Origin of the sequence: Paenibacillus taichungensis, from assembly GCF_047302525.1 — a bacterium.
In the GTDB taxonomy this organism is placed as follows: domain Bacteria; phylum Bacillota; class Bacilli; order Paenibacillales; family Paenibacillaceae; genus Paenibacillus; species Paenibacillus taichungensis_B.
On record NZ_CP168020.1, the window covers coordinates 3,628,221 to 3,685,891 of the forward strand.

49 protein-coding genes and 2 pseudogenes (2 of these 51 cut by a window edge) are annotated in these 57,671 nt (G+C 42.6%); 18 read left to right on the plus strand and 33 right to left on the minus strand.

Features of this window, described 5'->3' with window-relative positions; all coding sequences use genetic code 11:
* From ACDJ58_RS16140 to ACDJ58_RS16150, 3 genes are all read left to right on the plus strand, one after another.
* Positions 1 to 734, plus strand: the 3' end of a protein-coding gene (locus tag ACDJ58_RS16140) for a helix-turn-helix domain-containing protein (RefSeq protein WP_413371894.1). 1,621 nt of this gene lie to the left of the window's left edge; only the last 734 of its 2,355 coding nucleotides appear in the window; its start codon lies off the left edge, out of view; the stop codon is at positions 732 to 734.
* A gap of 169 nt (positions 735 to 903) precedes the next feature.
* Positions 904 to 1,731, plus strand: a complete 828-nt coding sequence (locus ACDJ58_RS16145) for a helix-turn-helix transcriptional regulator (RefSeq protein ID WP_413371895.1) — start codon at positions 904 to 906, stop codon at positions 1,729 to 1,731.
* Positions 1,732 to 1,859: 128 nt separating this feature from the next.
* Positions 1,860 to 2,198, plus strand: a complete 339-nt coding sequence (locus ACDJ58_RS16150; RefSeq protein WP_413379692.1) for a cupin domain-containing protein — start codon at positions 1,860 to 1,862, stop codon at positions 2,196 to 2,198.
* Between the two features lie 138 nt (positions 2,199 to 2,336).
* On the opposite strand, the gene ACDJ58_RS16155 is transcribed toward ACDJ58_RS16150, so the two are convergent.
* On the minus strand, positions 2,337 to 4,832 hold the full coding sequence (locus ACDJ58_RS16155; protein ID WP_413371896.1) for an FAD-dependent oxidoreductase: 2,496 nt from the start codon (positions 4,830 to 4,832) through the stop codon (positions 2,337 to 2,339).
* Positions 4,829 to 5,143, minus strand: coding sequence for an ArsR/SmtB family transcription factor (locus ACDJ58_RS16160; protein ID WP_113054312.1), 315 nt, complete (start codon positions 5,141 to 5,143; stop codon positions 4,829 to 4,831). Before ACDJ58_RS16160 ends, ACDJ58_RS16155 begins: the two co-directional genes overlap by 4 nt.
* Positions 5,144 to 5,786: 643 nt before the next feature.
* On the opposite strand from ACDJ58_RS16160, the pseudogene ACDJ58_RS16165 reads away from it, so the two are divergent.
* From ACDJ58_RS16165 to ACDJ58_RS16180, 4 genes and pseudogenes are all read left to right on the plus strand, one after another.
* Positions 5,787 to 5,933: pseudogene (locus ACDJ58_RS16165) on the plus strand (NAD(P)H dehydrogenase); the annotation flags it as partial.
* A 205-nt stretch (positions 5,934 to 6,138) separates the two neighbouring features.
* The gene (locus ACDJ58_RS16170) at positions 6,139 to 6,753 is read left to right on the plus strand and encodes a TetR/AcrR family transcriptional regulator (RefSeq protein WP_063562634.1); all 615 of its coding nucleotides are present in this window, start codon (positions 6,139 to 6,141) and stop codon (positions 6,751 to 6,753) included.
* Positions 6,754 to 6,828: 75 nt separating this feature from the next.
* Entirely contained in the window at positions 6,829 to 8,343 is a 1,515-nt protein-coding gene (locus ACDJ58_RS16175; RefSeq protein WP_413371897.1) for a DHA2 family efflux MFS transporter permease subunit, read from the plus strand.
* A 186-nt stretch (positions 8,344 to 8,529) separates the two neighbouring features.
* The gene (locus ACDJ58_RS16180) at positions 8,530 to 9,240 is read left to right on the plus strand and encodes a DUF421 domain-containing protein (protein ID WP_413371898.1); all 711 of its coding nucleotides are present in this window, start codon (positions 8,530 to 8,532) and stop codon (positions 9,238 to 9,240) included.
* 198 nt (positions 9,241 to 9,438) lie between these two features.
* Here ACDJ58_RS16180 and ACDJ58_RS16185 read toward each other — a convergent pair whose 3' ends face one another.
* From ACDJ58_RS16185 to ACDJ58_RS16195, 3 genes are all read right to left on the minus strand, one after another.
* Complete coding sequence (locus ACDJ58_RS16185; RefSeq protein ID WP_413371899.1) at positions 9,439 to 9,915, minus strand: PTS glucose transporter subunit IIA; 477 nt, start codon at positions 9,913 to 9,915, stop codon at positions 9,439 to 9,441.
* A 52-nt stretch (positions 9,916 to 9,967) separates the two neighbouring features.
* Complete coding sequence (locus ACDJ58_RS16190; protein ID WP_413371900.1) at positions 9,968 to 11,431, minus strand: glycoside hydrolase family 1 protein; 1,464 nt, start codon at positions 11,429 to 11,431, stop codon at positions 9,968 to 9,970.
* A 144-nt stretch (positions 11,432 to 11,575) separates the two neighbouring features.
* Entirely contained in the window at positions 11,576 to 12,955 is a 1,380-nt protein-coding gene (locus ACDJ58_RS16195) for a PTS transporter subunit EIIC (protein ID WP_413371901.1), read from the minus strand.
* A gap of 150 nt (positions 12,956 to 13,105) precedes the next feature.
* Between ACDJ58_RS16195 and ACDJ58_RS16200 the strand changes: the two genes are divergently transcribed.
* The gene (locus ACDJ58_RS16200) at positions 13,106 to 14,098 is read left to right on the plus strand and encodes an AraC family transcriptional regulator (RefSeq protein ID WP_413371902.1); all 993 of its coding nucleotides are present in this window, start codon (positions 13,106 to 13,108) and stop codon (positions 14,096 to 14,098) included.
* A 142-nt stretch (positions 14,099 to 14,240) separates the two neighbouring features.
* Here ACDJ58_RS16200 and ACDJ58_RS16205 read toward each other — a convergent pair whose 3' ends face one another.
* The 10 genes from ACDJ58_RS16205 to ACDJ58_RS16250 form a co-directional block, all read right to left on the minus strand.
* Positions 14,241 to 14,375 carry a hypothetical protein gene (locus tag ACDJ58_RS16205; protein WP_413371903.1) on the minus strand — a complete coding sequence of 45 codons (135 nt, stop codon included), beginning with the start codon at positions 14,373 to 14,375 and terminating at the stop codon, positions 14,241 to 14,243.
* Between the two features lie 11 nt (positions 14,376 to 14,386).
* Positions 14,387 to 16,150, minus strand: a complete 1,764-nt coding sequence (arsA, locus tag ACDJ58_RS16210) for an arsenical pump-driving ATPase (protein WP_413371904.1) — start codon at positions 16,148 to 16,150, stop codon at positions 14,387 to 14,389.
* Positions 16,151 to 16,167: 17 nt separating this feature from the next.
* Entirely contained in the window at positions 16,168 to 16,533 is a 366-nt protein-coding gene (arsD, locus tag ACDJ58_RS16215) for an arsenite efflux transporter metallochaperone ArsD (protein ID WP_413371905.1), read from the minus strand.
* A 55-nt stretch (positions 16,534 to 16,588) separates the two neighbouring features.
* Positions 16,589 to 17,008 (minus strand): arsenate reductase (thioredoxin), encoded by a 420-nt coding sequence (gene arsC / locus ACDJ58_RS16220; RefSeq protein WP_413371906.1) that lies wholly within the window; start codon positions 17,006 to 17,008, stop codon positions 16,589 to 16,591.
* Between the two features lie 29 nt (positions 17,009 to 17,037).
* Entirely contained in the window at positions 17,038 to 18,333 is a 1,296-nt protein-coding gene (locus ACDJ58_RS16225) for an arsenic transporter (protein WP_413371907.1), read from the minus strand.
* Positions 18,334 to 18,406: 73 nt separating this feature from the next.
* The gene (locus tag ACDJ58_RS16230) at positions 18,407 to 18,733 is read right to left on the minus strand and encodes an ArsR/SmtB family transcription factor (RefSeq protein WP_413371908.1); all 327 of its coding nucleotides are present in this window, start codon (positions 18,731 to 18,733) and stop codon (positions 18,407 to 18,409) included.
* A 144-nt stretch (positions 18,734 to 18,877) separates the two neighbouring features.
* A complete protein-coding gene (locus ACDJ58_RS16235) occupies positions 18,878 to 20,278 on the minus strand; it encodes an NAD(P)-binding domain-containing protein (protein WP_413371910.1) in 1,401 nt (466 codons plus the stop codon).
* Positions 20,279 to 20,356: 78 nt separating this feature from the next.
* Entirely contained in the window at positions 20,357 to 20,803 is a 447-nt protein-coding gene (locus ACDJ58_RS16240) for a MarR family winged helix-turn-helix transcriptional regulator (RefSeq protein WP_064640808.1), read from the minus strand.
* A 78-nt stretch (positions 20,804 to 20,881) separates the two neighbouring features.
* Positions 20,882 to 21,499 carry an NAD(P)H-dependent oxidoreductase gene (locus ACDJ58_RS16245; RefSeq protein ID WP_413371911.1) on the minus strand — a complete coding sequence of 206 codons (618 nt, stop codon included), beginning with the start codon at positions 21,497 to 21,499 and terminating at the stop codon, positions 20,882 to 20,884.
* 18 nt (positions 21,500 to 21,517) lie between these two features.
* On the minus strand, positions 21,518 to 22,615 hold the full coding sequence (locus ACDJ58_RS16250; protein WP_413371912.1) for a hypothetical protein: 1,098 nt from the start codon (positions 22,613 to 22,615) through the stop codon (positions 21,518 to 21,520).
* 124 nt (positions 22,616 to 22,739) lie between these two features.
* Here ACDJ58_RS16250 and ACDJ58_RS16255 point away from each other — a divergent pair, with 124 nt between their 5' ends.
* Both ACDJ58_RS16255 and ACDJ58_RS16260 read left to right on the plus strand, forming a co-directional pair.
* The gene (locus ACDJ58_RS16255) at positions 22,740 to 23,279 is read left to right on the plus strand and encodes a TetR/AcrR family transcriptional regulator (protein WP_413371913.1); all 540 of its coding nucleotides are present in this window, start codon (positions 22,740 to 22,742) and stop codon (positions 23,277 to 23,279) included.
* A gap of 236 nt (positions 23,280 to 23,515) precedes the next feature.
* Entirely contained in the window at positions 23,516 to 24,379 is an 864-nt protein-coding gene (locus ACDJ58_RS16260) for a cupredoxin domain-containing protein (protein WP_413371915.1), read from the plus strand.
* Positions 24,380 to 24,520: 141 nt separating this feature from the next.
* Here ACDJ58_RS16260 and ACDJ58_RS16265 read toward each other — a convergent pair whose 3' ends face one another.
* The gene (locus ACDJ58_RS16265) at positions 24,521 to 24,646 is read right to left on the minus strand and encodes a YjcZ family sporulation protein (RefSeq protein ID WP_413371916.1); all 126 of its coding nucleotides are present in this window, start codon (positions 24,644 to 24,646) and stop codon (positions 24,521 to 24,523) included.
* A 203-nt stretch (positions 24,647 to 24,849) separates the two neighbouring features.
* Here ACDJ58_RS16265 and ACDJ58_RS16270 point away from each other — a divergent pair, with 203 nt between their 5' ends.
* Complete coding sequence (locus ACDJ58_RS16270) at positions 24,850 to 26,298, plus strand: amidohydrolase family protein (protein ID WP_413371917.1); 1,449 nt, start codon at positions 24,850 to 24,852, stop codon at positions 26,296 to 26,298.
* A gap of 162 nt (positions 26,299 to 26,460) precedes the next feature.
* On the opposite strand, the gene ACDJ58_RS16275 is transcribed toward ACDJ58_RS16270, so the two are convergent.
* From ACDJ58_RS16275 to pdxS, 11 genes are all read right to left on the minus strand, one after another.
* Positions 26,461 to 27,942, minus strand: a complete 1,482-nt coding sequence (locus ACDJ58_RS16275) for a glycoside hydrolase family 32 protein (protein WP_413371918.1) — start codon at positions 27,940 to 27,942, stop codon at positions 26,461 to 26,463.
* A gap of 11 nt (positions 27,943 to 27,953) precedes the next feature.
* Positions 27,954 to 29,198: an MFS transporter gene (locus tag ACDJ58_RS16280; RefSeq protein ID WP_413371919.1), complete on the minus strand. Its 1,245-nt coding sequence runs from the start codon at positions 29,196 to 29,198 to the stop codon at positions 27,954 to 27,956.
* Positions 29,199 to 29,400: 202 nt separating this feature from the next.
* Complete coding sequence (locus ACDJ58_RS16285) at positions 29,401 to 30,384, minus strand: LacI family DNA-binding transcriptional regulator (RefSeq protein WP_413371921.1); 984 nt, start codon at positions 30,382 to 30,384, stop codon at positions 29,401 to 29,403.
* A gap of 199 nt (positions 30,385 to 30,583) precedes the next feature.
* A complete protein-coding gene (locus tag ACDJ58_RS16290) occupies positions 30,584 to 31,666 on the minus strand; it encodes an ABC transporter substrate-binding protein (RefSeq protein WP_413371923.1) in 1,083 nt (360 codons plus the stop codon).
* 332 nt (positions 31,667 to 31,998) lie between these two features.
* Complete coding sequence (locus ACDJ58_RS16295; protein WP_376038116.1) at positions 31,999 to 32,556, minus strand: TIGR00730 family Rossman fold protein; 558 nt, start codon at positions 32,554 to 32,556, stop codon at positions 31,999 to 32,001.
* A gap of 173 nt (positions 32,557 to 32,729) precedes the next feature.
* Positions 32,730 to 33,608, minus strand: a complete 879-nt coding sequence (locus ACDJ58_RS16300) for an RCC1 domain-containing protein (protein WP_413371924.1) — start codon at positions 33,606 to 33,608, stop codon at positions 32,730 to 32,732.
* Between the two features lie 157 nt (positions 33,609 to 33,765).
* Entirely contained in the window at positions 33,766 to 35,115 is a 1,350-nt protein-coding gene (locus tag ACDJ58_RS16305; protein WP_413379695.1) for an FAD-binding oxidoreductase, read from the minus strand.
* 186 nt (positions 35,116 to 35,301) lie between these two features.
* Positions 35,302 to 37,353, minus strand: coding sequence for a serine hydrolase domain-containing protein (locus ACDJ58_RS16310; protein ID WP_413371925.1), 2,052 nt, complete (start codon positions 37,351 to 37,353; stop codon positions 35,302 to 35,304).
* A 118-nt stretch (positions 37,354 to 37,471) separates the two neighbouring features.
* A complete protein-coding gene (locus tag ACDJ58_RS16315) occupies positions 37,472 to 38,770 on the minus strand; it encodes a GHKL domain-containing protein (RefSeq protein ID WP_413371926.1) in 1,299 nt (432 codons plus the stop codon).
* Position 38,771: 1 nt separating this feature from the next.
* Entirely contained in the window at positions 38,772 to 39,512 is a 741-nt protein-coding gene (locus tag ACDJ58_RS16320) for a LytR/AlgR family response regulator transcription factor (protein ID WP_413371927.1), read from the minus strand.
* Between the two features lie 249 nt (positions 39,513 to 39,761).
* Entirely contained in the window at positions 39,762 to 40,646 is an 885-nt protein-coding gene (gene pdxS / locus ACDJ58_RS16325) for a pyridoxal 5'-phosphate synthase lyase subunit PdxS (RefSeq protein WP_413379697.1), read from the minus strand.
* Between the two features lie 132 nt (positions 40,647 to 40,778).
* On the opposite strand from pdxS, the gene ACDJ58_RS16330 reads away from it, so the two are divergent.
* Complete coding sequence (locus tag ACDJ58_RS16330; RefSeq protein ID WP_413371928.1) at positions 40,779 to 42,269, plus strand: PLP-dependent aminotransferase family protein; 1,491 nt, start codon at positions 40,779 to 40,781, stop codon at positions 42,267 to 42,269.
* A gap of 166 nt (positions 42,270 to 42,435) precedes the next feature.
* On the opposite strand, the gene ACDJ58_RS16335 is transcribed toward ACDJ58_RS16330, so the two are convergent.
* On the minus strand, positions 42,436 to 43,074 hold the full coding sequence (locus ACDJ58_RS16335) for an amidohydrolase family protein (protein WP_413371930.1): 639 nt from the start codon (positions 43,072 to 43,074) through the stop codon (positions 42,436 to 42,438).
* A 56-nt stretch (positions 43,075 to 43,130) separates the two neighbouring features.
* Positions 43,131 to 44,537, minus strand: a complete 1,407-nt coding sequence (locus ACDJ58_RS16340) for a glycoside hydrolase family 4 (RefSeq protein WP_413371931.1) — start codon at positions 44,535 to 44,537, stop codon at positions 43,131 to 43,133.
* Positions 44,538 to 44,713: 176 nt separating this feature from the next.
* Between ACDJ58_RS16340 and ACDJ58_RS16345 the strand changes: the two genes are divergently transcribed.
* Positions 44,714 to 45,565, plus strand: coding sequence for an AraC family transcriptional regulator (locus ACDJ58_RS16345; RefSeq protein WP_413371932.1), 852 nt, complete (start codon positions 44,714 to 44,716; stop codon positions 45,563 to 45,565).
* Between the two features lie 100 nt (positions 45,566 to 45,665).
* On the opposite strand, the gene ACDJ58_RS16350 is transcribed toward ACDJ58_RS16345, so the two are convergent.
* Positions 45,666 to 46,781, minus strand: coding sequence for a phosphotransferase enzyme family protein (locus ACDJ58_RS16350; protein ID WP_413371933.1), 1,116 nt, complete (start codon positions 46,779 to 46,781; stop codon positions 45,666 to 45,668).
* A gap of 382 nt (positions 46,782 to 47,163) precedes the next feature.
* Between ACDJ58_RS16350 and ACDJ58_RS16355 the strand changes: the two genes are divergently transcribed.
* Genes ACDJ58_RS16355 through ACDJ58_RS16365 form a run of 3 tightly spaced genes read left to right on the plus strand, consistent with a single transcriptional unit; the run spans position 47,164 to position 50,596 of the window.
* Positions 47,164 to 48,768, plus strand: coding sequence for a hypothetical protein (locus tag ACDJ58_RS16355; RefSeq protein ID WP_413371935.1), 1,605 nt, complete (start codon positions 47,164 to 47,166; stop codon positions 48,766 to 48,768).
* Positions 48,769 to 48,799: 31 nt separating this feature from the next.
* On the plus strand, positions 48,800 to 49,690 hold the full coding sequence (locus ACDJ58_RS16360) for an ABC transporter permease (protein WP_063562660.1): 891 nt from the start codon (positions 48,800 to 48,802) through the stop codon (positions 49,688 to 49,690).
* Positions 49,691 to 49,705: 15 nt separating this feature from the next.
* Positions 49,706 to 50,596: a carbohydrate ABC transporter permease gene (locus tag ACDJ58_RS16365; protein ID WP_413371936.1), complete on the plus strand. Its 891-nt coding sequence runs from the start codon at positions 49,706 to 49,708 to the stop codon at positions 50,594 to 50,596.
* Between the two features lie 107 nt (positions 50,597 to 50,703).
* Here the strand turns inward: ACDJ58_RS16365 and ACDJ58_RS16370 are convergent, their stop codons facing one another.
* Positions 50,704 to 52,446, minus strand: a complete 1,743-nt coding sequence (locus ACDJ58_RS16370; protein WP_413371937.1) for a cache domain-containing sensor histidine kinase — start codon at positions 52,444 to 52,446, stop codon at positions 50,704 to 50,706.
* A 22-nt stretch (positions 52,447 to 52,468) separates the two neighbouring features.
* Positions 52,469 to 54,091, minus strand: a complete 1,623-nt coding sequence (locus tag ACDJ58_RS16375) for a response regulator transcription factor (RefSeq protein ID WP_413371938.1) — start codon at positions 54,089 to 54,091, stop codon at positions 52,469 to 52,471.
* A 146-nt stretch (positions 54,092 to 54,237) separates the two neighbouring features.
* Here ACDJ58_RS16375 and ACDJ58_RS16380 point away from each other — a divergent pair.
* A pseudogene (locus tag ACDJ58_RS16380) lies at positions 54,238 to 54,608 on the plus strand (GNAT family N-acetyltransferase); the annotation flags it as partial.
* 136 nt (positions 54,609 to 54,744) lie between these two features.
* Here the strand turns inward: ACDJ58_RS16380 and ACDJ58_RS16385 are convergent.
* Positions 54,745 to 57,009, minus strand: a complete 2,265-nt coding sequence (locus tag ACDJ58_RS16385) for a glycoside hydrolase family 3 N-terminal domain-containing protein (protein ID WP_413371939.1) — start codon at positions 57,007 to 57,009, stop codon at positions 54,745 to 54,747.
* Between the two features lie 204 nt (positions 57,010 to 57,213).
* On the opposite strand from ACDJ58_RS16385, the gene ACDJ58_RS16390 reads away from it, so the two are divergent.
* A protein-coding gene (locus ACDJ58_RS16390; protein ID WP_413371941.1) for an ATP-dependent DNA helicase crosses the window boundary here: on the plus strand, positions 57,214 to 57,671 show its 5' end (the start). Its footprint extends 1,564 nt past the window's final position; the window shows 458 of its 2,022 coding nt (coding positions 1-458); it begins with the start codon at positions 57,214 to 57,216; its stop codon lies beyond the right edge, outside the window.

Here is a 57,671-nt window from a genome sequence, read left to right on the forward strand (position 1 = left end):
TCATGACGACCTTTAGCTACCCCATTGCTTTTGAGAAAAAGCTAGTTGAGGCGGTTCAAATGAGGAAACAGTCCGTTATACAGGAAAGAATCGAGGAATTTACCGAACTAGTCACCTCTGGTTCCAGCAATCAGGTAACTACATACAGTATTCAATTGCTGCTTTCTCTGCTTAAGCATTTTGACTACCTGAAATCTTTGCCGGATACCAATTTCAACGAATACCTAGATGCAATCACAGATATCGAAGCCGCGGAGACCCTGGAGGAAATTAAACGCATCCTTAGTGACTATTGTGCAAAATTATGTGCTCTGATCGATGAGAAAAATCACTGGCTCAACGCACAAAAACACAACAAAGTGATTGAGGAAGTACAATACTATATCCGCGACCATTACCCGGAACCGAATCTATCACTTGAATTAGTTTCCAGCTCTGCTGGTCTGTCGCCTAGCTATCTCGGTAAGTTGTTCAAAGGCTCCACCGGCCAATCCTTCAGCGAGTATCTGAATCATACGCGGTTAGAGATGGCACGGGAACTACTACTTACCACCAAAGATACAGCTGCCAAGATCAGCGAAGCGGTCGGGATGTACAACATCACTTACTTCTCCACATTGTTCAAAAAAAAATACGGAGCCTCTCCTTCCGCTTACCGCGAGCAGGCCGCTATAAGACGAGTCGAGGGTGATTTATATATTGGAAATGAAAAGAATGAAGTCAATCGGGGATAATGCTGATTGATGTTTATAAGATGCCGCACCCGCTGGTTAAAATTGCTCAGGTGCGGTTTTTTTATTTTATAGGTTGACAATGATAATCGTTATCAATAATGTGGAGTGAGTTGTACAATAATTAATCTCAGAATCATCGGCAACCTACTATCGAAATGAGGCGCGCAACGTGAAAATAAACGTGAATCAGTTAGCAGAACATTTTGCACACATTCCTTTTCAAGTAGAAGGAATATATCGATATGCTACAAATCCAGGAGTGCCTCACGCTGATTATACCGATTCTTTTCCCGGATTTGTGTTTCCCCTTACAGGAAAGATACAATTTCAATTTAATGGAACGCCTTATATCCTTTCGCCAGGAAAAGTGGTGCATGGTGGTGCAAAAATGAAATTGGATGAAAAAACGTTTGATAACTCCAACTGGGAATATATCCTTGTTTTATACCGGATATGCAGCTCGGAACTAGATGAGTCAAGCTTTTCCCATCAGCATTTTGAATTATCAACGGGACAATCTCCTCGTCTTATCGAATTAATTATGCAGCTTTGGCATGTGTACAATCAAGGTGGTGGCATTTCGATGTTTCAGACTGAAATGCTGTTTCGTGATGTACTAAACGAAGCCTTAATAAGTGTGGCGAATAGACAAATGAGCAGTGAATCACAGGCTTTATTCGAACGGGTATCTAATTATATTCATGAATACTACTATCATAGCCTTACCATAGCATCGCTCGCAGAACAATATAACGTTAATCGAAATCGACTTTCTTACATATTTAGAAAACATGCAGGCATGGGGCCTGCAGAATATCTATTAAAACACCGTCTCAACATGGCGCAAAACATGCTATTTACAAGTGATGTGCCAGTACAGCAAATTGCACAAACGGTTGGAATTGCTGACCCCTTTTATTTTAGTAAAGTGTTCAAGAAACAATTTGGATTTTCTCCTACTGAATATCGACGGAAGTTCATCAATAATCCATGCTAACTTCAACAGGCATCCATTTTAAAGCGAAAATTAAATCAGTATACTTATGGCAGACCAAGGAAACATCATCATGTCTTGAATTGCGTATGCAGCATTATATTGAAGGTGAAAAATAAGGAGGGATTACTATCCATTATCAAGCGATTAAACTAAGCGAGGAACTATCTAAATCAAACGATAATTGGTCCCCCCAATTAATTGGTGAAATGAATGACTATCAATTTAAGATCGTTAAGATTACTGGGGATTATGAATGGCACGTTCATCCCGAAACCGATAAGTTATTTTTCGTGATTGAAGGCGAGATGATCATTGATTTTCGTGATGGTCAGGTGAGAATCTCTAAGGATGAGATGTTTATTGTCCCGAGGGGTCTTGAGATCAAACCCTCTGCCGAAAAGGAATGTCATATCATGTTGATGGAACCTAAAAGTGAAGGAAACACTCGCGGGACTGAGTCCGCATAAATAGCCTTCAATGGTGCGTGGAACTTGTGTTTTTTATTGAGTTAACTTTCCCCCGCAAATTTTAACGAGAAAGGCAGCCAATCTATTCCGGCTGCCTCCTCGTTTATTCGGTCGATAAACCGTTGTTAGACTTAAAAATTAAATAAATAGATTATGATTTGCATGAGCTGCCTGCCCCAGATAGTAACCCACTCCACCAATGTTAACCGAATCCATTAATTCTTCTCGCTGAATGCCCATTAAATCCATGGACATCTGACAAGCGACAAACTCAACTCCCTGCGCAGTTGCGGTCTGCATCAATTCTTCCAGAGAAGCAACATTATTATTCTTCATAATGCCACGAATAATCTTTGGGCCAACTCCGAGCATATTCATTTTGGACATGCCTAGCTTGTGGCTGCCGCGCGGTAACATTATGTCAAACATGCGGCCGATCATTGTTTTGGACACAGGCTGCGGCTGATGCTTACGAATAATATTTAATCCCCAGAATGTGAAGAACATTGTTACTTTACGTCCACTTGCTGCTGCCCCATTTGCAATAATAAGAGAAGCAATCGCTTTATCTAGATCGCCACTGAAGACAACCAACGTGCTGGCAGGCTCCTCTTTAGGAATTTCCATAGCTGAAGATGCGGTCTGCATGGTATTCTTCGCAATTACAGCTTCAATAATACCGCCTTTGGATCGTTCCAAGTGTATAAGTGAGGAGCCAGACATCGTTGCCCATGCTTTCACATCTTCATAAAATCCTGGATCGGAAGCTTTCACCCGCAGGGTCTCTCCATTCGATAGTTGATCCATTTTCTGCTTAAGTTGTATCAGCGGACCGGGACAACTTAAACCGCACACGTTCAACTCATTATCAATACGCTGTGGCTCTGCAGAGATTGGATTGGAGAGCTCCGTTTCCTTTAAGGCATGTATCGGCTTACTCTGATCCTGTCTGCCATTATTATCATGGTTTTCGGTAGAAAATGGAGCGGGCTTAAATTGTGCTTGGCGGTAGGTTTTATAACCTCCACTCAGATTTTTCACATTAAAGCCATGCTGACGCAAAATCTGCGAAGCCGTATATCCACGCAGACCAACCTGGCAGTATACCCAGATATCTTTGGTTGAGTCTAATTCATCTAACCGCTGACGAAGCTCATCCACTGAAATATTTATGGAGTCCGGAATATTCCCATTGCGATGCTCCAGCTCACTGCGTACATCCAGCAATATCGACTGCTCCGGCTGGCGTTCAGATAGCTGATCATAAGTGAACGTTTCAACACGTCCAGCCGTAATATTTTCAGCTGCGTAGCCAGCCATATTAACTGGATCTTTCGCTGAGGAATACGGTGGCGCGTAACTCAACTCGAGCTCTGTCAAATCACTGATGTGACCTCCAAAATGAATGGCCACAGCAATGTCATCAATCCGCTTATCTACACCGTCATAACCAACTGCTTGTGCGCCTAAAATTTTACCTGCCGGTGTAAACAGCAGTTTAAGAGTAATCGCGCTGGAACCCGGATAATACGATGCATGAGAGGCAGGATGCACGATTACAGTTCGATAATCGATGCCGAGACGCTTTAGTGTTTTCTCATTACTGCCTGTAGTTGCTCCGGTCATTCCAAACACTTTAATAATGGCTGTCCCTTGTGTTCCTTTATAGATGGAACTTAATCCGGCGATTCGATCTGCAACAATTCGTCCCTGTTTGTTGGCAGGTCCAGCAAGCGGAATAGCTGTCTTTGTGCCATGAATGGTTTCAGTTACTTCGATGGCATCGCCAACAGCATAGATATGTGGCACACTGCTCTCGAGCGCTTCGTTGACAATAATATGTCCACGTGTTCCCAGGGAAACTCCGCTATTTCTCAGAAAAGCTGTATCTGGAGTTACTCCTATCGCAAGAATAACCAAGTCAGCTGTCAGAACATGACCATCAGCAAGCTCAACACCAATGCCCTGCTCAAGTACCTGAAAGCCCTGTACACGCTGGGAAAACAGCAATTTCACTCCATTTTGCTCCATTTCCTGTGCCAATGCTGCTGCCAGTTCAGGATCAAACGGAGTGAGCAATTGACCATTACCCTCAACCAACGTTACATCCAATCCGGCTTCCTTTAAATTTTCTGCCATTTCAACACCAATAAAGCCTCCACCTATAACAATCGATGATACGTTGTTAGATGAACTTATTTGCTTCTTGATGCGATCAATATCTGGAATGCTACGAACTGTATAAATCAGTGGATTATCCGTACCCGGCAGATCGGGAATGATTGGCTTGGCACCTGGTGACAAAATCAACTCGTCATAGCTTTCTTCATATTGACCGCGCTCCTGGCTTTGCACCTGAACTGTACGAGTGTGCGGATCAATAGCGACGACCTCGCTTCGTGTACGCACATCAATATTAAAACGATCAGCCATACCTTTAGGAGTTTGTACCAGCAGACGCTCCCGATCCTCGATCGAGCCACCAATATAATAAGGTAAGCCGCAATTGGCAAACGATATATAGGGTCCTTTTTCAAATATGATAATTTCGGCATGTTCATCCAGACGGCGCAGACGGGCAGCTGCTGATGCACCACCCGCTACTCCGCCCACAATCAGTACTTTTTTACTCATGATTCACAATCTTCCTCTCCAAACAAAATAGGTATCATCTGTTCAATCCGTTGGTCGGCAAGCACATAATTTACTTCAAGGCCATTGCGCTCAGTCGCTACAATACCTGCACTACGCAACTTCTGCAAATGCTGGGACACTGTTGATTGGGGAAGGTCTAGACACTCCTGCATATATGAAACATTACATTTCTTTTTTCGCATCAACCCGCGCACAATGCACAGGCGAATTGGATGAGATAAAGCTTTCAGTAAATTAGCAGGTTCATCGAACTGTTTTAAATTAGTGCTATCAAAAGCTTCAGTATTCAAAAATACCCCTCCTGAATCGTTATATCGTAATATTACGATATTTAAATTGGAATGTCAAAATTATTTTCATCCCCCTATCTAACTTCCACTTAGATTCTGCAGAATGTGGCATCAAATAATATTAGACCCAGTAATACCAAGACCTTTAAGAAAAGCCGATAAACACACAGAAGCTGTGGTGTTTATCGGCTTTTTTAACTGCCCCTATATCATGAATGAATAATTCGTGTTCTTCGGAATCAATATAAAATTAAAGACCTGATAAGAAAGAACGTACACAGAACACCCAGCAATAGAAACATCATTGCTGACTGACGTTCATTCTTCCACAATCGAATTGTATTAGCAATATTCAAAATTACCAATGCAAGCATATTAATTCTAGTATTCATTTCAAAAAAATTAATACACAGTAGAATAAACACCACTATCCCGACAAAAAGAAACCATATCGGTATATTCTTATTAAGCCGTTTACTCATTTCATTCCCCCTTTTAAAATTTATATTCTATCTCTAATAGGGTATTCTTCAACTTTATTGAAATACCTTTATAATTTTAAAAAAGTGGGAAATCGTAGGCATCCACGCTTGTCACGGAAATGAGGGCTTTAATCCCCACCCGTAGCCGTTAACTCATACTCCTGCTCAATGTGGGAATTGCCGATTATTGCGGTGTTTCCAGTTCCAAGGTTGAATTTTTATACGAAACGTTGGATTCCGAGCCCATGCACTATGAGATGCTTCTTAACCAAGTTCATCACTTAGGGTTGAATTATGCCAAAGCGTAAAAAATTGGTCATTGAGATATGAGCTAATTTCTGATATAAGTTTAAGATTTCATTTAACTTTTCCGAACAAATTTTTCGGTTCTTTGCCTTTCCTTCATATGACACGGTGTCATTTTTATTGTTGACTTGTGACACAAGTGTCATATATAATTCATTAATCAGCAATTGTGACACAGTGTCACTTAATAAGATTGGAGGATCATATTTGCCCAAAAAAACATTTTTTCACTTATCGAAAGATAAACAGGACACTTTAATTCAATGTGCCAAAAGGGAATTTTCTCGAGTTCCATTACACGAAGCATCCATTGCCAATATCATCAAAGACGCGGGGATCTCTAGAGGAAGTTTTTATCAATACTTTGAGGAAAAAGAGGATCTGTATTATTACCTGTTGAACCAGTCCTCACAAAAAAATAGTGACCGATTTATCGCAGCTTTAAAGGAGAACAACGGAGATATATTCGAAGCTTTTATCGATTCATTTCAATTTATGATTCAGAATCACACCAATCAAGAACACAAAAACTTTTTTAGAAATGCCTTTTTAAATATGAATTATAAAACGGAAAAAACATTTACGAAGAACATTTATGAAGAAAATCGGGATAGCCATCTTTTACCTATCATTGGGTTAATGAATACGGAAACTTTAAATATACAAGGGGACCGAGAATTGCAGCATATTTTAAAAATCATTATAGCTGTAACCTTTGATAACCTTATTCAAATATTCGTAAAAGATTTAACCTATGATGAAGCTTTAAAAAATTATGGTGAGCAAATGGAACTGCTAAAAAAAGGATTTAAAAAAATTTAATAAATAGATGTTTATACACAAATATTTAAACGACTAAGGGATTAAATGAAGTGTAAAAAAGGAGAAAAGACATATATGGATTCAGCTTTACAAGAAAAAAAACCACCCTATTTAATGATTGCGATTCTTTTTATTGGTGCATTTGTTTCATTTCTAAATAACTCGCTCTTAAATGTAGCGCTGCCATCCATCATGGTGGATTTGAACATTAAAGACTATTCCACAATCCAGTGGCTTTCTACTGGCTATATGCTGGTCAGTGGTATATTGATTCCGGCGTCAGCATTTTTATTAACACGTTTCTCAAATAGAAGCTTGTTTATTACTTCTATGACCATTTTCACTTTAGGTACGGCCATAGCAGCCGTTGCACCAAACTTTGGTATATTGCTTACAGGAAGAATGGTTCAAGCAGCAGGCTCTTCCGTAATGGGACCCCTGTTAATGAATATTATGCTGGTAAGTTTCCCACGCGAAAAACGCGGAACAGCAATGGGTATTTTCGGATTAGTTATGATTACAGCCCCTGCAATCGGGCCAACATTATCAGGTTTTATTGTAGAGTATTATGACTGGCGTTTACTTTTCGAAATGATTTTACCGTTAGCCGTCATTAGTTTACTGTTAGGGATTTGGAAATCCAAAAATGTAATGGAGCAAAACAAAAATGCAACACTGGACTATTTCTCGATCATATTATCTTCCATCGGTTTTGGTGGTTTGTTATATGGGTTCAGTTCTGCAAGTTCAGATGGCTGGACAGATCAAGTTGTCTTAATCACTTTAATCGTTGGAGCTATTTCCCTGATCACTTTCGTTGTCCGTCAATTGAAAATGGAGACACCATTATTGGATTTACGGGTTTACAAGTATCCGATGTTTGCCCTTGGCTCTGTTATTGCGATTGTAAACGCAGTGGCGATGTTCTCCGGAATGATTTTAACACCGGCATACGTACAAAACGTAAGAGGTATTACACCACTTGATTCAGGTTTAATGATGTTGCCTGGTGCGATAATCATGGGGATTATGTCACCCATTACAGGTAGACTATTTGATAAATATGGTCCACGTGTTCTTGGCGTAATCGGGCTTACGATTACAGCTATCTCAACGTACATGTTGGCAAACCTACAAATCGACTCGACTCACACATATATTATCCTTGTGTACACTCTGCGTATGTTTGGTATGGCAATGGTGATGATGCCTATTATGACAAACGGCCTGAATCAATTGCCAACACGCTTAAATCCACATGGTACAGCTGTCAACAATACAGCTCAGCAAGTGTCCGGTTCGATTGGTACGGCTATTCTGATTACGATTATGAATTCGGTGACAAAAACAAAAGCTGAAGATTTAATGACTGGTGTTGATCCAACAACTTTGACAGCAGCCAATAAAGCTTTATTAACCCAAGAAGCGTTATTAGCCGGAATCCAATATTCATTCTATATCGCACTTGGCATTAATATTGTTGCATTAATATTAGTTTTCTTCATTAAACGTGCGGAAGTAAGTGATGAACCTGTCGAGGCTTTAAAAAATCAGCAGGGTAACACTAAATCTAAAACCGCAGTAAACTAATTAAAAGCATTTGATCAAAAACAATACAGACAATATCAAAGAAAAAAATAAAAATGGAGCCTACTATCTTAAGGATAGTAGGCTCCATTTTTACTTTCTCTAAACTTTCATGTTATGTATGTTTTCAATCTAATCGACCGGGTAAATATTCATCAATGATTTGTTCATTTGGGAGGTTAGATAAATATGTTTATGGAATTAACCATCAAACTAGTGATTAGCTTTTTTGGGCTATGGGCCATCACTTTTATTACTGGTAGAAAAACGCTCAGCCAACTTACACCACTAGACTTCCTATCTTCATTAGTACTCAGTGAAATTGTAGGGAATACGCTTTATGATGATCAGGTCAACATATCTCAACTTATATATGCATTGGCAGTCTGGAGTGCCCTCTCTTACCTTTTTGAGAAAGTAACAACCCGATTTGTAAAATTCGGCTATGTAGCAGAAGGCCGGGTTGTTCTTTTAATTGATAATGGAGAGGTAAATCAAAGCTTGCTCAAGAAATATGATATTGAGTTTAAACAATTGCTATCCATGCTTCGAAAACAGAATGTTTTTTCGCTTCAAGAGGTCAAACATGCCGTCTTAGAAACAGACGGGTCTCTGTCCGTCCTTCGCAAACCTGAATATGAACCACCTTCTGCCCAAGATTTGGGCCTCGAAGCACATTCCGATAGTTTTGCTATTACAGTGATTGATAAAGGGGAATTACTGAAAATGTCGATGAGAGGAAAGGAAATTGATACGGATAAGGTACGAATCGAAATGCAAAAACAGGGATATGACAATATTAAGGGTATAGCTTACGCGGAGTATCGCGAGGATGGAACGCTTTATATTATACCGAGAAAGAGAAAGAAAAACCGAACGATCATTAGAAATATGACATAAAAACTTACATTCCCCCTCTACCTAAAGAGCTCCATTACGTCCGTGCTTGTCCTATTAGTATTATTGAGAACCACATCATTTAACCACTAGACGATAAGCAACCTGTAGCCGTTTAATAGGCTACAGGTTGCTTATCTTAAAAAATGTTAGTATTACTTCTTAAAAAAGTATAATTCCTGTAGAGAGTTTTCTTGGGTTTCAATACTTAACCTCAATCATCAAGTCTGGTCCCTTGCCTAAAACCTGTACCCCTTTCACCATTTCTTGGCCGTTTGGAACAATAACAGGACTCAATAGGTCATAACCGGCCGTCTTGATTAAAGGAATATCAAACTCAAGCAGCACTTGACCTTGTACGACACGATCTCCGGTTTGTACATGAGAAGTAAATCCTTCACCTTTTAAAGATACCGTGTTCATGCCGACATGAATTAGAATTTGAACACCAGAATCGTGCTCAAGAATGAGTGCATGCTTGCTCTTCTCCATGATATGGGCAATCTTACCCGAAAATGGCGCTGTCACTTTCCCTTCGGAAGGTTCAACTGCAAATCCGTCGCCCAACGCTCTGCTGGAAAAAGCTTCGTCTTCTACCTCATCCAAAGAACGAGTTGTACCTTGAATTGGGGAAAAAATCTCCATTGTATGTTCTTGTTTTCTTTTAAATCCAAACATGTTGTTTCCTCTTTTCCTTAGCAGAAGTCTGCCTCTAATCCCATTACTGTCTTTAATCTTCTAAATGCTCACCGTTACTTTTGATACAATTCTGATACCAATAAAAAGAATCCTTTTTATATCGTTTATTCGTACCCTGTCCGCGGTCATCCCGATCAACGTAGATTACACCGTAACGCTTCCTCATTTCGATCGTACCGCAGGAAACAATATCAATAATCCCCCACATGGTATAGCCGATTAATTCAACTCCATCAATAATAGCCTCTTTCATTTGTTTGAAATGTTCCTTGAGATAGTCAATCCGGTAAGGATCATGAATCTCGCCTTCATTCAATTCATCAAGGGCACCTATTCCATTTTCCGCAATGAAGATGGGCAGTTGATAACGATCGTACATTTGGTTTAAAGAAACCCTCAGACCAATCGGGTCAATTTGCCAGCCCCAATCACTTGCTTTTAGATACGGATTTTTGTTTCCTGTCACTAGGTTCCCACCGGTTCGATCCCAGTTTTTATCGGTTGTCGCTACCATGGACATATAGTAAGAAAAACTCAGGAAATCAACAGTGTATTCCCGCAAAATATTATCGTCATCAGCTTCTTTATGGATATTTATGTCGTTGTCATTAAAGTAACGTTCCATATAAGCGGGATACTTGCCTCGCGCCATAATATCTGTATAAAAATAGTTGGCATATTGTTCGTCTAAAATGGACTGCATTACGTCTTCCGGCTTACAGGTCGCAGGGTACGTCGTGAAACGGGCAATCATACCGCCTACCTTAGAGCCCGGGATGATCTCGTGCGCCAGCTTAACGGTTAGGGCATTCGCTATGAATTGGTGATGTAGACATTGGTAAATTGCATTTTCATAGTCTTCTTCCTGATCTTTTATCAAGCACACACCGTTATAGGGGTTAAACTTGCCGGCATTGATCTCATTGAATGGCAGCCAATAATCCACCCGATCTCCCAGTCTTTCGAACAGCACTCTGGCATATCGCAAATAAAATTCGATGGTTTGCCGATTTTTCCAGCCGCCGTATTTCGTAACCAAGTTAACCGGAATATTGTAATGCAGGATTGTGGCAAAGACTTTCATTCCTCTTTTGCGACATTCATCAAACAAATCAATGTAAAACTGTATACCTGTCTCATTCGGCTCTGCATCATCACCGTTAGGAAAGATTCGAGCCCAGTTAATGGATGTCCGGAAGATTTTTAATCCTAGTTCTTCCATCAATCTTAAATCCTCTTTATAGTTGCTGTAAAAATCAATTCCCCAGCGAAATGGGTAATGGGTCATATCTTTGTCCAATAATGCTTGCTTGAACCGCTCACCAGTCATGTTGATGTTACGATGATGGTCACGCTCCTCTTTGGTCCAGTTGCTGTCAAAATAACGCAAGTCTTGGGTATCCAAACCTTTTCCGCCTACGTCATAGGCACCGTCCGCTTGGGATGCTGAAATTGCCCCACCCCATAAGAAATCTTCCGAAAATCCTGTTCTCATATTCATATCCTCCAATCAATATTTACATTTTTCTATTTTTGAATGGGGTTTAACCAGAACCCTCATCCTTATCATATAAAGACTTAAGGTGATCGAACAATGTCAAAAGATCAAATAAATATAACAAAAAGTAAGATTGTAAGTCTAATGTTTAGATTTTTTCAACAGCACGGTTGTTAAGAAGTAGGACAGTACAAAACTGATGATGGCGCCGATAATTGCATACACAAGATTCATCGCATGATTTGGATCTGCAAAAATGGGCAAAGTCAGTAATCCAGTCGGAGCAAGAGCCAGTCTCTTAACTCCCATAAGGCCAACAAACAAACCACTAATTCCTCCGGCAACCAGTACGGCATAAAATGGTTTTTTCAGCTTGAGATTCACCCCGTAAATGGCAGGCTCTGTTATGCCGAGGAGAGCGGTAAAAGCTGCGGAGTTAGCCAATACTTTAAAATCCGGATCATTCTTGACATGTCTGCCCACCGCAAATGCAGCTGCGCCTTGTGCAACGTTAGCTACCAGAAATCCGGCGCCAATCATATCGAACCCATAGGTTGTAATGGATTGAATGACAATGGGTATGGTAACAGCGTAATGCATACCCAGCATGATAAATACCGGCCCGAAAATACCAAAAATGAATGGTAAAATCCACACGAGATGGTTATTCAAAAAATTGATTCCCACTGCAACATATGTTCCGACGATGTTACCTAGTGGAGCTATAAAAATTAGGGCAACTGGTGCCATTACAAGTAATGTGATTAACGGTTTCATGAAGAAACGAACTGATTTTGGGGTTACCCGATCCGCAAACCGCTCAACATAAGAAGCAGCCCAAATCACCAAAATAATCGGGATAACGGATGAACCATAGCTTACCAAGGATACGGGTATCCCCAAAAAGTAAACAGGGTCTTTGGCTTCTACCATAGCCACAAAACTCGGGTGTAATAGAACGCCGCCTAAGGATACAGCCATCATTGGATTCATCTTAAATTTGTTTGCTGCTGAGAATGCCAGCATAACTGGCAGGAAATAAAAAGCCGCATCTGTAACAAAGTTAAGAATGGCATAGGTTTGTGTTTCTTTAGACATGAGATGAGTCATCGTTAAAATGATGAGAAGCGTTTTGAGCATTGCAGCCCCAGTGATAGCAGGCAGTATGGGCGTGAAAATCCCAGAAATCGTACCCAACAAACGCGAAATGACAGACTCTTTTCTTGCAGAGACGTTTGAATCTTCGGTTTTGATCTCTTTCTGGTCAGAAGTGTTATCGCTTAACAATGGAACGATCTCATTGTATATTCGCGCCACCTCTTGTCCTACGATAACCTGGAACTGTCCACCGCTGTTAACCACACCAAGGACACCAGGAATTGCCTTCATCTTCTCTTGATCTGCCTTAGCTGAATCTTGGAGTGTAAAACGTAATCTTGTAGCGCAATGCGTTAACTGGTTGACATTCTCTCTGCCCCCGATTTCTTTTATGATGTTACTTCCTGTACGCTTGTAGTCCATATCTTCTTCCCCCTATTCCCTGACTTAATATCACTTTTCAATTTGCGGAAAATGTATGACCAGTGATACACTTAAATTGTAAAAGGCTTTGGAAGCGGTAACAATATCATAAAGAAAGCTATACTATATCAAAAGGTAAGGTTGAGTGATATGGACTATAACCAATTGGATTTTTTTCTAAAATCATACACCGATAGTGAAAAAAAGTATTTGGCTAATCCGGATGCGGTAAGCCCGATCTACCAAAATATGATTCAGGTAGATGTCCGGGGGCATATGGTCTATCGCTTTAAACCTCTAAATGTCATTGAAACCGGAATCGCCATAAGTAAGGACTCTCGCTTTACTAGCGTTCCTCTTTACGTTCATACCAATGTCAATATGAACTATATATACTCAGGAGAATGCACCTATGTGGTGGATGATAAAACCATAACTTTAAAGGAGGGTGATGTTTGTATTTTTGATAAAGACGTTATTCGTATGAAGAACAAGATCGGGGAAAACGATCTTGTCATCAATATCAGTATGAGTGACCAATTTTTATCAAGTAATTTCCTCAGTCGATTAGCTAAACAAAGCATTGTATCCAACCTAATCCTTTCAGCAATATCCAACAGTCAAAATCATGATAACTTTCTGATCTTCCGTACAAAAGGAAACCATAAAATTAAACGCTTGTTTGCCGATTTGCTTTGTGAGTATTATGACTTGCGTATGTACTCAAGTGAGATTATCAATTCGTATCTGGTGATTATTTTTACAGAACTGCTGCGTATATATCAGGATGATTCCGAAAATCAGAAAATTCAGTTATCAAACGATTCTTCAGGCAATATAGTTGATATCCTGCGCTACATTGAAAAGGAATATTTGAACTGCACTTTAACATCATTATCCAAACAGTTTGGTTATCATCCGAAATACCTTTCTTATCTTATCAAGGAAAAATCCGGAAATAATTTCAAAGAACTTCAGGTTTCTTTGAAATTGAAGTTAGCTTGTTATTACTTGGCTAATACCTCATTATCGATTCAAGAAATTGCAGAGAAGGTTCAAATCAGCAACCTGAATTCGTTTTATCAAAAATTCGGAGTGACTTACAATATGACGCCAAAAGCTTATCGTCAGGCTCATAGTTAACTGATTTGGAGAGGAACGTATGAGACCACATCATTAGCTATGGTCTATGCATCATATTCTTGCCAATGAATTCAAATTGTAATAAAAAAAGCCGCTGATCTGTTCAGACCAGCGGTGGTACCCTTTGCTTTTTGCGTTATGTTTAACAGCAGTTTGAACCCCCACTAATGACGAGTCCAAATCCATCAGCGTATTGCTCCACTTCTAGAGTTATTGACTCTACCGTAGCTGCTAGTTCAGGATCAATGGCTACACGGATCGCGTTAATTTCTTGCAACACATCGTTCTCTAAACTTCAGTCCACTTTTTCAAGCTGTCATAACCAACGGCTTCTTTGGGTTCCCACGGTATAATCACGGTATGGTCATCAGAAGCTTTCTGGATCTTCTTGATCCAATCTCTCTCAGCTATTGCTCGACCTCGCAGAATCGGATCTGTTGTGTCCGTTGCGGCAAAGCTCTGATTAATTGCCCACCATTTGGTAGAAATATTTGCCCTTTGCAGATCTTGCTCCAAACGGGTAGCCTCATAATAGGGTGTAGCTTCTGCCAGTGTGACAATCACAACACTCGTTTCGTTGGGATCCCGAAGACGTGGAAGCAAATTCTGAACAGCAGCCGGTATCGCACCTGCTGAACGTGCGATCTCCTTATGGTATTCTTCCGTTGCATCCAGAAGAAGCAAGGTGTGTCCAGTTGGCGCCGTATCAATTACGACAATCTCATCACTGCTTCGTTCAACCAAATTGGCGAACGCACGGAAAACTGCAATTTCTTCTGTACAAGGGGATCTTAAGTCTTCTTCCAAGTAGGCTAAAGCATCTTCATCTAACGAATCCTTGTTTTGCTCCAGAACCTCTTGCTTATATCGCTCCAACTCGATCTTCGGATCGATACGGCTCACGCTGATGTTGTCTGTCTCTTTTTCCAACACATGACCCAAATGGGAAGCGGGATCAGTTGTGCTTAAATGTACTTGGTGACCGCGCTCTGCCAGACCTACTGCGATGGCCGATGCGACAGTCGTTTTGCCAACTCCCCCTTTTCCCATAGTGAAGATCACTCGGATACCCTTACGTTCCATATCTTCTACCAGATGTTGCAAAGGCAGAGCCGATGATGTATTTATGATTTCCTCTTCAACTAACCGAATTTTTGGAGTATCAAAGAAACGTCGCAAATGTTCAATCCCGGTGATGTTAAACGGCGCTAGTGGAATTTGATAGGTTGGAAGCTGTTTGACAGCTTCAGGAAGCTTCTCTAGTGCACCCACCTGACGACCGTAAAAAGCGGAAGAAACCATATCCTGCTCCACAACGGAAGAAAGCAACCCATTCACGACTAATATCTGGTTTTGAATACCAATCTCTCGAAGCTCTTCCGATGCCCGCGCAGCTTCTTTCAACGGAGAATCATCCGGGCGAGTGACGAGGATAAGTGTCGTTTCATTTCGATCAGACAACGTTTTGACAGCTTCCTGATATAGATTTTTTTTGGCTTCCAGACCCGCAAGTGGCCCCAGGCAGGAAGCCCCATGCGTACTTTCGGATAAAAATCCGCTCCAGGCGGTGGGCAATTGCAATAAACGAAGGGTGTGCCCTGTTGGTGCTGTATCAAACAAGATGTGATCGTACCGTTCGCGCAGTTCCTTATTGGTAAGCATGGAACTAAACTCGTTAAAAGCAGCAATCTCCACGGTACACGCTCCCGATAACTGCTCTTCCATTGTTGCAATAACCGCATCTGACAAAACACCGCGATATGGATCAACCACTTCGGCTTTGTACTCTCCCGCAGCTATTTCGGGATCCAAATTGGCTGCATCCAAATTATTGATTCCAGTTACAGGTACGGGATGATTAGATAAAGCCATGCCGAAAACATCCTGTAAGTTTGACGCTGGATCCGTGCTCACCAGCAAAACACGCTTTCCCGAATCGGCAAGGGATACGGCTGTTGCACAAGCCGTTGACGTCTTGCCCACGCCCCCTTTCCCAGTAAAAAATAGATACGGAGTTAGAGTGATGGATCTCGGTTCAAATCGGTTTAACATGTTGAGACCCTTCTTTCCTAGTGTTCAGATTTGGTGTTCACTTCGAGACGTATTCTCGGTTTGGCTACCAGTTCTTCTTTAGTCAGACCTGTCCATTCAACTAATTCTTCATTGGTAGGATAACTTTTTTCCTTTACGACCTGGCCATCCACAATGATAATAGGCAGCACCTGGGGCCCCTTTTCAGCCAGAAGCTGTCCAACCAGTGGACTTGTTACAAAGGCATCTGGCTCACTTGTCAGGTTGTAACGCGATACCTGAAATTGTTTCTTTTGCAAATTATGAACGACAGCAGATACACGAATAAGTTCTGGATCAACACCTGGACCGCATACTCCTGAGGAACAGCACATGGCAGGATCATAGATCTCCATTGTTTTCATTTCAAACACTCCTCTCAAATGTGAAAACCGGGAAAGATACTCCCGGCTTTTTGTGTTATTTGCCAGTTTCAGCGAACGTCTTTATGCGCTCCCCAATCTGGTCACGAACTCTTTGGAATACAGCCCATTTCTCTTCTTCTGTACCTTGCGCTTTCGCGGGATCATCGAATCCCCAGTGTTCTCGCTTCACTTGTGGAGGGGTCATTGGACATTTATCTGCCGCATCCCCGCATAATGTGACGACGAAATCTGCACTGTTCAGTAGCTCTGAGTCAATGATGTCCGAAGTTTGGCTTGAAATATCGATACCTACTTCGTTCATCGCTTCCACTGCTTTTGGATTCAAACCGTGTGCTTCGATTCCTGCGCTATAAATGTTCCAGTCCTCACTCAGATATTTCTTGGCCCAACCTTCAGCCATTTGGCTCCGACACGAGTTGCCTGTGCATAGGAAATAAAGTGTTTTTTTGCTCATGTTCATCATCTTCTCCTTGTTGTTTGAATTTATAGAATGCTTAACCACAGATATAGACCCACTAGCGTAATGAGTAGAGTCGGAACTGTGATAATGATACCTGTCTTAAAGTAGGTGCCCCATGAAATCTTGACGCCTTTGGTGCTGAGCACATGAAGCCAGAGCAGTGTTGCCAGTGAACCAATCGGTGTAATCTTGGGACCTAGATCGGAACCAATAATATTGGCGTAGATCAACGCCTCCCGAACGGTTCCCGTAGCAGTTGTTGCGTCAATGGCGAGTGCGTCAATCAAAACCGTAGGCATATTGTTCATCAGAGATGAAATGATCGCAGCAATAAAACCCATACCAATCGTTGCGACAAACAATCCTTGATCTGCCACGGCCTGGATGGCTACGGCCAGCAGATCCGTCAGACCCACGTTACGCAAGCCATAGACCACGACATACATACCGATAGAGAAGAATACGATTGCCCAAGGCGCTTCCTTAACGACTACTTTAGTCGGTACAGCAGAGCTTCGAGAAGCCATAATCAGGAAGAATATAGCCACGACTCCTGCCACAATAGATACAGGCACACCAACAAATTCACTGCCAAAGTAACCGACGAGCAGGATGCCAAGTACAATCCATGACAACCTGAACATCTTCAGATCTTTGATCGCTGTTACAGGTGCTTTCAGTTCACTAGCATCAAACCGTTTGGGAATGCTTTTCCTGAAAAAGAGATACAACACGCCGATACTTGCAGCCAGTGAAAACAGATTAGGAATAAACATTCTGCCTACATACTCCATGAACGTAATACCGAAGAAATCGGCAGATACGATGTTTACGAGGTTACTTACAACCAGTGGCAATGAAGTTGTATCCGCAATAAATCCGCTGGCAATAATGAAGGGAAACACTTTTTTCTCATCAAAATTCAGTGCGCGGACCATAGCCAGAACAATTGGGGTCAGAATCAGTGCTCCTCCGTCATTGGCAAAGAAAGCAGAAACTACAGCTCCTAAGATTGAGACATATACAAACATACGAACACCTCTGCCATGAGCTGCCTTGGCCATATGTAAAGCTGCCCATTCGAAGAAACCGATACGATCCAAAATCAATGAGATGATAATAATGGCCACAAAAGCAAGTGTCGCGTTCCATACCATTTGCGTAACATCCCAAACATCCTGGAAATGAACTACGCCTACAAGTAACGCCAGAATTGCTCCGCCACAAGCAGACCACCCTATGGACAGGTTTTTAGGCTGCCAGATGACGAGCACTAACGTTATCAAAAAGATAATGCAAGCAAGAAAAGTAGAAAACAAACATATACGCCTCCAATCAAATTAATTACATTTACATAATCATATAACAATATACTTATATATTGCCCAAAAATTAATTACATACGGATGAAATGTTCTCTTTATTTAAAGACTTAAGAATGGCTGCAGAATCTGGCATTAATTCCAACACAGATTTAATATAAGGTGTATCCTCTACATTCAAAGAGTAGTATACCCATTGTCCACGTTTATTCTCTTTGACCAAGCCTTGATCCTTTAACTTGCGCAAATGCTGACTCACCCCAGGTTGTGACATGTCCAGAATGTCTACAAACTCACACACACACCATTCACGTTCTTTGAGGAGTGTAAGTATCGTCAGACGAGTCTTATCCCCCAGCAATTTTAACTTTTCCGATGCTTCTTGAATAGAATCCATATCACTTACCTCCTTCTCTCTATATAAGCACATGCTTATATTATAATGCAAAAGTCTTATTGTCAATTTTAAATTCCAAATGAACCTGAAAGTATTGGTTTACAGTTGAACCAACACTTTCAGGTTCATCAGACCTATTCTATATTAATTGGAACAAGATGAACTACAATCACTTGTTTGCTCGGCTACCTGTACTTTTGGACGTTTCAGACTGCATACACCCGTTTCAGGTAGATCCAGTTCTACTTTTGTAGCTGCATCCAGGTCACCTGCCAGAAAAGCAACCACCGAACGAACTTGTTCATATCCGGTAGCCATCAGGAAGGTTGGCGCACGCCCATAACTTTTCATCCCAACAATATACAATCCTTGTTCCATATGACGCAATTCCTTCTCCCCATGAGGACGAACAGTGCCGCAACTATGAACATTCGGATCGATTAACGGAGCAAGGGTTGCCACACTTTCTGTGGTTGGGTCGATACTTAGCCGTAACTCCCTGAGGAAGGACAAGTCAGGCCGACTTCCGGCATTCACGATGATCTCATCAATATGTGCTATCACCTGTAACTCGCCATGTTGCTCTCCGCTTATGGTAATCTGCTTCCCTTCCTGTTTCAGTTCCTGAATATGGAACGGTGTAACAACAGTAATTTTTCCGGAATCCACCAGTTCATGAATACGACGTCCCAGTTCTCCTCGAGCTTCGAGCTGATCACTTGCTTCTCCACCATATGCTTCCTCCACGTGGTCTTTTCTCATAATCCAGGTCAGTGTCATACCGGAATTTAATTTTTGGAGCTTGGCAAGATCAAGTAATGTATTCAAGGCCGAGTGACCGCTTCCTACTACTGCGATATGTCTATCTGTATAGCGCTCTCGATCTACTCCAAACACATCCGGAATGCCATAGAATATATGGTTACGAAGAGCTTGTTCCCCAGGAGTCAACACACCGCTGGCGAGTACAGGGTTAGCATGCCCCCAAGTTCCTGAAGCATCAATGATAGCTCTCGCCTCATACCGCTTGGCCTTACCCTCTTCTTCAACGTAGATCATAAAGGGTTGTTTTTCTCTGCTTGCTGTTTTCATTTTGTCTGTATTATTGCGACTGATCCCCACAACACGTGAATTTAAATGAAGATTGGACTGAATCTCCGGAAGTTCTGCGAGCGGGAGTAAATACAGATCTCGCAGTTCATGCCCTGTCGGTAAATCATCTGGAGCAGGGGCAATCCATCCCTTCTTGGATAACAACCGTCCAGCCGCTTTATCTACGTTATACTGCCATGGTGAGAAAAGATGAACATGGCCCCATTGGGAGATATTCTCACCTACTTTAGTCCCCGCCTCAAGAATAATAAACGATTGGCCCGCTTCAATCAGATGAGCTGCTGCAGCCAAACCAATAGGTCCTGCACCAATGATAACAACAGGTAAATGGGTTAACTCTCCTTGGATTAAAGATTCCGAAGGGGAAACCTTCTTTTTCTCTAAAGTGGGAGCACAGCAAGAGTCAACTTGTTTGAATTCAACGTTTTTCATATCAATGTACCTCCAGTATGTTTAAATATACTTGCATTTTGCAAGTGTTTGAGCAATGTAACGGGGTAATGAAGCCCATTACCCCAGCGGCGTACAACACATTTTCGATTTTAGCATGCTCTCATTGAGCAGTTTAATGGATTGAATGACGGTCTCCTTTTCTGTATCCGTCATGAAAGAAAAAACCTCATCCAGATGAGTATTCATCCGATGATCTATAGCCGTTGTTACAAACTCCCCTTCGTCTGTCAAACTGAGAATGTATACTCTCCGATCCTCAGGCAGTGGTGTTTTTTGAACCAAATTTTTCTTGATTAGGGTCTGCACTTGACGACTGAAGGTTGTGATATCCATGGCGAGCGTTTCGGCAATTTGTTGCATGGACGGCTCATGTTGATGCTCAATTTCGTATAGGATATGGCTCTGAACCAGCGATATTTCATGCTCTCCAACCGTGCAACAATTTTTATCCAGTAAGCCGAAACGACGGACCATGATTTGTAGCGGCTCTCTGGGATTTTGAATATCTGACAACATGATCACCTCTTGGTCATCATTATAACCGCATTACTTGCAATTTGCAAATGAATTTTGAGTTATCGACTAGAATGATGCAAAGCGCTTCTCTGTTTTTTCTAATGCTTTCGTTCTAACTTCTAGTGTACGACCATCCATACCAGCATAGTTATACCATTTCAACTTGTGAAACCCCATTTTCCGAAATGTACCACGAAATAGTATTTTAGTTATGGGATTACCAAATATCCATCTATAGAAGAACCCTGGAGTGGCCATTACTGTTAATAGCGATACTCCCTTAAGCTTTTTTAACTGGCTAACAAAGGGCCTACCTTTTTTAGGTTCCTCATAAATGATTCCTTTGGCAAACACTTTATCCAAAAAGCCTTTCGTTGATGCAGGCATCGATTCCCACCATATTGGGAAAATAAAGATTATGTGATCCGCTGCAAGCAATCTTTTTTGATAATCTTTTACCAGAGGATCGAGGGTTTTCTTTTGTCTCCACGCCGAGAGTTCTTCCCCTGACATCACAGGATTAAATCCATCTGCGTGCAAGTCAATGAGATCTACGTTGTGTCCACTGGATTGTAGCCCTTTAGTAACCGAAGCCAATAATGCTGCAGAATAGCTTCTATGATGAGGAACATTCTTAGAAGAATTAGCTGTGTAAGGATGGTCAAATATAATAAGCACTTTCATAGAACTCTTTTCCTCCTGTTATTCACAAATAATAGCGTCTTTGATGTTACTAAAGAACATCTGTTCCCAGAGACCTTCCTGCTGATGTACCTCTTGCTTCCCATTCTCATTGACGGTCAACTTAACTGTCCCTATACTACGAACGTACGTTGGATTTATTTTCAAGACTTTTACAGCCACACGCATCGGTAAAGAAAGCTTCATGCCCTCCAATAAAGAACTTGCAACGATATCCGCTTCCCGATGGTACTCAATTTGATAAGAAGTGTTATTGCCAGAGGACTGAATAAACTTCAATTGGTTATCCATGAATTTCTTCGTAAAGGGATGCTTAATCGTATCCATTCGTTCTATCCTCGTGTTCTCCTCACGATCTTCCAGAATCACACCGTCTCTAGCAATCATGATGATAGGCATGCGTGTATAACCATACTTTTTCTCCGCAATGATATCGCAAGATATCACGGTATAAGGTCCAATATTTGCACGGCACCAGTACCAATGGTTGATGAGTTTGTTCATTTCTGCGTTTCCCCAATTATGATCGTGATATCCATTACCAACTAATTCACGACGTTGTCCATTTACAGTAAGTACGGCCTCCAGATCGGCAGAAGGCTGGGCAACGAACCATGCGAAGAAGTCCTTTTGTTTTTCTCCAAAAAATATATGTCCTGTTTTAGGTCTCCACATGGGCACGATAGATCTCATGGTACAGCGATATTCAATGTCATCGTCAACGAAATGGATTATATAATCCCCATTGGAGTATTGGATACTACTTCTATCAATTTTCACATCACATGTTTCTTTGGAAGCGCGGATCGTACTACCTTTCTCTTCGGATAGTTTTTTCGAAATGTTTCTACCATCCGGCATCGTCAGATCAAACCTTATTGTTGGGCATGCTTCACCTTTGAGGTCGAACTCATACTTCGTGTAAAACACGACAACAATCTTAGTTCCATCTGTAAATTCGGCGTCAAAATACCACCACTCATAACTACCTGCTTGACCATCTGTTCTCATACCATCTTCCCAATTGGCAGGTTCTTTCGTAATCCCTAATCTTTTGTAATCTTCATTGGTATGTGCTAAAGTCACTAACTTGTTCATCCTAAATTCCTCCGCATCCCATTAGTGTCACACTTGTGTAACTTGTTGGGTTCGATTATAATTGGATGTCTATAAAGCAGTCAATACGTGTGACAGAGGTTACACATTAGAGGTGATTTGTGACATGTCTACTCGCGTTAATCCTATTGCTCAACGATCAAAGAGATGGTTATGTGATGCTTTAATTGAACTTTTACAGGAAAAACCCTATAGCGCAATCACGATTACAGAGATGTGTGATAAAGCCGGACTAGTTAGAAAAACCTTTTACCGCAACTTCACATCCAAGGAATCTGTACTCGTCGAAATCATTGATTTAATGTTTCAGGATTTTTTTGAATATATTAGTGATCAAAACTTAGGGCCTCATGAAATGCCCCTTGCCTATTTCACATTTTGGGAGAAACATAAAGTTTTTCTGCACATTTTAATCGAAAATCAATTATTTGGACTTCTTAACGACCAATACGTTCTTTACTTGGAAGCGATGGAGCATATCATAGGTACTAAGCGTGAGTACCAGAGCGAAATAGAAAAAGATTATATGAGAACGATGGTGGCTGCGGGGTTATGGAGTATATTGAAAAAGTGGATAATACGCAGTTGTACGGAGTCAAAAGAAGAAATGGCCAAAATGACACTTGATTTTTTTGATATAGATTGAAACTTATATTTAGGTTAGACCATGTCCGAACTAAACATAGATTATAGAAAGAGATATCAACAAAATGTCAATTTATCTTCATACTATTACGACAATCCTTTGACTTGTCTGTGACAATAGTCATGTTTTTATGATAATTCTGATATATTAATACACGAGATGAATGATCTTGATCGTAATGTTAATGAGTAGATACCTACCATCATTACTGTAAGGATATTAGGAGGAATAAGATTGTGTTATTAGCGATATTAAGTATAGTTATGGTCGTACTGTTTACAGCATTCATTGTTCTTAAAACGTATAAGCGAAAAGAAAAACTTACAGGTATGCCTGGCATGATGATCGCTATGACCATTGGCATGATGTCCAGCCTTGTACTTGGTGTACAATTAGGCATTGTGTTTCCACGTGATTTAACAGTCCCATCAATTGCCGCTATATTGTTCGGCTTAGGAGCTGGATATTTCACAGGCAAACCTATCAGTATATTGGCAGCTTTGGATGGAATGTTGGCAGGAATTATGGGTGGCATGATGGGAGCAATGCTCGGGGTAATGATTGGTCCTTCCTATATCATGATGATATTTGTTGACATCCTATTCATTTTTATTTTGAGCGTTGCTCTTCAATTGTCGAATCAAGAAACGGATACTAGCGATAAAACAAATAAAAGTGGGATTGGTATGCCGTTTATTGGAGGTATACTTACTGTAGTTTTTGGAATTATAGCTGTGGGTGCAACGTTATTTTACCAATATCAACCGAATGATACATCGGCAATTAAATCACAAGAATCTCAGAGTGAGCAAGCCAATTCTATTCAAGAAAATTCGGGATATCAGATTGTTTCTGTCGATGTAAAATCAGATGGTTTCAGTCAAGAAAATATTGAAGTAAAAGCTGGCGTTCCAACAAAAATAAATTTTATAAAACATACAGGTTATACATGTATAAGAAGCGTTCAGTCTAAAGATTTAGGAATAGATGTGTATCTTGAAAAAGGAGATAACTTCATTACCCTAAAAGATCTGAAACCTGGAACGTACAACTTTAATTGTGGCATGTACATGTATTATGGAACGATCACCGTAGTATAAGCGAGAAATGTAGGATCATAGTAGGGAACTTTATGTCAGTTAATCATGACACAAAGTTCCCTATTAAAATTGTTTTTTATTGATCTTTATATAACAAAAAAAAACCGCCAGCGAAAGCTAGCGGAAATTCAAAAGCTAGTATTAAACCAAGAAAGCTTTGGAGATGATAACCAACAGAATAAACAATACCAGAATTGCACCAATGGACGTGAAGCCACCATATCCTCCACCAAGTCCGCCTACATTTCCATATCCAACTTCGCTCATGTTTCTTCCCCCTCTTTTGTGGTATGTGTTAGATTATTCAGGATTTGTTAATTTGACAAGGCTAAAAATAAAAAAGGCTACTGCTTCCTCCTCCCTTTCAACTGTAAGCTTTTTGTAAGAATTAATTAATAGAAAATCAGGATTTACACTCTAGAATGAAGATATATCGGTTGATATCATTCATTTCTATGAGGAGGACAACAATGAGTTTAACGATGGAAATTCGCAGCTTCAGGAAGTACATAGTAGGGTTCATGGCATTATGGATTGCATTAGCAGGCGGTACAGGTACCGGTTATGCGAGTATCGAGCCTGCGGCGAGGCAAACGTTGGTGCTTGAGCATGCGACGATTGTGGATGTAAAGTCCGGAAAGTTAACTAGCGATCAGACGATTATCATTAAGGATAATAAGATCAGTTATATTGGAAACAGCAGTCAAACGGCCATCCCCGATTACGCGCAAGTACGGGATGCTAAGGGCCAATACGTTATACCCGGTTTGTGGGACATGCACGTCCATCTGGAAGATAACTATAAAGACGCCTTCCCGCTCTTTCTGGCTAATGGTGTAACCGGAGTAAGGGAGATGGGCGCGGCACTGACAAACCTCGATATATGGAAAACGAGCATTCAAGCCGGTATGCCTGCCCCACGTCTTGTCTATGCGGGTTCGACCCTGAATGGAGGTCCCGCTGACGAGGCTCCCCACATGTTCTACTTGAGTACAGAGGAACAGGCACGAGATGCCGTACGTCTCAATGTGGCAAAAGGCGCGGATCATATCAAGGTATACTCTTGGTTGCCACGTCCTCTGTTCTTGGCGGTCTTGGATGAAGCCCAAAAGTACGGTTTGCCAGTGGTCGGACATTTACCGGTAGAGGTACGAGCCAGCGAAGCCATTCAACTGGGATTTAAGAGCATAGAACACCTACACGGGTTGTTTATTGCCACTTCGAGCATCGAGGATGAACTTTTTAAAAATGCCGACATGAGCGATTTGCTCGGTTATTCACTGGCAGAAATCGAGGCCTCTGAATCCTACGATTCCGTCAAGGCCAGCAAACTATTCCGCAAGTTCAAAGAAAAAGGTGTCTGGCCTGTACCGACAATGGTTACCTATTTGAATATGGCCAAAACCGAAATCGATTCGCGTTCCAAATATGTCCCGACTGCCGTGCAGAAGCAATGGGCTGAAGTGATTCGCGCCACGCCTCCCGAACAAACGGAATTGATGACGGCCATTAATTCCACCACGCCAGGCATGGTCAAAAAGTTGAATGATGCTGGCGTGCCTATGCTTGCAGGTACCGATTCCAGTTTCGAAATGACCAACTTTATATACGGCGTTTCCTTACATGATGAACTTGAAATGTTAGTTAAAAGCGGCCTCTCCCCACTCCAGGCCTTGCAGACAGCAACGTTGAATCCGGCACGATATTTGGAAAGAGAGCAGGAACTGGGCACCGTAGAAAAAGGAAAACTGGCCGATCTCGTACTGCTGGACAAGAACCCGCTAGAGGATATCCGAAATACGACAAGCATCTCCGCCGTTGTCTTGGATGGAAAACTGATGGAGAAGCAGACACTGGACCGTGCAGTTAAAACATATCCCGTGATAAAAGTGGCCGATATGAAAGATGCAACGCAATGATCCGGGTCATCTGCCAATAAAAACATTCTTTATAAGCATTAATGCAGCCAAGCCCTCCCCTTCCCGAATACGAAGCGAATTCTTTCCGTATCCTTATCTACTCAACAAAAAAAGACTATTTCCGAGTCAATGTAATTGCTCAGAAAACAGTCTTTTTCCTCTTTATTTAGCTTGCCAGATATCGTTCAGCTTCCAATATGACAACTCTTTCACTTGAGCCTCTCCGCCCTCAGTGATGAGCTCAATACCTAAGAGCTTCTCACTTGGGTAGATACGACTTGTCATCGTAGCTTGCCCTTCATTTGCAAACATTTCAATGGATGAACGATCCAGAAATACATGTAATGTCAGCTGTCCCTCAGCTTTTAAGGCTGCACGACGAACGCCATCCGTCTTCTTCCCCGTTTTGGAACAATCAAGCACAAGCTTCTGATCCGGAATGGAAAAAGTGATCACCGTTTCCTCATGACCTGTACCGCGAAGCTTCAAGCCTACCCGTTCCGCACTTGTCTTCGTCAGGTCGAACACAACCTTCACTTCTAGCAGATCCGCTTCAACCTCCCTCAAGGAACTTCCAGAAATCACGTGATCATGATACACAACATGTTCACTTTGACGAAGCAGCTTCATTTCGTCTACTGGATTCATCAGTACCTTGTCATTCTCACCCAATGTAAGCACACGTGGAATCGTGAGCGCACCGCACCAACCGTCTGCTTTTGTTGGCATATCTGCTTCCCACATATCCATCCAGCCAATCGCAATCCGGCGACCTTGATCATCTAAGAAAGTTTGAACCGCGTAGAAGTCATGACCATTATCAAGCTCAATGAACTCCCCATGCTTGTATTCATTTTTTTCATAATCATATTCCCCAACATAGTACCCGGTCTGGAATAAATTATTGTACTGATCTCCTTCCGCATCAATGCCTTGAGGAGAGAACATAAATACATACTTGCCGCCTAGTTCAAAGAAATCCGGGCACTCCCACATGAAGCCCATATCTTTGTCTCCCTGCAGAAGCACACCTTGATAGCTCCAAGCTCTAAGATCGGGAGATGAATACAGAATAACACGCGGTATATCTTCTTTGGTGCTGTTACCCAGGATCATGTACCATGTATCCTCATGCTTCCATACCTTCGGATCACGGAAATGCTGGGAGCTATCAGCCGGAGGCTCAGCAATCACGGGATTCTGTTGTAATTTTGTGAAATGAATACCATCTGTGCTTACTGCAACATTTTGATTTTGGAAGAAAATATTGTTCGGTTGATCAATGTAGTGATGTCCAGTATAGATCAATGTCAGTTCACCGTTATTATCTACTGCGCTGCCTGAGAAGCAGCCATCCAGATCACATGCATCTCCAGGAGCTAATGCAATCGGACTATGCTCCCAATGCACAAGATCTTTACTTTTTACGTGCCCCCAGTGCATGGGTCCCCAGTTCTCATCATACGGATGATGTTGATAGAAGGCGTGGTATTCGCCTTTATACTGAATTAATCCATTTGGATCGTTAATCCAGTTTGCGGGTGCCATAATATGATACCCCAAGCGGTAACGCTTGTTCATTTTTCCTTCTGCCTGTTTCAAAACTTCCTCAGCTTGCTTCGTATTGTTGTGATAAGTGTTCATATATTTTCCTCCTATGCTGTTTCAATATGCGAGTTAGGTTTAGGATCCAACTTATTCAAATTTTTTGGATCTCTCTTTAAGGTAAAGATTGAGATTGTCGTAAAGGCAAATACGAATATACCCATAAACACGTAAGTATTCGAGAAGCCTCTGATGTCATAAAGCGTACCGGCGATTGGTGAGAAGATCGAAGCTCCTACCTGACTCGTAAACTGGAAGCCTACCAGATACAAGATCGATGACAGACGCGTGTCGAAATTAGCAGCCAGATATTTGAATACAGAGATTAGCATAATGGGCAGTTCCAATGCATGAATCAACTTCATAGCCGAAATACCGTAAGGTCCAATAACCAGGCCGGAGCCCATGATACGGAATGCCATTAAGAACCCTGTCAATATGAGACCCTTCTTAGCTCCAGTTTTGTTTACGATAAACGGTGCTAAGAACATCATGCCTGCTTCCAGGAACACTTGGAACGAATTTAAGTAACCGTACACTTGATTGCCTAATGCAGTGCTTGAGAATGTCGATGAGAAGTAAATCGGGAATTGCTGGTCATACACATTGTATATACACGTAACACCGAGCACATATAAAATGAAGAACCAAAAATGCTTATCTGCAAACAAATTACCGACTTGCTTAAAATTAATAGATTCAGCCCGTTCCATTTCCGACTCTGTCATCTCGACCTTGATTGTCATCATGATAATAAACAGAACGATAGCAGATACGGATGCAATCCAGAAGTTAATGTTCGGGTTGATATTAAAGAACTGACCGGCAAAGAATGTTGCTGCCGCCCAACCTAGCGAGCCCCACATACGAGATTTACCATATTCAAAGTCATATTTACGGCTGACTTTCTCGACATAAGATTCAATAGCCCCAATTCCGGCCAAGAACGAAACACCCAAGTATAGTCCACCTACAACTGCGCCAAGAAATACATTGTACTGAAGTAAAGGTCCGTAGATAAAGATGTAGAACGGACCAACGAGTAAGAGCAAACCGCTGATTAAAAATAAAATATGCTTTTTCAATCCGATCTTATCGGAGATATAGCCATAAAGCGGTTGCATACATAATGCAAAGATAGCGTTTACAGTAAAGATAATACCAGTCTCAGCACCATTCAGACTGATTTCTTGCCCCAGCCAGATGGAGAACAATGAATAACTTGCTGACCATGTAAAGAAGAAAAAGAAGAAATAGGCGCTTAGTTTCCAGTACATGCTCTTTGAATATCTCATATCGAACGCTCCTCTAAGTTGAACATTTAATGTGAATGTAAGCACTTTAATGCGCTTGCAAAATCGATTATATGTCAACCGGTTTCATATGTCAACCGCTTGACATATTTTCGAAAGAAAAAGGAGCTTCCCTTAGTCCCAGCATCCTAAGGTTAGCTCCATCCGTCTTGTATTCAAAGTAATTGTAGCTATGAAAATTATATTACACTGTACCAGCTTCAATAAGTTTAACAGGCAGATAAGTTTCTCGCGGCACCTTACTGAATTCACCTTCAATTTCTTTAATAACTAGCTCTACAGCAGACCTCGCAATTTCCTGTATAGGTTGCTGAATCGTTGTTAATTCAGGAAGCAAGTTACGAGTCGTTTCTGTTCCGTCATAACCAATTACACGAATATCTTCAGGAACACGTTTGCCACGTTGTTTTGCTTTAGCAATGAATGACGCTGCCACCAAGTCATTACTCGCAAACAATCCATCTACTTCGGGATGTTCATCAAGCAAACGCCCAATCGGTTCATCGTGATTCTGTTGATGGAATGGATCATATACTTCATAAGTGATCGCCTCGCGACCATGCTGTTCCATAACATCTTCGTATGCTTTTCTTCTTAGGCTTGCCGGAGTTTCCAATTCGACTGGTCCATTAATATGCAGGATGTGCTTACATCCCTTCTCAATAAGCAGTTCAGAAGCCATTTTTCCGCCCATATAATTATCCGATCCTACGACAGGAATCGTATCCGATAAGAAGCGATCAATCGCAACGACCGCAATATTTTTCTGATCATAATTCACAATTCCTCGGTTATGTGTCCCTACGATAATACCGTCAACTTGATTGCGCATAAGCATATCCACATATGATTCTTCTTTATCCAGCTGATTCAAGCTATTACAAATCAGTAGTTTGAAGCCTGATGAGGCACAAATATTCTCAATATGAAAAGTCAACTCTCCAAAAAAGGGGTTGCTTGTTGTTGGTATGATTAATCCAATGAGATTGGTTCGTTTACTAAATAATGACCGAGCTACATCATTTGGAAAATAATTCAGCTGCTGCATCGCGTCATGGACTCGATTCTTCGTTTCCTCACTAATATAGCCTCGATTATTGAGCACACGAGAAACCGTCGTTGGTGAAACTCCTGCTAAATCTGCAACATCATTAAGTTTAGGTTTCATTGATTGCTCCCTGCCTTCTTTCCATGCCTAATGTCCAATTATCCCTCCATTTTAACATGGTTAAACGTGAAAGGACATGCAACAGCCTATAATGAGTCGCAGCTCAAATGAAAACGACAGCACAGTAATTTACTGTTCTGCCGTTAAAATAAACATGATATTTATTAGATACTTGGTGATCAAGCGAGCGCATCTGCTCTTATAAATTCAGATCATCTGCGAGTGCTTCAACTCCTGTGAAGATAGAATCCCCATAACCCCAGAAGTTGTTGAAATCAATAACATAAATTTTCTTGTTTTTAATCGCGTTAATACTTTGCAATTGCTTGTTGGCTAGCAGCTTTTCAATCGTTTGTTCTGGATCAATACCGCCAGCATATTTCGAAATAATCATGGCATCTGGATTGATCTCGATTAGCTTCTCCAAACTGAGCGTGCCTTCTTCGTTAAAGAGCATATTATGCATATTGATTAATGACATTGCACTTTCAATAAATGTGTCTCCATTTCCGTTGTACACTCCAATGGTTCCATCACCATTATCAAAAAAAGATGCATAGTTGATCGTTTCAGCGCTTGCTCGAGCCGATAACGCTTTCTCACGTGCTTTGAGCTGTTCGATATATGCCGCTGCATTCGCTTGTACGTTAAATATTTCACCTAGCTCAGTGATATCCTGATATAAATTATCTAATTTTGCATCAGTAACACTGGTACTTTGTACAAATGTTTTGATACTCATCTCATTCAGACTGTTTACAGTGCCAACGCCCCAATCAGCATCTTCAAACAATCCCCCGCGCCCCATAACCAGGTCAGGTGAAGCACCTATGGTTACTTCTTTTCCTACATAACCTTCAGATAACACAGGAATTTTTTTGAAATCTTCAGCAATATCATCAGGTACATTGCCAAACAGCGCTGCTACTCCAACAATCTTGTCAGTCAAACCAAGACGAATCAATAACTCAGCTGCACCTTGTGTATTGGCAACCACTCGTTCAGGTGCTTTATCAAAGGTTTGTTCCTTTGCCACCCAGGTGCCGTTTTCAGTTGTATAGTTTGAAACAACGAATGGGTACGTTGTTTGAGCTGCGCCTGTAGCATCTGTATCCGTTTTTTGCTCATCTGTTGAAGCATTCGTAGCGCTATCCATCACTGCTTCCTGTGAGCTAATGTTTGCATCTTTGCTGCTGCCATTACTACTGGAGCAAGCTGCAAGCACAAAAACAAGTGCAGTAATTAAACAAAGGATTGCTCCTTTTTTTACTGGTAAAAACATTCAAAATCTCTCCTTTTTCTTTTTCTTTTGGCCATTATGTATCATAGTCATTGTCAGTATACAGCAAATGTCGAACCGCGTAAATGAGAATGATAACTATTATCATCATATTAAAGAAGTTGCGACTTATAAAAAAACCACATTCCATTGGTGAAATTTCCAATACCGATCAACTATCCATTCCCTCGAGGCCGTCCGGTTCTAGTAACAAATCCCGATAAAACAAAAAAAGCCGCTACAATAGCGACTTTCAGTGGAGCCCTAACCGCTTGTCCCAACCGGAACGTGCCGTCTTCGAACCTTCTACTCATTCGTTGCCGCTGATATTAACATTAATTATATTGACGGATATCAGGCGGTACATAAGTACTTATAAAAGTGTTAATTTCGTCTAAAGAATCTGTAACAAGTATCTTTTGTCTATCTGTTTTCGTTAAAAAACCTTCTTCGACCATCTTGTCATAAAATTGGCCGATCAGATCATAATAACCGTTCACATTGTAGAAGATGCATGGATTGACGTGCTGCCCAATTCTCCCCCACGAAATGACCTCTGTAATTTCTTCAAGTGTCCCCGGTCCACCTGGAATTGCAATATAGCAATCTGCAAGTTCAATCATTTTAGCTTTTCTCTCATGCATATTCGACACAATAATGATTTTGTTAAGCTGCTCATGGGCCAGTTCTCTCGCTTGCAAAAAGGTAGGAATAACCCCAGTAACAATACCACTACGTTGAATCACAGTATCAGCGAGCACTCCCATTAATCCTGCTTTTCCGCCACCATAGACTAGTTCATGTTCCTGGTCAACAATCCAGTTACCTATCTGAACGGCAGCTTTCTCGTAAATGGCATTGTTACCTTTACTTGCACCACAATATACCGCAATCCGTCTCAATTCAATTCCCCCGTCTACTCATACTCATTAAATGATGCATACTCATTAAATGATGGCTCTGTTCAACCGACTATAGACTCGGTTGAACAGAGCCTAATCTATGTTATCAAAAAAAGAAGGAGCATGCTATATTGTTATGGATATAAATGAATACCAACAATAGATTAGCCACACCAACTGCTTACATCACATTGACCATATTCATTATCCCCCACAGCCACCACCGTACCGTCTGATTTAATGCCAAGAGTATGAGCACAACCCGCAGCAATCGCCACAATATCACTCCAGTCACCTACATTGCATTGATCGTGCTTATTCCAACCCACGGCAACCACCGTACCGTCCGATTTAAGGCCAATGGTATGTTTACTTCCTACCGCTATCGCCGTAATATCACGCCAGTCGCTTATATCGCATTGGCCATGTTTATTCCTACCCACGGCAACCGCCTTACCGTCCGATGTAAGCCCCACGGTATGAAGATACCCTGCCGCTACTTCCACAATGTCGCTCCAGTCGCTTACATCGCACTGGCCATACTGATTATTGCCTACAATCGTCACCGTTCCGTCTGATTTAAGTCCGACGGTATGCCAGTCACCCGCCGCTACCGCCACCATATCACGCCAGCTGCTTACATCGCATTCACCTTCATTATTTCGTCCCACAGCAATCACTGTGCCATCCGATTTAAGCCCTACGGTACGACGCCACCCTGCGGCAATTGTTACAATATCGCGCCAGTACTCTACATTGCATTGATCATGCTTATTCCAACCCACAGCCACTACAGTGCCCTGAGACGTTAGGCCAATGGTATGAGCATTACCCGTGTTCGTCGCCATATGAACATTACCAGCCGCTATCGCCACAATATCGCGCCAGCCGCTTACATCACATTGGCCAACTTTATTATCACCCACTGCCGTCACCGTTCTGTCCGATCTAAGACCAATAGTATGACGTCGCCCCGCCGCTATGGCGGTATATTTAGGGCGCTTCACCTTTAACGCCGCTTCAATCGGCGAAGTATAATCCACGTTTTACCTCCTTAGAATAAGGGTACCTGATTCCCGAGATGCCGTTAGGATATTATAATTTTTTTACATCTTACTCTACAATAAATAGTAAATACAAGGATTAGAAAGGTCAAAAAACCGTTAACTCTTCTCAGAATTAACGGCTTGAAATCGTACCCTATTTTAATTTAGCAGGTGGAATACTTTGCGGGTTATTAAACACATTTTTCGGATCATATTTCGCTTTTACTTTTCTCAATCTGGCATAGTTCTTGCCATAATAGGTCGGCCCTGGATTTTTAATACCTTGGTCTGGTACGTTAATGTAGGACCCTACAATATAAGGTTGCAATTTCTTTCTTGTGTTCCGAGTCAAAGCAATATTTTTAGCTGCACGCGATGGCTTCACCCATGAGCTGTTCCATTCCACATAAAATTCAGCTTTTCGCCAATAAAACGCAGTTGCTTGAGGAGCGACTCGACTTATAGCTCCGCCCCAGTTAAGGAAATAGAAACCTGCTGGTGTACCTCCCTCTGCATTTTCCAGAAACTCACGCATGACTTTGAAGGCTTTATCCGGGAATGGCTGTTTACCAAAGCCACTGGAAAACTGGTTGCTGTACCTTTGAGTGAGCACAGGATCTGGGGCTAGCAAAAACTTCGTGGCTGCCCTGTATGGCAGGTACAGAATGCTTTTTTTAGTAGGCGTTCCTACGCTAAGAATGGGTTCCAACTGACGGAGGGCTTCACTCTTCGAACCGAGGTATACCCCTAGCATGCTAACATTTCCGCCTTTTTTGGGACCAACACTTAATTCACTTCCCAGCTTGTTACTGGCCTTAGGCGCCCATACTTGCCATTTCTTCACGACTTTTTCGAACTGTTCCCATGGCCATGTGATACTAAATACAGTAGCTTTGGCTGGAGAGCGCCGCACTTTGAATTTATATTTAGTGTATACACCGAAGTTACCGCCTCCGCCGCCACGTGTAGCCCACAAAAGATCGGAATTTTGCTTTTTGTTCGCCCGAATAATCCGCCCTTTAGCGTCAACCATTTCGAGCTCGATTAGATTATCACTGATGAGACCCGTTGTCCTTTGCAGTGGACCAATTCCTCCACCAGGTGTTATTCCACCAATCCCAACCGTTGGACTGTCACCAAATGGGGCCATAAAACCTTGTCGAGCCAACGTATCCACGATTCTTCCTACCCGATTACCTGTCTCAACAACGGCCGTTCCGCTTTTTTTGTTTAACTTGATTCTCTTCATTTCGCTAACGTCGATGACAATGCCACCATTGACTTGTGAAAGGTTGGGCTCTAAGGCATGCCTCCCACTTCTCGGCCGAATAGGTACCTTATTTTGGCGCGCCCATCTTATCGCATTGGCTACATCCTGTGTTTTTTGAGCGAACACAAAAACTTTAGGGAATCTGTCCGTATGCGGATCCCAGTTCTTCCGAGCCACTTCATATCCAGGGTCACCTTTAAACACCACTCGCCCTGTAAGCTTAACTTTTGAAATCACGTATCTATCCAACTCCTTAGTTATGAAAACACATAATTTTCATTAACAAATTAGGCTGATTCCATATAACCTATGAAGGAGAATCATGTTGTGTTTGGGCTTATAAAAAAGAAAAATATCGGATCACGAGCAACCTACGCTCAGATCCGATATTTTCGAGTGAAATCATTTTTCCTTATGCAATCACTTTAGTTGAAGCTTGAAGACATCTCCCGCTTCACCACCAAAGACGATAAAACCACCTTTGGGAAGCAGCGTTGATTGTTGATTGGTTGCTTTCGAGAATTGAACCACTTCACCGTTAGCGTTATATACCGCATAACCTCCGCTCTCCGGAGAATCCACGGTTAACGTTTTGTTCGCCGAGCTGGAATCGATGGCATACCACCGAGCCTGACCATTTGACGGGATGGTGGTGATGCCTGTTTTCCCACCGAAGATTGGTGTAATGGCTTTCTCTGCAATATACTCCTGTCCATCCTGAGTTAAGTACTCCGCTTCGTTCTTCGTGCGGAAATGCAGATCGAAAGCATCTCTTCCGTTCATCACAGGAATCTGGGCGACATTCTCTGCATTATCCGGATCAACAACACGGGTACCATTCGCATATCCGTTCTCCACATCTACGGACAGGTTTTTGATCAACATCGATGGCACCAGATAGAAGATCGACGTTATCTTTTCATCCAGCGCGTAATATTTCGAGCCGTTTCTAGCCTTCCATTTCTCTTTCGATGCTGTATCTAGCGAATTATTTTCCAATTTTTGATAATCATATGTGTTCATCACCGTTTGGCCTAATCCAGGCAGCGTGATATTCGCTTGAACTTTAAAATATACCTTGTCGTTGCTTTCTTTCTCGAAGCTGACCTTCACACTTCCGTCGTTACTCGTAAATTCCCCTTCACCTGTGTACACGTAATTCTGCTCCGGGATAAGTCCTCCCTGCATAGCCGGAAGTGCGATCTCGCCATTCTTAACCTCTATATCAAGGGTTGAACCTACCGTACCATAGAGGCCCGAATACGCCGTCAATTCCAAGGGCATCTTCGTTTTGACAGGTGGTGAGAATGTCTGATCAGGCTCTATCTCGTCGATGATGCCTTGATCCTTAAGAACCTCCAGCAGAACTTTAGTGGCAAACATCTGATTATAGATAGAAGACCCGCCCGAAGAAAGGACCGCCATCGATATATCATGTTCCGGTATAGTGATTAACGAGGCATGATACATCATGGTGTCTCCACCTTTGGCAAGTGCGGTGATGCCATAATCGCTGAACGGTGCTAGTGCTACAGCATCCCATCCGAGACCATAATTGAAGGTATTTCTCTCTTCGGACACCCATATTCCCCGACGATATTCATGATTTTGCATGGACTCTGCTGCTGATTTGGATAGAATATCCGGTTTGTTTCCTATCAGTACTTCAGCGAACTTGCTTAATTCTTCTGCAGTCGAGTAGACTCCACCTGCACCGATGATATTGGCATTTTCAACAGGCAGTTTTGTTTCAAACGAAGGCCAATATGTTTCGGATAATTGTTTTCTATCAAAAGAATCAAGCGGTGTCTTGGTTGCTTGCAGCTGTAACGGCTCACTAATGAACTTGGCAATAAATTCGCTGTAGCTCAATCCACTCACACGTTCAACCAATATCTCAAGCAATTGAAAGCCATCATTGCTATAGACGGAATAGGCTCCCGGGTTTGATTTCAATTTCTCTGACTTTAGTTTGAGTAGTAATTCATCATGATTGCGGGTATCGGTATCGTCAAATAACATACTGTTTCCATAATGGGTACCATAAAGCCCGGAGGAATGGTTCATGAGCATTCGCGGGGTTATTTGGGTATACCGGGCATCTGCCATTTCAAAATCTTTAATATAGGAAGTGAGGGGCTGATCCAGATCCACTTTACCGGAATCCACCAGCATCATGGTGGCAGCCGTGACAACCATTTTGCTAACGGAACCTATTCCAAACATGGTATCCTTGTCGACTGGTGTTTTGGATGCTTTGTCCTGGAATCCAACACTGTCGGACAAAATGATCTTCCCTTCATCCATGATCGCATATTGTAAACCTGTGACACCATAATTCTGCACCATCTCTGTGGCGAGTCGCCCAGCCTGATCTTCAATCGCTCCCATCTTGTTCGTCTCTGCACTGACATCTGTCATCGGAATGACTACAAGTACAGCCGTACATAGCATACTGATTAGTTTCTTCATGATAATAACTTCCTCCCTTATGATACTGCTCATATAATTACATTCATCATATCGGGGAAGAAGTATATAGAACGATAACGAACCCTGAATGGAAAAAAACAATCCCCGAACGGTATGTTCAGAGACTGTTCATGTCAAAAGGAAGAACGACCATGTTATTAAATGTCCGATGATGATTCTCGATACTCATATGTCCGCCATACTTGTCGCACATTCTCGATATATTGGTTAAGCCGATCCCATGGAACTCGGGATTGGGCTTCTCACTCTTGAAGTGAGTCAATTTTTGCTCCACATGATTTAGAATCTGGATTACAAGTGCAGACGCCGTGGAGTGAATTGCAACCAGGATATACCTGTCTTCGGCATGTCTAACTTTCTTGGAAGCTTCGATGGCATTATCCAACATATTACCGAGCACAACGCACAGATCATAACGATCGATATGGAGATGTTGTGAATGGAGTTGAATACGGGTGTCGACTTTGATCCCATTTGCCTGCCCCACGGCGATGGTATTTGTAACAAGGGCATCGATAACAAGATTGCCGGAGTTCACCCGCTGGTACGCTCCTTCAATCTTATTCAATGTGAGTTTAATATGCTCACCTGCGGCATCAAGCTTGTTTTGCTTGATACACTCTTCAATGTACAGGAACTGCTGATTGGTATCATGGATGATGCTTTTCACGTTTTTGAAACTGTGCACTGTCTTCTCATAGTTGGCATCCTGATAGTCCATCTGACGCTGTAGTTGAACATTTTCATGTGCGAGCTGAACCTTTTCTACCATATTATCGAATAGATAAACAATGAACACATTAAGAAAAAGGGAGCCTAATACGGAAACGACATAATATATGTTTTTTTCACTATAAGTTGAGGCCACATTGATCTGATAGATCGTAATGGTAGGTACGATCAGAAACAAGAAATAATAACGATAATGCATAGCGAAACTTCTTCGTTTGGCAATCAAACGCACAATCTGGATAACAATGAACATGATACCGCAACCAAGCAGCATCACTTTGGAGAACACCCAGTGATAATCCACGTTGAAATGATCCCATATGCTGTAATCCGTGGAATCGATCGCACTCATAATATATACGGCAATGTAATTTACCGTTGTGAGCAGTACTGCATAGAGGATGGTAAATGCAATTTTTTTGATGAATTCCACCTCATAGGATTGTGCCAGGCTGAAGATGAATAACAATGCAAAAGCGGACGAAACGACAGGTGAAAATGAAGATACCAAATAGAAATACCCTAGTACGATAAATACAATGAAATAGATTACTCTGTATGGCTTTCGTTTGGACTTGCCCAGCACGGAATTGAAATAAAAATTCACCTGGAATGCCATAAGTAAAGGGACGACGAAGATGGACAAGATTACATACATATCCATTTCACTGAATCCTCATGATCATATATTTGGTATAAGCATCCTTGACTTCCTTGACTTTAGAGCGGCCTATAGGCAATTCCGTACCATTTAACATGACGACTTGAGTACCCGCAAACTTCTGAACATGCATCAGGTTGATGATAATCGAGCGATGAATTTGCAAGAAACCATGATCTTTCAAGGCGGTGGCATAACCGGATAAGATGCCTTTGCTCTCATGCGAATTTTCCTGAGTCACAAATATTAATTTGTTCTTGATAGTCAAACTCTTCATGACCTCAATCCAGAGAATATCATCGTATTTCAATAGAAGTTCTTCATAATCTGACTTAATCAGTACATACTTTTTGTCCAGCGCTTGAAAATATTTGCACAGCTTAATCATCTTCTCCTCGAAGATATCCGGCAGGATTGGTTTGATCAGATATTGAAAAGTAACCACATCAAAGCTCTCCACCATATACTCTGGATAGCTTGTCAGAAACATGATTTGCACATCCAGATACTTCATATTCCTGATTTCTTGGGCTGTCTGGATTCCGTTCATTCCGCTCATTTCCACATCCATGATGAGGATATGAAACGCGTCTCCAACGTTTTTATAATGTGAGACGAGCTGCTCACCGGATGCAAATAATGTAATTTGAAAATCAATATTCGTTTTTAGAGATAAGGAGATAAGCATCGTTTTTACAAGTTCTCTTTGTTTCTCCTCGTCATCACAGATTGCTACATTGAACATGTTTGAACATCCGCCTTTCATCGACATCGATGCTGAATTTCACTCTCAAATATACTATTTTATCACAGGTTTAAGGGCGAAATTAAGATGAAACGCATGATTCAGACCCTAAAGCACAACAAAGCCGATCAATTTTATCCATTGATCGGCTTTTCTTGATATCCATTCCTACTTCATTCAGGCTCAATACTCATATACAGCGTTGTGTAGAATCATAACAATACTTTAAAATTACTGTTCTATTTAAGCTTACCAACCGCGGTTGGACATGCGCTCTTCTGGAGCCAATTTAGAAATTTCAATGCCTTTCATAGGGGCACCCAAGTTTTTGGATACTTCGGCAATCAGTTTGTAATCCGTGTAATGTGTTGTAGCTTCAACGATTGCACGAGCGAATTTCTCAGGGTTATCTGATTTGAAAATACCGGATCCTACAAACACACCGTCTGCTCCCAGATGCATCATTAGTGCAGCGTCTGCCGGAGTGGCTACACCGCCTGCTGCAAAGTTAACGACAGGAAGTTTTCCATTTTCATGAACATCGCGCAGTAATTCATAAGCTACGCCCAGATTTTTTGCTTCAGCGTATAACTCATCCTTGGACATGTTTTTCACTTTGCGGATCTGGCTGTTAATCAGACGCATATGACGAACTGCCTCAACAATGTTGCCCGTTCCAGGCTCACCTTTTGTACGAATCATCGATGCGCCTTCGCCAATACGACGCAGAGCTTCTCCCAAATCTTTGGCTCCACATACTAATGGTACAGTGAACTCATGTTTATCGATATGGAACACTTCGTCTGCAGGCGTAAGAACTTCACTTTCATCGAGATAGTCCACACCTAGAGATTCAAGCACTTTGGCTTCTATGTAATGACCGATACGCGCCTTGGCCATAACCGGAATAGATACAACCTTCATAACCTCTTCCACGATGGTTGGATCTGCCATGCGAGCTACACCGCCAGCTGCGCGAATATCGGAGGGTACCCGTTCAAGAGCCATAACAGCTGTTGCCCCTGCCGCTTCAGCGATTTTAGCTTGCTCTGCATTCATGACGTCCATGATGACGCCGCCTTTTTGCATCTCAGCCATTCCTCTTTTTACACGATCTGTACCTGTTTGCATGATTGTATTCCTCCTATTTAACTTTATTGTTTCACTTCAACCTATGATTTAGTATAAAATGAGAATGGACAACTAAAAAGATCCAATATTTTTGGTTTTTATTGTACCACTTCTAAAATAACCTCTGGAGGGCATATGCAATTCCATGTAGCTTACAGTTCATATTTGAACCGAAAATATACCAAGATGAAGGCTCTCTACCATGCCATTCGTGATGCTATTCATGAAGGTAATCTGGTGCATGGCGAGAAGTTACCATCTACGAGAGAGTTAGCTGCCACGTATCACATTTCCCGAGGAACAGTGAATCAGGTATACGATACGTTGACTGCTCAAGGTTACATTCATTCAGAGCATGGAAGAGGAACCTTTGTTGCTTATCAGTTGGATTTAAGCAATGATGCGTCCACCGTGAAAGCTTGCGCTCATCACTTATCAGCCTGGGGGAATCGTATTCAGCAGTTTGAACAGCACACAACTCAAAGGAATTCACAAACAATTGCACAAAAAAGTGATTCCAGACTAGAGGGCGACGAAGTTATTGACTTTAGCAAATACCAGCCTGATTTCTCCAAATTCCCTTACGATGAATGGAACAATCGATTGTATGCTGAGATACGAAATCGAGAGCATCACATAGAAACAACCTCTGCTCTTGTTAGTTCAACAGGGGAGCCGAAATTGCGAGAAGCCATTGCTGCCTACCTACGGCGGATGCGGGGGATTCAAGTCGATGCAGATCACATTGCAGTGACTGCAGGTTCTATGCAAGCTATAGCTCTACTCACTCAATTACTTGCAGATCCTGGGGATCATGTAGTGACGGAAAGTCCTTGTTATATCGGAATTTCACAAGCCATTTTGGCTGCAGGTGCAAAGTTGATTGAAGCCAATCTCGATGGTCAAGGCGTTGTTCCCCAAAACTGGGATGCACGTATGTTGTTTGTCACACCATCACGACAATTTCCTACTGGCGAAATGCTCAGCCTTGAACGCAGACAAACATTGCTGGACTGGGCACATCGTCATGATGCTATGATTGTGGAGGATGATTATGATAGTGAATTCCGATATCGCGGAATGCATGTTGAACCGCTGAAAACACTTGATAAAGCGGGACGCGTAATCTACCTGGGCAGCTTCACGAAAACCTTGCCTTTAGAAGTACGGCTTGGTTATGTGGTTCTCCCCCCCACTTTGGCAGACACCTTTAGAAAAGCACAGGCATTATACGAGCCAAGACCCGTCAATCTGATCGAGCAGCGGGCATTAGCAGCATTTATGACAAGCGGCCAATATGAGCGTCATCTGCGTAGGATGAATCGTTTATACAGTCGCAAATTTCATCTGTTACTCAAACTTTTGAACCAGCAACTCTCCATCTGGTTTGATTGGGTGGAAAATGAAGCGGGTCTGCACGTGTTTGGCTGGTGGCGAGGTGATGCGTCCACTTATGAAGTCTTTCGGACATCGGCTAGGTCAGAAGGGGTTGTATACTCAGAAGTCAGCAGTTCAACGCCTGACGGTACGAAGTATGGTATCTATTTATCATTTGCACATTTGTCAGATGTTCAACTACAGGAAGGCGTATCCAAATTAAAAAATGCCGTCACAGCTTCATTGTGAGGACTTTCTCTCGTCTCTATCTCGACTTTCAAAACGGAACACCAAAAATCCGCTCTTTTGTACAGTGAGAGTCCACAATCATGGAATCTCTATTGACCTGTCCACCCTGAGGGGATTTTTTGGCTAATGCGAGTACTCTGGTTGATGCATCGCACTTTTCATTTGATTATTTATTGAAAGTATCCTTCTCCGAACCACCTTCAAGAATGATCGACGTGTCCCGCGGTTTTGTTTCCGCGATTTTGCGGCCACCTCTATACGAGTAGAGTACACCAGCCTGTTTGCGAACAGCCTCGTATTCGTTCTCTGCTTCAAGAACAATGAAGTTGGCAGGTTTTCCCATTTCAATGCCGTATACATCCTCGATATGCAACGTTCTTGCGCTGTTTTTCGTAATGAGATCGACCGAATTTACGATTTGATCATAATCCAGCAACTGCGAAGCATGAATACCCATGTGCAGTACTTGGAGCATGTTGCCCGTTCCTAGCGGATACCATGGATCGAAAATGTCATCATGACCGAAGCACACGTTAAGACCAGTTTCCTGCAGCTCTTTGACACGTGTCAGACCTCTTCTTTTTGGATACGTGTCGAAGCGTCCTTGCAGGTGAATGTTGACCAGAGGATTGGAAACGAAATTGAGGTCAGCCATCTTCAGCAATCTGAATAATTTGTACGTATATGCGTCATTATAAGACCCCTTCGCCGTCGTGCGAGATCCCAATCCGCGTTCGTAGGCTTCCTTGGCAACGACTTCCACGAAGCGGGATTGCTCGACACTAGGATTTCTTAATAAAACCAAAGACCACGTTAACCCTTCTGAAGGAAACTACGTGGTCTTTTATCGTTATCTATATCTTAGCTATACTGCAGTCTGTCCTTGTACCAGACGTCGGGAATCATATCACGCTCCAGTTCCAATAATTCATGAATGATCTTGTCCGCGTCACTGATGGAATTCACGAGTGGATCGGTGAGCATCGCCCTTCTCAGCTTCTCGTAGCTCTGTTCCAGAACAGCTTCGACCGTAAGCTCATGCGTATCCAGTACAAGTTCTTGCATACCTCTTACACCGCGCGGCATCTCGCCTACATGAACTGGCTTCACTCCATCCATGCCCACGTCGCACAGCACCTCCAGGAACGAATCTGCATTCATATTGGTTACCGCGCCTTGATTAAGCGTATTGATGAAAAACTTCTTCCCCAAATTTCCTACCATGTTCTCAATGATATCAGTCGCATGATCCGGGCCAAAGGTGCTCATGTAATCGGCAATCGGGATATTTCCCGCAAGAAAGTCATCCACCTGACGCCACATTTCATCGTGACGCTGATACCTGTCCTCTGTCTCCCAGATGGATAATGGCGGAATTGCGTCTGTAGTCTTGCCCAGACCTTGCCAATACCGAACGTATTCCTTCGTATGCGCGGTGCAAGTGGGAATGATTCCGAAAATATCATACAGTTCGTAGGTAATAGCATCGTTAAAAATAGCTTTTGCGCCGCGATCACCGCCGTTGTTCTCATCACCTGCCATTTTGCGCATGGCTTCCGCGATTAGGGGCATCACATTTTTACCTTCGAATTCCGCTTTAAGCAGCCAAGTGAAATGATTGACGCCAGCGATGCGGAAATCGAATTTCTGGTCAATCTCATTGGTGAACTCGTCTGTCTTTTCGATGATTCCGGCTCTTACAGCATAATAGGCTTTCTTATGCGGCATATGATGACTATCGCACAAGGCAAACGATTTTAGCTTCGGCGCATAGCGATGTAATGCGATGCCATGAACGGTAGACGGATTAATATAATTAATTACCCATGCATCAGGGCATAGCTCTTCAATGTCTCTGGCGCATTCCATAATAACCGGGAGTTCTCTCATTGCCCTAAAGATCCCACCCGGGCCAATCGTATCTCCGGAACACATGCGAATGCCATACTTTAGAGAGACTTGGCAGTCAATTCCCCGATATTTGACTGATTGCTCTGCAAAGCTAAGCACAACGAAGTCAGCTCCTGGAAGCACTTGTCTTCGGTCCACCGAGCCCTCAATCTTTAAGGATACGTTGTTCTCCCGGGCGACCCTCTCTGCCAGTGTTACCATTTTCGAGAGCCGCTCCTCGTCCGTATCCACTAAAGCCAAAGTTCCCTGGTTCAAGTATGGTGAGTGAACCATCTGCCAGATGGATTGACGACCGAAAAACAGGCTGCCTGCTCCAATAACGACTACCTTTGGGTGCTGTATGTTTGTACCATTCATTACGAACCCCTCCTCTTAACGATATAAGTTCATTATAGGCGAGTAGTCTGAGATCGGAATGTGTGATAGTTTTCAATACATGTCATATGGTACGATGATTAACAAGAGATGAACCCTTTGTTATATTAGTGAGAATCGAAGGATGTCATAAAGTGGAGATGAAGGAGATGAATTAGATGCATGCAAGGACTGTAAATATGAGTATAATCGATGAACTTTCGGAGTATATCACACTTCGCATGAGCTCTTATTTGGAACAAACTCACGACAGCAATTGGATTGAGCACAAGTCACATTCCGATTATGATCTGTGGTTTATTACAGCAGGCTCCGTCAAGATTACCATCGATGGGATCGAACATATGGCGGACCCGGGTGACGTAGTGTTTTTTTATCCGGATATGCCCTATATTGCTTCCACGACTGGAGAGCTGTGCCGATTCATATACATGCACTTTGATTTCAGCATTGCTGAGCAAAAGCGAATTCTGGGCGAGTTTCAACTGCCGGGCATCGTACCTAGCAACCTGGTTCGGGAGGAATCAACACTGTTCACCTCGTCCTATCGAAGGTTCAAGCAGGATAGCGGCGCTTCCGGAAGTCCACTCTATTTGAAGGCTTCTCTGCTTCTCGTCATTGCAAAAATTTTGGAGCTTCACGGGCAAGGTCTGTATAACGGTGAATTTATAAAAGACCAAAAACCGAGGAAAACGGAAGGAAGTCTGGAGGTTCTGCAGAACGTATTCCCATACGTGGATGCGAATCTGCACCGTGTCATCCGAGTTAACGAACTTGCAGCCATTGCCGGTGTCTCTGAGAAATATTTCATTTCTTTGTTCAAGAAAATTCTGGGTATTACGCCGGGACAGTACATCAATCAAATCAAGATGAACCGGGCACGGGACTATCTGTACGAGAAAAAATATACGGTCCAGCAGATTGCCGGATTTCTGGGCTATCCCGATCCCTTCACCTTCTCCAAAGCATTTAAAAAATTTTACAACGTGCCTCCTTCCAAATTTGAATAGAGTCCTGTAGATAAACGAAGAGGCAACCGGTCTATGCCGGCTGCCTCTTTGTTTAGTCACTGGTTATTCATGCTTCAGGTGTATGTCCCTTCAGCGTTCCTCATAACGTAAAGGGTGCTTCACTCGAATACATGTCATGGAAAAATCCCCTGTACGGTATATCCTCTTCCAGACATTTAATGAGATACAACACTTCTTCGTTATCTTCCGGTTCTTCGCCAGTATGCTGCATTTCCTCAAATTGACCTAAAATATTCTCCAAGAGGGTGACTTGAATAAATAAAGGCAGCTTCTCCAACATCGAATCTTCGATCTTGGTTTCGGAAGTATAACCAGCGAGGGCGGTTTCAAAATAATCACGCATGAACGCTTTGCGTTTACCGGCGTCTGGTTCAAATTGTATCCAGCCCACACCGTGTGTCCATAGATCTGCCAGATCATACATATACCAACCGAAGCATGAATTATCGAAATCATACACCGTGATTTGACCGGTATCAAAATCAATCGAGTAATTCCCATCGTTATAATCGAAATGGGTCATCCCGAATGTTTCCTGGTTTGTATCCAAACCTTTTAAAGTATTCAGCAGTTCGACCATCTTCTCCTTAAGCAGCGAGAATGATTCAGGTATCAAGTTATTGATATATTCACCTTTGTAATTGTCAAAAAAATGATGCCGGCGATGGACGGGACTATACTCTTTCGATACTTGGTGCATTTTCCCCAGGACTTTACCGCAATTATAATAGTGCTCGGTAATTGGAACGCCTTCCCGATACTGATAATTGTTCTCTACTAGCATCTTTCCCTTTGCCTTGTTAAACAGGCTGACAAAGAACGTATGATGATCATAAGTAATCTCTTCCAGCAGATTGCCTTTCTTGGAACTCACTACATTCGAAACGCTGGCTCCATGATCAAACAGATACTGGACATATTCCAATTCGGCAATGTAATCTTCGCGGTTTCTGTCAGGCAAGAATGAAATTCGGAGAATTAGCGATTCACACCCCTCTTGCTCACAGGTGTAAACGACATTCCGCCCACCCTCATGAGGCGGAATAAGCTGAATGTTGTAACCCTCCAGATGAAACAGCTCGGATACTAATTCCAGTACATGCGTATTGCTGATGTTAACAGCTTCGTTAAAGTTAATAATAATCTCCTCCAGTAAACATTGTCGGGACGGTTTCCCGCACTGCAATGTCCACAAAAGGAATCCCTATGCCGCAAATATCCTTCCGTGAACCTAAAGCACAATCACCTTGTTAGTCATTGAAATTCGCTCCTTTTTGTTCAGATGTATATATCTTATCCTACAATTCCAGATTATTCTATTATTTTTGTTAACACTGCTGCCACGTAATAATACCGAATCAAAATATCTGGGTCGTTGTCATTGGGCCATGAGTAAAAAAAGATTTGGTGAAAAGTAAAAAAAGTGCACAACCCACTTTTATCATTTCTCCGCTTTAACCCAAAAGTAAAAAAATATGCGGGTTCTCGTCAATAACCTTTATATCCCGTTCTCCCTTTCTCGTTTAGACTATTTTCAAGAAAACGTATTCAAATATGACGCTTAAGGGGGAAAGGAAATGAACAAGAAAACCAAAACTTTGATGTTGTCTTTATGCCTGTCGACCTTATTGGTCGCCGCCTGTACGAATGGAAGCAGCACCGAGAAAAGTACATCCAATACCGATTCGGATGCCAACGAGGGCGGAATAACAACCATCCACACCGTAACGTCAGAATATACTTCTGCCAAATATCCAAAGGGCGATGATATCACAAACAATGTGTGGATTAAGCGATACAAAGAGCAGTTTAATATCGATGTCAAAACAGACTGGGTCAGCGATGAGTATGATACCAAATTGAATTTGGCTATAGCATCGAATGATCTCCCCGACGTGTTTAGGGTTAATCCATCACAATTAAGGCAGCTAGTCGAAGCAGATATGGTAATGGACCTTACCGATGTCTTTGAACAACACGCTTCAGAACGTCTCAAAGGCTATATGGAAACGGATGCGGATAGCTATGAATCTGGTAAAAAGGACGGCAAACTGTACGGGTTACCGCAGATGCACTGGGGATTAATTGAACAACCCGATTTCATCTGGATTCGAAACGATTGGAAAGAAGAACTGGGTCTCCAAGATCCGAAATCTGTGAAAGACATCAAGAACATTGCACTGAAATTTATAGAAAAGCACGGCGGATATGGCATAGCAGTAGATCAATCACTCGATTACCTAAACCTGCTCGCCATTGCATGGAATGCGCATCCAGATATGTGGATGGAGGATAACAGTGGGAAATTAGTGTATGGCTCAGTCCAGCCTGAGATGAAGAATGCACTGGCTGAGTGGTCGGAATGGTACAAGCAAGGTATCATTGACCCGGAATTTGCAATCAAAGACTTTAATGCGATGAACGCGGATATCGTAGCCGGCAAAGTTGGCGTACAGCCTTATTACCAGTGGTGGGGTTATAATCCTGGTGTTGATACAGTAGCCAATCTGGGTAAAGACGCGATCTTTTATCCGTATATCATCCCTACCATTGATGGTAAGGAAGCGAAACAATCCATTTTTTTCGCCAACAACAATTATATTGTCATGAAAAAGGGATTCAAAAGCCCTCAAGAAGTGATTAAGATTTTGAACGACTATGCTTATATCGTTGATGAAGGCAATGGCAAGGAGTCCAAAGAAACACTATCCGCTTTGCTGGACAACGATATTGCCCATGTGGTCGGGGCGTTCCGTGTACTTAATCCGAATTCAGATTACGAGCAGTTCGAGGCTGTATCAGCAGCTCTTCAATCCAAGGATACCAGTGGACTCACAACTTCGGGAATGTGGCAGAAATATAACAACAGTGTTGAGTTTATGAAGAATGCAACACCGGGAGCAGTCGGTGATTATTTGCAACAAGGTGCTCCAAAGAATGCGTATGGTCTGGCTAAGAAAGTACTCGATAGCGAGAACTACACAAAGACGGCGCTATGGGGTGTTTCACCGGAGGTGCTGTCGAGTTACGGTACAACGCTGGATGATATCCTGACAGAAGGCTTCACCAAGATCATCATGGGTAGTGAAAGTATCGATTATTTCGATGTTGTCGTCCAGAATTGGCGAGCAGCTGGAGGCGATCAAGTAACCCAGGCAGTCAATGACGCCTATGGAAGATAATAATGCGGTTGCCAAGAACGGAGGAATATGAATGCTGAGAAAATGGAAGCAGCAGAGTCCCTACCATCTCATGTTGATCCCGAGCCTAGTCTTGGTCTTCATCTTTAGCTACATCCCTTTTTATGGGCTTATTATTGCATTTCAAAAATACAATCCGGGTCTCGGCTTTAACTCTCCATGGGTTGGATGGGACAATTTTTCACATGTATTTAGTCAGCCGAACTTCGTAAGAACCATCTGGAATACACTGTATATGTCCGTCTTCAAGATTATCGGTGGCATTATCGTGCCTGTTATTTTCGCATTACTGCTTAACGAAGTGTTGAACAGTGGTGTCAAACGTACATTTCAAACCCTTGTTTATATTCCGAACTTTCTGTCTTGGGTCATTATGGCTGGCATCATGCTGGATATACTTAGCTCCGATGGCATCATTAACACATTTCTAGGCGTATTCGGGATTGCACCTATCTCTTTTCTGGGCACACCGTCCATCTTCCCTTGGACCATGATCGTGAGTGATATCTGGAAAGGCTTCGGATTCGGCACGGTTGTATATTTAGCAGCCCTAACCAGTATTGACCCTGGTCTATATGAGGCCGCGGTAATTGATGGAGCCAAGCGATGGAAGCAGACCATCTACATCACTTTACCTCTTCTCATGCCAACGATTGTCTTAATGACTGTATTGTCACTTGGTAACGTCCTCAATGCCGGATTTGACCAAATCTATAACCTGTATTCCCCTGTCGTGTATCAGACGGGAGATATTATTGATACCTATGTATACCGTCTGGGAATTCAGCAGGCACAGTATTCGATCGGTACCGCTGTCGGATTATTTAAATCCATCATTTCCAGTGTTCTGGTTGCCGTATCGTACTTCCTGGCTTACAGGGTAGCCGGCTATCGTATCTTCTAAGGAGGAACTATCACTATGATCTATGATAAAGGTATGAGCAGGCGTTTGTTCCATATCCTAAACTACACGATATTGCTTCTAATCTCCCTACTCTGTATCCTCCCATTTATCAACCTGTTGGCTGTTTCATTCAGTAGCAGTTCCGCTGTATCCGCGGGCAGTGTTACCTTCTGGCCAGTCGAATTCACGACTAAGGCTTATGAATTTGCATTAACTGGAGGGTCATTTTTCTCCTCTCTCTGGGTGGCGATCCAACGAACCGTTCTCGGAACGTTTGTGAATCTGGTTCTGATCGTGCTCACCGCCTATCCACTTTCCAAATCCAAACAAAAATTGATGGGCCGTAATATCTATATGGGATTTTTCATTGTGACCATGTTATTTAGTGGAGGATTAATTCCTACCTATCTGGTGGTCGTCAAAATGGGATTGATTGATTCGATTTGGTCTCTGATCCTGCCCGGAGCTCTCCCCGTATTTAGTATGATTATTCTTATGAATTTCATTAGAGGTTTGCCAGAGGAGATTGAAGAATCAGCGATTATCGACGGTGCCGGGCCTATACAGGTATTGCTTCGTATTCTACTACCGCTACTCAAGCCCGCTCTCGCAACGGTCGGTTTGTTCAGTATCGTCGGCCATTGGAATTCATGGTTCGATGGCATTATCTATATGAACAATCCAGCCAATTATCCATTACAAAGCTACCTGCAGACCCTGCTGCAGAGCTTTGAGCAAATCATGCTAAAATCTGGATCCGATTATACTCAACTGTTATCTATGATGAACGCCAGAACTGGACGCGCTGCTCAAATGTTCTTGGGTGCCATTCCGATTTTGCTCGTTTATCCGTTCTTGCAGAAATACTTTACCAAGGGTTTGGTACTCGGTAGCGTCAAAGGATAATTAAAAGAGCTTGCAGTTAATCCTGCAAGCTCTTTTGGTGTGTTCACCCTACGAAACATAGTTGGAATCATTCTACTATGGTAAACGTATGCAGAATCCATGTATGACTACGTTATTTCTATGATGGCAGGTAGCAGAATGGTAAAAGTCGTACCTTCTCCAATCTGACTAGCCACCTGTATTCCATAAGGCTTGCCAAAATGAAGTTGAATACGCCGCTGCACATTATGCAGGCCGATTCCTGTTCCTTTGTCTGCTTCGAGCTTATCTTCCATAAAGTTCTGGATCGTATGTTGATCCATACCAATGCCATTATCGCAGACTTCGATCACAATATCTCTGCCCCGTGGTTGAATCCGAATGGTAATGACTCCGTCTTCTTCAAGTTCGGCCAGACCGTGAAAGATCGCATTCTCCACAATGGGTTGCAGAATCATTTTGGGCATATGATAATCGAGCAGTCTATCCTCAATCTCATACTTCATCTGAATACAGTCGTAGTACCTGACATTCTGGATCGTCACGTAATTCGCTATATTATCGATTTCTTCACGAATCGTTACAAGGGTTCCATCGGATCTTGTTGCATAACGAAGCATCGAGATTAATGCATCTGTCATTTCTACGATTTTGTCAGCCTGCTGCATGGAGGCGATCCATTTTACTGAACCCAGTGTATTATACAGAAAATGAGGCTTGATCTGGTCGTGAAGCGCACGCATCTCAGCCTTTGCTTTCTCTATTTCTTCCTGCTGTATCCGCTCAACCATACGCTTCAATTCATGTGACATCTTGTTAAATCGAACCGATAAATGCCCAATCTCATCGTGAGAACGAATATATTCGACTTGTTCGAACTGCCCCTTCTCGACCAAGGCAATATTGCGCAGCAGTTTCTTTATGGGGGTGGTGATGACATGAGATAGAAAAATCGAAAGGATGGCAGCAAAAAGAACCAGGACAATGGCCAGTGTCACCAGATTATGTCCTAATATTTTGCCATCGGCAGTCAGCTCATCCAAAGGCATATATAAGTAAGTTGTCCACTTCTGCTGACTAAGTGGACTGGTCACCACAACATTCAATGATTCGGGTGGACGAACGTTGTCCCGAAACAATGTACCGATTAATCGGTCATTCACGTTATATACAATCTTGTCATTCTCATCAACAATCATGAACCTGGAACGTAGCCCTTCCTGCAAGTTACGATTAACGATTTCGATGAACTTTATATCAATACTGACCACGATCACGCCAAGCAGTTTCCCGCTAGCCACATCATGAATTTTACGAGCATGTGACACCGCCAGAATTTTATTCTCCGATTGCTCATCTATTCGGGTTGTCAACGTGATGGTTCGATCATTATCATGCATGAATTTTTTGAACCACAACTCGTTCGCCACTTTGAAGTCCGGGTCAATAGGCTGGTTAGGACTGACGAACAAATCTTGTCCCCCGTTCAAATTGTAGAGGTAGATGGAGAATACGCGATCCTTCATCATGATATAATTCATCAAAATATTGTATGCGGCAATCTCATTTTGTTCATCACCCTCTCGCAGGAAATCCTGGATCGGAAAGCTTCCTTCATGGGTTGCAGATAAATTGTTGCTAAGTCCATTACCGGCAAGAAGCGTGATTTTTTCAATCTCCTTTAGGAACTCGTCGATACGAATATTCGTCTGCTTGGCCAGATCGGTGAGCAGATTTGTGTAATTTTGTGCCAATAATCGCTCAGAGGAGTAATACGAACTAATCGTCATCACAAGTACTGGAAGAATGATCACTGTAATGCATATCACCATGATTTTGTACTTGATTCGTAAGAGCCTGGCATGCTTCATATGCTGCACCTCTATTCACGGATTACATTAATCCCTGCTGTCGTTCTCGATATTCCTCAGGAGTGAATCCTACCGATTTTTTAAAAATCTTACTGAAGTACGTGTAATTATGGTAGCCCACCTTGTTAGCGATTTCATATACTCTCAGTTCCTTGCTCAATAGGTAAGCCTTGGCATGTTCAATCCGGACTCGTGTCAAGTACGTGATAAAGTTCTCTCCTTTTTCCTGCTTAAACAATCGGCTGAGGTATGAAGGATTGACACTGATTTGGCTAGCGATACTTTGCAACGAGATATCCTCGGCATAATACTTGTCCATCAGCTCAATAGCGAGGTCTGTGTAGGAACGTTCCTGCATAATTAGGGAATCTGTTTTAAAGTAATACGCGATATGAGCCAGCATATCTTGGTGAATATCCTCCCAATACTCTCCCTTCAAAACGACTTCATAAGGCGATCTCTGCGTAAATGAAGGCTTACCTCTTTCAGTAGCTCGTGACAGATGGGAGTGTATGGTTTCCATCACCATGATATATTGCTTGCGAATACTGCTCTCATCTGCTCGTTGCACCTCAAGATCAGAGCGAATTTCTTCAAGGAATTCCTCCGCCTTTTTGTTGTCTTTACTCACCCATAATTTGAGGAAATCTCGTTCTTGCTCTGGACTGAGCATTCCATTCACTTCTTTCCGAGCTGGAGCTTGAATCACGTCCGCGTAATACAGTATCTGGTTACTGCCTTGAAAGAAACTTTGTTTTAGGGAGAATTCCGCTTCTTGACATGCCTTCCTTATACCATGGAAACCGGAAACGATTGTACTTACACCCGCTGAGAGTGACAGATTCATAAAATCCTTAATTGAAGACAGAAGCTTATTACATAGTTTGTTTAGATCGGCTTGCACAGACTCACTCCCAGGAAGAACATTGACAATAACCCAATATGCAGATGAGCTTTCTACGAAAATCTCTTTCTCCCATTTGGATGGAATGATCTCTTCCATAATATTCAGAATAGAGAATCGAAGTAGTTTTTCCCCCTTCTCGACATATTTCCTCTTCGCTTCCTCGTAATAGTTCACAATAAACTGGATGACGACCAATTTGTCTGATCGTATACGAAAATGCATTTCTTCAGCTTTGGAAACCATATCCTTTTCATTTATGAATCCGCTTACAATATCTTGGAAGAAGCTATCCTTTAGATGTCTCAGGCTCTTGGAATAGTCTGGTGTCATAAATCGTACGTTGGTCTGACTGCCACGTTCACTTTGTAGTTTCTCTTCAATGGTGGATAGGAGATCGATTAGAGCGGTTTCTGTAATCTCACTTTTAATCAAGTAGTCTACAGCGCCAAGCTTCATCGCCTCTTTTACATAATGGAATTCGTCAAAATTACTCAGGATGACATATTTGCAGGCTTTCAGTAAACTAGATGCCTCATGTATGAGCTCTAGCCCGTCCATGATTGGCATCTTGATATCCGTAATAATTAGATCAGGGCTCACTTCTAGTGCGAGTTCCAATGCTTCCTTGCCGTTTCCCGCTTCTCCAGCAACATAGAAATTGTGCTCTTCCCAATTCAGCATGGAACGAATTCCAACTCGCATTAGAAGTTCATCATCTACGATCATCAGTTTATACATGAGCATCCTCCAACATGTGCCATTTTAATTATTTTACCATTAAACCAATTGTTGCAAAGGTGTCTAGCCGCCCTATTTCGAACTGTGGTTGCTAATAAAATGAATGTTTCTTTTATTGTTGTTCTCATCAAAGGTATCCTATGATAAACCAAGAGTTAGCGCGTACAGATGCCGTTTATGTGTTTGGTGTATTTAGAAAGGAAGATGATACACATCCGGGTATGATTGATATTGCTACCTTAGCAAGATCTGATTTTCAGTGGGGAAGCTTCGGATATACCATCCAGAATCCGTATTGGAGAAAAGGCTACGGCAAAGAAGCAGTACATGAAGCTTTTCATATTGCATTTGAACATTTGAAATTCCACCGTGTAGAAGCCCATATTAATTTGGATAATACACCTTCTATGAAACTTGCAGAACGTGTAGGCATGGAATTTGAATGTGTTCGCAAAGGATTTATACACAAAACGATGAGTGGACAGACCATTTGGTTTATTACAAGAATTTCAATTAATCTATTCCAACCGTTGATTAAGAAAAGCGAACAAAGCACTGGTGTGCCCTGTTCGCTCTTGTGTGATCACCCTGTTTCGCGATAATCTGAGTATCCGCTCCTCCATCGAGCACCATTCCCTCAAAAAACTTTCCGGTTACGTTCCAGTTCTCACAGGTAACTTGCCCCCAGGTTTCCGTTGGTCAACCAGCACTTTGATCCCTGCTGTCGTATTGGGCTCTTGCTTTCCATACACGGCAAGCCCTGATCGCACATTCTGCAAATAAATCATCTCGTAGGGGTTGCCAAGCGAAAATAGGGAGTATCGCTGATTACGCCTGTTCATCGTATCAATCAAGGTTTGATAATCGGACCAACTGAACTCACTGGCCACGTTACGGAACTGGTAAGAAGCGAGAATGACGTAGTCGGCTTGTCCAATCGCCTGAAGTGCTTCGTTCGTCTTCCCTTGTCCCATAAGAGAAATGTCTGTCTTTAGGGATAGGTTATTGGCAGCTTGTATCAGTTGTTTTTCAAGCTGCTTTGCCTGTTCCTGTTCAGCTGCGAGAATGACGACCCGATCGCCTTGCTGAATTTGATCCGGAGGCATACCCTCGCGGCTGGCCAATACGGTGACCGCTCGCTCTGCGATTTCCTGCTCCACCGCCCGATGCTGCTTCGATCCAATGACACCGTTAAGCGCGTTTAGCTGTTGCGCTAGAGTCTGGCTGCGTTCAAACAAACCATATTTGGCTTTCAGCTCCAAAATTCGCTTCACTGAAGCATGAATGGTTTCGTCCGGAATCTTCCCGCTCTTCACTGCGTTCACCAGCGTTTGATGTGCAGCTGCCGAATCTTTTGGCATAAGGATGATATCAACACCTGCGGAAACAGCACGTTCCACGGCTTTGTTCTCTCCAAAATGCTCCGCGATCGCATTCATGGTAAAAGCGTCAGAAATGATCAGACCTTCGTATCCCAGCTCCCCCCGAAGCAGTCCGGTCAGCACCTTTTTGGATAAGGTGGCAGGTATGGGCACACTCTTTCCGTCTTTGAGCGAAGTGACATGCTCGTTATCAATGGCAGGGAAAGCAATGTGTGCAGTCATGATCATCTCGACCCCGTTTTCAATCGCATCCCGAAATGGTTTTAATTCTACCGCATCAAGTCGCGCGCGATTATGCGTTAGCACCGGCATACCGAGATGGGAGTCTACGGTGGTATCCCCATGCCCCGGAAAATGCTTGACTGCCGCGATCACCCCTGATTGCTGTAGGCCCTTTATCGTTGCGAGGCCAAGCCGCATCACCAAATCCGCGTCTGAGCCAAACGATCGTATGCCAATGATTGGGTTGTCTGGATTGCTGTTAATGTCGAGCACCGGCGCAAAGTTGACCTGTAGCCCCAGTGCCTTCAGCTCCTCCCCTGTCAGCCGACCAGCTGCTTCAGCCAGTGCTGTATCTCCCGTTGCGCCAAGCGCCATTTGCCCCGGCAGATTCGTCCCGCCCGGTATCCGCTTAACGACGCCTCCTTCTTGGTCGATGCTAAGAAATAAAGGAATGTCGCCGACTTCCCTTTGCAAATCATGTGTGAACGTTGTAAGCTGCCTGATGTCTACAATGTTTTTGTCGAAAAGAATAAGCCCGCCCAAATCTTGATCATGAATGCTGCGTTTCAGTCCTTCATTAACGGTCGTAGTCACTTTACCGTTCCATTGCCTAATGTCCGGCATAAGCATCTGGCCGACTTGCTCGCTTACGGTCATATAGGATATCAGCTTGTCCCAATCTTGTGTACGAATGGCTGCTTCGCGTTCGAACCGAATCACTCGTGACATAAATACGGCATATTCAGCACGAGTGACCGTTTGATCTGGACGATAAGTACCATCCGAATATCCGCCGACCAAGCCGTTCGAGCTCAAGATAAGAATGGGTGCTTCAGCCCAATGTTGTTTCGTATCTGACCAATTGGCTGGTTGCTTGCCCTCTAAGAGTGAATACGCACGCGTAAGGAATGCCGCAGTTTCGGCGCGGCTAAGCGGTGCATCCGGACGGAAGGAGCCGCCAGGAAATCCGCTGGCCAGTCCGTTTTTTGATGCTATCGCGATTTCCCGATAAAAGGGGTGAGTTGTCGGAACATCCGAATAAGTCGTATCTTCCACCGATTTCTCTAGCTGTTGAGGATAAAGCTCCCGCACCATAAACGTGACGGCTTGCGCCCTTGTTACCAGCCCTTGGGGCTTAAATATTCCATTTCCATATCCTGCGACTGTTCCTCGTTTGGCCATATACTCGATACCATCTTCTGCCCACTTTGAATGCTGTAGATCATTAAAACGTTCTTTCGCATCTGCACTTCCTGCCCATATGAGCAAAGAACCGAGAACGGCACCGCATATTGTCATCATTTTTAGTTGCATCTGTTTCACTCCTGTTGCTGTTCTTTGTAAGAAGAATAGACGCTATTGATATACATTTTGTTGCGATTGGTCGCTGCTCTTATCGCCCTGGTACATGATAGACCCCTATGAACACTTGACTGTTGTCGCAGCATCTAAGATAATTACAGTTTGACTAAAAAATTCCTTACAAGAGGATCATTCATTTGGAAGGGGGCGATCGTTATGAACTGGTTAAATGATCTCTATAAGATAAATAAACGGGAATCGAAAAAGGAAATCGAACGATCTTTGGTTAACGCCATCTTCCGAATCTATGATCGGTTTCCTCGAATTGGCCTTAGAGAGCGAATCGGGCAGCAAGAAATGTCTCTCGATATAGCCGATGCTTATATCCATGGGCATCACGCCATGATTGAAGCTGGTGTCGGAATCGGCAAGTCTTTTGGCTACCTGATACCGAGCCTGCTCATGAATCAAATGTCACAGAAACCGGTCATTATAGCTACATCCTCCATTCAGCTTTCGGAACAGATACATAAAGATTTAAGGGTCATTGGTAGCCGTTTGGGCTTCACAACGGTTCGCTCCGTCGTTGGGAAAGGTATGGGCCAGTATGCCTGCCGAAGTAGGGCCGCGGAATGGATCAGGCCTGATGATCCGAACTCCTCACTGTCTACCCT

Excerpts from the sequence above, each read along its gene's own strand:
- ACDJ58_RS16155 (WP_413371896.1), bottom strand. The coding sequence starts at position 4,832 with ATGAGTAAAAAAGTACTGATTGTGGGCGGAGTAGCGGGTGGTGCATCA.
- ACDJ58_RS16175 (WP_413371897.1), top strand. The coding sequence starts at position 6,829 with ATGGATTCAGCTTTACAAGAAAAAAAACCACCCTATTTAATGATTGCG.
- ACDJ58_RS16180 (WP_413371898.1), top strand. The coding sequence starts at position 8,530 with ATGTTTATGGAATTAACCATCAAACTAGTGATTAGCTTTTTTGGGCTA.
- ACDJ58_RS16185 (WP_413371899.1), bottom strand. The coding sequence starts at position 9,915 with ATGTTTGGATTTAAAAGAAAACAAGAACATACAATGGAGATTTTTTCC.
- ACDJ58_RS16190 (WP_413371900.1), bottom strand. The coding sequence starts at position 11,431 with ATGAGAACAGGATTTTCGGAAGATTTCTTATGGGGTGGGGCAATTTCA.
- ACDJ58_RS16195 (WP_413371901.1), bottom strand. The coding sequence starts at position 12,955 with ATGGACTACAAGCGTACAGGAAGTAACATCATAAAAGAAATCGGGGGC.
- ACDJ58_RS16200 (WP_413371902.1), top strand. The coding sequence starts at position 13,106 with ATGGACTATAACCAATTGGATTTTTTTCTAAAATCATACACCGATAGT.
- arsA (WP_413371904.1), bottom strand. The coding sequence starts at position 16,150 with ATGTTAAACCGATTTGAACCGAGATCCATCACTCTAACTCCGTATCTA.
- arsD (WP_413371905.1), bottom strand. The coding sequence starts at position 16,533 with ATGAAAACAATGGAGATCTATGATCCTGCCATGTGCTGTTCCTCAGGA.
- arsC (WP_413371906.1), bottom strand. The coding sequence starts at position 17,008 with ATGAGCAAAAAAACACTTTATTTCCTATGCACAGGCAACTCGTGTCGG.
- ACDJ58_RS16230 (WP_413371908.1), bottom strand. The coding sequence starts at position 18,733 with ATGGATTCTATTCAAGAAGCATCGGAAAAGTTAAAATTGCTGGGGGAT.
- ACDJ58_RS16235 (WP_413371910.1), bottom strand. The coding sequence starts at position 20,278 with ATGAAAAACGTTGAATTCAAACAAGTTGACTCTTGCTGTGCTCCCACT.
- ACDJ58_RS16245 (WP_413371911.1), bottom strand. The coding sequence starts at position 21,499 with ATGAAAGTGCTTATTATATTTGACCATCCTTACACAGCTAATTCTTCT.
- ACDJ58_RS16250 (WP_413371912.1), bottom strand. The coding sequence starts at position 22,615 with ATGAACAAGTTAGTGACTTTAGCACATACCAATGAAGATTACAAAAGA.
- ACDJ58_RS16255 (WP_413371913.1), top strand. The coding sequence starts at position 22,740 with ATGTCTACTCGCGTTAATCCTATTGCTCAACGATCAAAGAGATGGTTA.
- ACDJ58_RS16265 (WP_413371916.1), bottom strand. The coding sequence starts at position 24,646 with ATGAGCGAAGTTGGATATGGAAATGTAGGCGGACTTGGTGGAGGATAT.
- ACDJ58_RS16270 (WP_413371917.1), top strand. The coding sequence starts at position 24,850 with ATGAGTTTAACGATGGAAATTCGCAGCTTCAGGAAGTACATAGTAGGG.
- ACDJ58_RS16275 (WP_413371918.1), bottom strand. The coding sequence starts at position 27,942 with ATGAACACTTATCACAACAATACGAAGCAAGCTGAGGAAGTTTTGAAA.
- ACDJ58_RS16280 (WP_413371919.1), bottom strand. The coding sequence starts at position 29,198 with ATGAGATATTCAAAGAGCATGTACTGGAAACTAAGCGCCTATTTCTTC.
- ACDJ58_RS16285 (WP_413371921.1), bottom strand. The coding sequence starts at position 30,384 with ATGAAACCTAAACTTAATGATGTTGCAGATTTAGCAGGAGTTTCACCA.
- ACDJ58_RS16290 (WP_413371923.1), bottom strand. The coding sequence starts at position 31,666 with ATGTTTTTACCAGTAAAAAAAGGAGCAATCCTTTGTTTAATTACTGCA.
- ACDJ58_RS16310 (WP_413371925.1), bottom strand. The coding sequence starts at position 37,353 with ATGAAGAAACTAATCAGTATGCTATGTACGGCTGTACTTGTAGTCATT.
- ACDJ58_RS16315 (WP_413371926.1), bottom strand. The coding sequence starts at position 38,770 with ATGGATATGTATGTAATCTTGTCCATCTTCGTCGTCCCTTTACTTATG.
- ACDJ58_RS16320 (WP_413371927.1), bottom strand. The coding sequence starts at position 39,512 with ATGTTCAATGTAGCAATCTGTGATGACGAGGAGAAACAAAGAGAACTT.
- ACDJ58_RS16330 (WP_413371928.1), top strand. The coding sequence starts at position 40,779 with ATGCAATTCCATGTAGCTTACAGTTCATATTTGAACCGAAAATATACC.
- ACDJ58_RS16340 (WP_413371931.1), bottom strand. The coding sequence starts at position 44,537 with ATGAATGGTACAAACATACAGCACCCAAAGGTAGTCGTTATTGGAGCA.
- ACDJ58_RS16345 (WP_413371932.1), top strand. The coding sequence starts at position 44,714 with ATGCATGCAAGGACTGTAAATATGAGTATAATCGATGAACTTTCGGAG.
- ACDJ58_RS16355 (WP_413371935.1), top strand. The coding sequence starts at position 47,164 with ATGAACAAGAAAACCAAAACTTTGATGTTGTCTTTATGCCTGTCGACC.
- ACDJ58_RS16360 (WP_063562660.1), top strand. The coding sequence starts at position 48,800 with ATGCTGAGAAAATGGAAGCAGCAGAGTCCCTACCATCTCATGTTGATC.
- ACDJ58_RS16365 (WP_413371936.1), top strand. The coding sequence starts at position 49,706 with ATGATCTATGATAAAGGTATGAGCAGGCGTTTGTTCCATATCCTAAAC.
- ACDJ58_RS16370 (WP_413371937.1), bottom strand. The coding sequence starts at position 52,446 with ATGAAGCATGCCAGGCTCTTACGAATCAAGTACAAAATCATGGTGATA.
- ACDJ58_RS16375 (WP_413371938.1), bottom strand. The coding sequence starts at position 54,091 with ATGTATAAACTGATGATCGTAGATGATGAACTTCTAATGCGAGTTGGA.
- ACDJ58_RS16385 (WP_413371939.1), bottom strand. The coding sequence starts at position 57,009 with ATGCAACTAAAAATGATGACAATATGCGGTGCCGTTCTCGGTTCTTTG.